Origin of the sequence: Nocardioides palaemonis, assembly GCF_018275325.1 — a bacterium.
GTDB lineage: Bacteria > Actinomycetota > Actinomycetes > Propionibacteriales > Nocardioidaceae > Nocardioides > Nocardioides palaemonis.
Genome location: NZ_JAGVQR010000001.1, coordinates 955,622 through 1,010,604 on the forward strand (window position 1 = coordinate 955,622; position 54,983 = coordinate 1,010,604).

At 69.0% G+C, this 54,983-nt stretch carries 60 protein-coding genes and 2 pseudogenes (2 of these 62 running past the window's edge); 33 read left to right on the forward strand and 29 right to left on the reverse strand.

Annotation, left to right across the window (positions count from 1 at the left end; translation table 11 throughout):
* From KDN32_RS04560 to KDN32_RS04580, 5 genes are all read left to right on the forward strand, one after another.
* A protein-coding gene (locus KDN32_RS04560; RefSeq protein WP_211730902.1) for an ABC transporter ATP-binding protein crosses the window boundary here: on the forward strand, positions 1-464 show its 3' portion. Its footprint begins 340 nt before the window's first position; 464 of the gene's 804 nt are visible here — the last part of the coding sequence; the start codon falls outside the window, past its left edge; it ends in the stop codon at positions 462-464.
* Positions 461-1,297 carry an ABC transporter permease gene (locus KDN32_RS04565; protein WP_211730903.1) on the forward strand — a complete coding sequence of 279 codons (837 nt, stop codon included), beginning with the start codon at positions 461-463 and terminating at the stop codon, positions 1,295-1,297. Before KDN32_RS04560 ends, KDN32_RS04565 begins: the two co-directional genes overlap by 4 nt.
* 85 nt (positions 1,298-1,382) lie before the next feature.
* A complete protein-coding gene (locus KDN32_RS04570) occupies positions 1,383-2,417 on the forward strand; it encodes an ABC transporter substrate-binding protein (protein WP_211730904.1) in 1,035 nt (344 codons plus the stop codon).
* Positions 2,418-2,438: 21 nt separating this feature from the next.
* Positions 2,439-3,242, forward strand: coding sequence for an alpha/beta fold hydrolase (locus KDN32_RS04575; RefSeq protein ID WP_249216353.1), 804 nt, complete (start codon positions 2,439-2,441; stop codon positions 3,240-3,242).
* A 28-nt stretch (positions 3,243-3,270) separates the two neighbouring features.
* Entirely contained in the window at positions 3,271-4,068 is a 798-nt protein-coding gene (locus KDN32_RS04580) for an IclR family transcriptional regulator (RefSeq protein ID WP_211730906.1), read from the forward strand.
* Between the two features lie 429 nt (positions 4,069-4,497).
* Here KDN32_RS04580 and KDN32_RS04585 read toward each other — a convergent pair whose 3' ends face one another.
* Positions 4,498-5,733 (reverse strand): ISL3 family transposase, encoded by a 1,236-nt coding sequence (locus KDN32_RS04585; RefSeq protein ID WP_211730907.1) that lies wholly within the window; start codon positions 5,731-5,733, stop codon positions 4,498-4,500.
* A 599-nt stretch (positions 5,734-6,332) separates the two neighbouring features.
* Between KDN32_RS04585 and KDN32_RS04590 the strand changes: the two genes are divergently transcribed.
* The 4 genes from KDN32_RS04590 (at position 6,333) to KDN32_RS22795 (ending at position 9,913) form a co-directional block, all read left to right on the forward strand.
* On the forward strand, positions 6,333-7,775 hold the full coding sequence (locus KDN32_RS04590; RefSeq protein ID WP_211730908.1) for an endonuclease/exonuclease/phosphatase family protein: 1,443 nt from the start codon (positions 6,333-6,335) through the stop codon (positions 7,773-7,775).
* Positions 7,745-8,194 (forward strand): hypothetical protein, encoded by a 450-nt coding sequence (locus KDN32_RS04595; protein ID WP_211730909.1) that lies wholly within the window; start codon positions 7,745-7,747, stop codon positions 8,192-8,194. The genes KDN32_RS04590 and KDN32_RS04595 overlap by 31 nt, the downstream gene beginning before the upstream one ends.
* Positions 8,195-8,438: 244 nt before the next feature.
* Positions 8,439-9,428, forward strand: coding sequence for an Acg family FMN-binding oxidoreductase (locus tag KDN32_RS04600; protein ID WP_211730910.1), 990 nt, complete (start codon positions 8,439-8,441; stop codon positions 9,426-9,428).
* Positions 9,429-9,568: 140 nt separating this feature from the next.
* Positions 9,569-9,913, forward strand: a complete 345-nt coding sequence (locus tag KDN32_RS22795; RefSeq protein ID WP_211730911.1) for a glyoxalase superfamily protein — start codon at positions 9,569-9,571, stop codon at positions 9,911-9,913.
* Between the two features lie 67 nt (positions 9,914-9,980).
* On the opposite strand, the gene KDN32_RS04610 is transcribed toward KDN32_RS22795, so the two are convergent.
* Both KDN32_RS04610 and KDN32_RS04615 read right to left on the reverse strand, forming a co-directional pair.
* Entirely contained in the window at positions 9,981-10,223 is a 243-nt protein-coding gene (locus KDN32_RS04610; protein ID WP_211730912.1) for a hypothetical protein, read from the reverse strand.
* Positions 10,220-10,453 carry a ribbon-helix-helix protein, CopG family gene (locus tag KDN32_RS04615; protein ID WP_129479334.1) on the reverse strand — a complete coding sequence of 78 codons (234 nt, stop codon included), beginning with the start codon at positions 10,451-10,453 and terminating at the stop codon, positions 10,220-10,222. Before KDN32_RS04615 ends, KDN32_RS04610 begins: the two co-directional genes overlap by 4 nt.
* 163 nt (positions 10,454-10,616) lie before the next feature.
* Between KDN32_RS04615 and KDN32_RS04620 the strand changes: the two are divergent.
* A pseudogene (locus KDN32_RS04620) lies at positions 10,617-11,229 on the forward strand (recombinase family protein).
* A 273-nt stretch (positions 11,230-11,502) separates the two neighbouring features.
* On the opposite strand, the gene KDN32_RS04625 reads toward KDN32_RS04620, so the two are convergent.
* Together KDN32_RS04625 and KDN32_RS04630 are read right to left on the reverse strand one after the other, a co-directional pair.
* Positions 11,503-11,796 (reverse strand): hypothetical protein, encoded by a 294-nt coding sequence (locus KDN32_RS04625; protein ID WP_143554171.1) that lies wholly within the window; start codon positions 11,794-11,796, stop codon positions 11,503-11,505.
* A 44-nt stretch (positions 11,797-11,840) separates the two neighbouring features.
* A protein-coding gene (locus KDN32_RS04630) for an IS3 family transposase (RefSeq protein ID WP_211730913.1) occupies positions 11,841-13,120 on the reverse strand; the annotation gives its coding sequence in 2 pieces (ribosomal slippage) (positions 11,841-12,832 and positions 12,832-13,120; 1,281 coding nt in all).
* Positions 13,121-13,255: 135 nt separating this feature from the next.
* Here KDN32_RS04630 and KDN32_RS04635 point away from each other — a divergent pair.
* From KDN32_RS04635 to KDN32_RS04650, 4 genes are all read left to right on the forward strand, one after another.
* Positions 13,256-14,059, forward strand: a complete 804-nt coding sequence (locus KDN32_RS04635) for a zinc-binding dehydrogenase (RefSeq protein ID WP_211730914.1) — start codon at positions 13,256-13,258, stop codon at positions 14,057-14,059.
* A gap of 1 nt (position 14,060) precedes the next feature.
* Positions 14,061-14,630 carry a type 1 glutamine amidotransferase domain-containing protein gene (locus tag KDN32_RS04640; RefSeq protein ID WP_211730915.1) on the forward strand — a complete coding sequence of 190 codons (570 nt, stop codon included), beginning with the start codon at positions 14,061-14,063 and terminating at the stop codon, positions 14,628-14,630.
* On the forward strand, positions 14,627-14,929 hold the full coding sequence (locus KDN32_RS04645; protein WP_075818624.1) for a putative quinol monooxygenase: 303 nt from the start codon (positions 14,627-14,629) through the stop codon (positions 14,927-14,929). The genes KDN32_RS04640 and KDN32_RS04645 overlap by 4 nt, the downstream gene beginning before the upstream one ends.
* 141 nt (positions 14,930-15,070) lie before the next feature.
* Positions 15,071-16,201, forward strand: coding sequence for an NAD(P)/FAD-dependent oxidoreductase (locus KDN32_RS04650; RefSeq protein ID WP_211730916.1), 1,131 nt, complete (start codon positions 15,071-15,073; stop codon positions 16,199-16,201).
* Positions 16,202-16,575: 374 nt separating this feature from the next.
* Here the strand turns inward: KDN32_RS04650 and KDN32_RS23205 are convergent, their stop codons facing one another.
* The 3 genes from KDN32_RS23205 to KDN32_RS23495 form a co-directional block, all read right to left on the reverse strand.
* Positions 16,576-16,743 carry a helix-turn-helix transcriptional regulator gene (locus tag KDN32_RS23205; RefSeq protein ID WP_211730917.1) on the reverse strand — a complete coding sequence of 56 codons (168 nt, stop codon included), beginning with the start codon at positions 16,741-16,743 and terminating at the stop codon, positions 16,576-16,578.
* 415 nt (positions 16,744-17,158) lie between these two features.
* A complete protein-coding gene (locus KDN32_RS04660; protein WP_211730918.1) occupies positions 17,159-17,401 on the reverse strand; it encodes a hypothetical protein in 243 nt (80 codons plus the stop codon).
* Entirely contained in the window at positions 17,398-17,559 is a 162-nt protein-coding gene (locus KDN32_RS23495) for a ribbon-helix-helix protein, CopG family (protein WP_372446467.1), read from the reverse strand. The genes KDN32_RS04660 and KDN32_RS23495 overlap by 4 nt, the downstream gene beginning before the upstream one ends.
* Positions 17,560-17,724: 165 nt before the next feature.
* On the opposite strand from KDN32_RS23495, the gene KDN32_RS04670 reads away from it, so the two are divergent.
* Positions 17,725-18,651, forward strand: coding sequence for a hypothetical protein (locus KDN32_RS04670; protein ID WP_211730920.1), 927 nt, complete (start codon positions 17,725-17,727; stop codon positions 18,649-18,651).
* A 558-nt stretch (positions 18,652-19,209) separates the two neighbouring features.
* Here KDN32_RS04670 and mobF read toward each other — a convergent pair.
* The gene (gene mobF / locus KDN32_RS04675; protein WP_211730921.1) at positions 19,210-25,152 is read right to left on the reverse strand and encodes a MobF family relaxase; all 5,943 of its coding nucleotides are present in this window, start codon (positions 25,150-25,152) and stop codon (positions 19,210-19,212) included.
* A 300-nt stretch (positions 25,153-25,452) separates the two neighbouring features.
* Here mobF and KDN32_RS04680 point away from each other — a divergent pair, with 300 nt between their 5' ends.
* A complete protein-coding gene (locus tag KDN32_RS04680) occupies positions 25,453-25,845 on the forward strand; it encodes a hypothetical protein (protein ID WP_249216356.1) in 393 nt (130 codons plus the stop codon).
* The gene (locus KDN32_RS04685; protein ID WP_307853711.1) at positions 25,811-26,350 is read left to right on the forward strand and encodes a hypothetical protein; all 540 of its coding nucleotides are present in this window, start codon (positions 25,811-25,813) and stop codon (positions 26,348-26,350) included. The genes KDN32_RS04680 and KDN32_RS04685 overlap by 35 nt, the downstream gene beginning before the upstream one ends.
* A gap of 61 nt (positions 26,351-26,411) precedes the next feature.
* Here KDN32_RS04685 and KDN32_RS04690 read toward each other — a convergent pair whose 3' ends face one another.
* From KDN32_RS04690 to KDN32_RS04720, 7 genes are all read right to left on the reverse strand, one after another.
* Positions 26,412-26,783 carry a hypothetical protein gene (locus tag KDN32_RS04690; protein WP_211730923.1) on the reverse strand — a complete coding sequence of 124 codons (372 nt, stop codon included), beginning with the start codon at positions 26,781-26,783 and terminating at the stop codon, positions 26,412-26,414.
* Complete coding sequence (locus tag KDN32_RS04695; protein ID WP_211730924.1) at positions 26,780-27,031, reverse strand: hypothetical protein; 252 nt, start codon at positions 27,029-27,031, stop codon at positions 26,780-26,782. The genes KDN32_RS04690 and KDN32_RS04695 overlap by 4 nt, the downstream gene beginning before the upstream one ends.
* The gene (locus KDN32_RS04700; RefSeq protein ID WP_211730925.1) at positions 27,028-27,333 is read right to left on the reverse strand and encodes a hypothetical protein; all 306 of its coding nucleotides are present in this window, start codon (positions 27,331-27,333) and stop codon (positions 27,028-27,030) included. The genes KDN32_RS04695 and KDN32_RS04700 overlap by 4 nt, the downstream gene beginning before the upstream one ends.
* Positions 27,333-27,569: a hypothetical protein gene (locus KDN32_RS04705; protein WP_211730926.1), complete on the reverse strand. Its 237-nt coding sequence runs from the start codon at positions 27,567-27,569 to the stop codon at positions 27,333-27,335. The genes KDN32_RS04700 and KDN32_RS04705 overlap by 1 nt, the downstream gene beginning before the upstream one ends.
* Positions 27,566-27,853: a hypothetical protein gene (locus tag KDN32_RS04710; protein ID WP_211730927.1), complete on the reverse strand. Its 288-nt coding sequence runs from the start codon at positions 27,851-27,853 to the stop codon at positions 27,566-27,568. Before KDN32_RS04710 ends, KDN32_RS04705 begins: the two co-directional genes overlap by 4 nt.
* A gap of 76 nt (positions 27,854-27,929) precedes the next feature.
* Entirely contained in the window at positions 27,930-28,934 is a 1,005-nt protein-coding gene (locus tag KDN32_RS04715; protein WP_211730928.1) for a DUF932 domain-containing protein, read from the reverse strand.
* A gap of 117 nt (positions 28,935-29,051) precedes the next feature.
* Entirely contained in the window at positions 29,052-30,638 is a 1,587-nt protein-coding gene (locus KDN32_RS04720) for a ParB/RepB/Spo0J family partition protein (RefSeq protein WP_211730929.1), read from the reverse strand.
* A 311-nt stretch (positions 30,639-30,949) separates the two neighbouring features.
* On the opposite strand from KDN32_RS04720, the gene KDN32_RS04725 reads away from it, so the two are divergent.
* From KDN32_RS04725 to KDN32_RS04755, 8 genes and pseudogenes are all read left to right on the forward strand, one after another.
* Entirely contained in the window at positions 30,950-31,405 is a 456-nt protein-coding gene (locus KDN32_RS04725) for a hypothetical protein (protein ID WP_211730930.1), read from the forward strand.
* Positions 31,406-31,635: 230 nt separating this feature from the next.
* On the forward strand, positions 31,636-32,025 hold the full coding sequence (locus KDN32_RS04730; protein ID WP_211730931.1) for a single-stranded DNA-binding protein: 390 nt from the start codon (positions 31,636-31,638) through the stop codon (positions 32,023-32,025).
* Positions 32,026-32,039: 14 nt separating this feature from the next.
* On the forward strand, positions 32,040-33,068 hold the full coding sequence (locus KDN32_RS04735; protein ID WP_211730932.1) for a DUF4192 domain-containing protein: 1,029 nt from the start codon (positions 32,040-32,042) through the stop codon (positions 33,066-33,068).
* 14 nt (positions 33,069-33,082) lie between these two features.
* Positions 33,083-33,238: a hypothetical protein gene (locus KDN32_RS04740; RefSeq protein WP_211730933.1), complete on the forward strand. Its 156-nt coding sequence runs from the start codon at positions 33,083-33,085 to the stop codon at positions 33,236-33,238.
* Positions 33,235-34,260: a DNA-processing protein DprA gene (gene dprA / locus KDN32_RS04745; RefSeq protein WP_211730934.1), complete on the forward strand. Its 1,026-nt coding sequence runs from the start codon at positions 33,235-33,237 to the stop codon at positions 34,258-34,260. The genes KDN32_RS04740 and dprA overlap by 4 nt, the downstream gene beginning before the upstream one ends.
* Positions 34,261-34,381: 121 nt before the next feature.
* Positions 34,382-34,528, forward strand: coding sequence for a hypothetical protein (locus KDN32_RS04750; protein WP_211730935.1), 147 nt, complete (start codon positions 34,382-34,384; stop codon positions 34,526-34,528).
* Positions 34,529-34,756: 228 nt separating this feature from the next.
* Positions 34,757-34,897: pseudogene (locus KDN32_RS23500) on the forward strand (M28 family peptidase); the annotation flags it as partial.
* A 14-nt stretch (positions 34,898-34,911) separates the two neighbouring features.
* Complete coding sequence (locus KDN32_RS04755) at positions 34,912-35,523, forward strand: M28 family peptidase (protein ID WP_307853717.1); 612 nt, start codon at positions 34,912-34,914, stop codon at positions 35,521-35,523.
* Here the strand turns inward: KDN32_RS04755 and KDN32_RS04760 are convergent.
* The 5 genes from KDN32_RS04760 to KDN32_RS04780 form a co-directional block, all read right to left on the reverse strand.
* Positions 35,520-35,777, reverse strand: a complete 258-nt coding sequence (locus KDN32_RS04760; RefSeq protein WP_211730936.1) for a hypothetical protein — start codon at positions 35,775-35,777, stop codon at positions 35,520-35,522. The two genes, KDN32_RS04755 and KDN32_RS04760, sit on opposite strands and share 4 nt — an antisense overlap.
* A gap of 8 nt (positions 35,778-35,785) precedes the next feature.
* Complete coding sequence (locus tag KDN32_RS04765) at positions 35,786-36,070, reverse strand: hypothetical protein (RefSeq protein WP_211730937.1); 285 nt, start codon at positions 36,068-36,070, stop codon at positions 35,786-35,788.
* Between the two features lie 64 nt (positions 36,071-36,134).
* Positions 36,135-36,551, reverse strand: coding sequence for a hypothetical protein (locus KDN32_RS04770; RefSeq protein WP_211730938.1), 417 nt, complete (start codon positions 36,549-36,551; stop codon positions 36,135-36,137).
* Positions 36,551-37,258 (reverse strand): RES domain-containing protein, encoded by a 708-nt coding sequence (locus tag KDN32_RS04775; RefSeq protein WP_211730939.1) that lies wholly within the window; start codon positions 37,256-37,258, stop codon positions 36,551-36,553. Before KDN32_RS04775 ends, KDN32_RS04770 begins: the two co-directional genes overlap by 1 nt.
* A 7-nt stretch (positions 37,259-37,265) precedes the next feature.
* A complete protein-coding gene (locus tag KDN32_RS04780) occupies positions 37,266-37,667 on the reverse strand; it encodes a hypothetical protein (protein ID WP_006901488.1) in 402 nt (133 codons plus the stop codon).
* Between the two features lie 757 nt (positions 37,668-38,424).
* On the opposite strand from KDN32_RS04780, the gene KDN32_RS04785 reads away from it, so the two are divergent.
* Positions 38,425-38,775, forward strand: a complete 351-nt coding sequence (locus KDN32_RS04785; protein WP_211730940.1) for a hypothetical protein — start codon at positions 38,425-38,427, stop codon at positions 38,773-38,775.
* A 52-nt stretch (positions 38,776-38,827) separates the two neighbouring features.
* Here KDN32_RS04785 and KDN32_RS04790 read toward each other — a convergent pair whose 3' ends face one another.
* Positions 38,828-40,390, reverse strand: coding sequence for a hypothetical protein (locus KDN32_RS04790; RefSeq protein WP_211730941.1), 1,563 nt, complete (start codon positions 40,388-40,390; stop codon positions 38,828-38,830).
* Positions 40,380-40,745: a hypothetical protein gene (locus KDN32_RS04795; RefSeq protein WP_211730942.1), complete on the reverse strand. Its 366-nt coding sequence runs from the start codon at positions 40,743-40,745 to the stop codon at positions 40,380-40,382. The genes KDN32_RS04790 and KDN32_RS04795 overlap by 11 nt, the downstream gene beginning before the upstream one ends.
* 229 nt (positions 40,746-40,974) lie before the next feature.
* On the opposite strand from KDN32_RS04795, the gene KDN32_RS04800 reads away from it, so the two are divergent.
* Positions 40,975-41,829, forward strand: coding sequence for a M48 family metallopeptidase (locus tag KDN32_RS04800; RefSeq protein ID WP_211730943.1), 855 nt, complete (start codon positions 40,975-40,977; stop codon positions 41,827-41,829).
* A 156-nt stretch (positions 41,830-41,985) separates the two neighbouring features.
* On the opposite strand, the gene KDN32_RS04805 is transcribed toward KDN32_RS04800, so the two are convergent.
* A protein-coding gene (locus KDN32_RS04805) for an IS3 family transposase (protein ID WP_211730944.1) occupies positions 41,986-43,265 on the reverse strand; the annotation gives its coding sequence in 2 pieces (ribosomal slippage) (positions 41,986-42,977 and positions 42,977-43,265; 1,281 coding nt in all).
* Between the two features lie 105 nt (positions 43,266-43,370).
* Here KDN32_RS04805 and KDN32_RS04810 point away from each other — a divergent pair.
* Complete coding sequence (locus tag KDN32_RS04810; protein ID WP_211730945.1) at positions 43,371-43,658, forward strand: hypothetical protein; 288 nt, start codon at positions 43,371-43,373, stop codon at positions 43,656-43,658.
* 243 nt (positions 43,659-43,901) lie between these two features.
* Here the strand turns inward: KDN32_RS04810 and KDN32_RS04815 are convergent, their stop codons facing one another.
* Complete coding sequence (locus KDN32_RS04815; RefSeq protein ID WP_211732368.1) at positions 43,902-45,134, reverse strand: IS30 family transposase; 1,233 nt, start codon at positions 45,132-45,134, stop codon at positions 43,902-43,904.
* Between the two features lie 360 nt (positions 45,135-45,494).
* Entirely contained in the window at positions 45,495-45,716 is a 222-nt protein-coding gene (locus tag KDN32_RS04820) for a hypothetical protein (protein WP_211730946.1), read from the reverse strand.
* Positions 45,717-46,035: 319 nt separating this feature from the next.
* On the opposite strand from KDN32_RS04820, the gene KDN32_RS04825 reads away from it, so the two are divergent.
* Positions 46,036-48,891: a DNA methyltransferase gene (locus KDN32_RS04825; RefSeq protein WP_211730947.1), complete on the forward strand. Its 2,856-nt coding sequence runs from the start codon at positions 46,036-46,038 to the stop codon at positions 48,889-48,891.
* Positions 48,892-49,056: 165 nt separating this feature from the next.
* The gene (locus tag KDN32_RS04830) at positions 49,057-50,289 is read left to right on the forward strand and encodes an IS30 family transposase (RefSeq protein ID WP_211732369.1); all 1,233 of its coding nucleotides are present in this window, start codon (positions 49,057-49,059) and stop codon (positions 50,287-50,289) included.
* A gap of 52 nt (positions 50,290-50,341) precedes the next feature.
* Here KDN32_RS04830 and KDN32_RS04835 read toward each other — a convergent pair whose 3' ends face one another.
* From KDN32_RS04835 to KDN32_RS04845, 3 genes are all read right to left on the reverse strand, one after another.
* Complete coding sequence (locus KDN32_RS04835) at positions 50,342-50,605, reverse strand: hypothetical protein (protein WP_211730948.1); 264 nt, start codon at positions 50,603-50,605, stop codon at positions 50,342-50,344.
* Between the two features lie 86 nt (positions 50,606-50,691).
* Positions 50,692-51,312, reverse strand: a complete 621-nt coding sequence (locus tag KDN32_RS04840; RefSeq protein ID WP_211730949.1) for an HNH endonuclease — start codon at positions 51,310-51,312, stop codon at positions 50,692-50,694.
* A gap of 251 nt (positions 51,313-51,563) precedes the next feature.
* A protein-coding gene (locus KDN32_RS04845) for an IS3 family transposase (RefSeq protein WP_211730950.1) occupies positions 51,564-52,741 on the reverse strand; the annotation gives its coding sequence in 2 pieces (ribosomal slippage) (positions 51,564-52,454 and positions 52,457-52,741; 1,176 coding nt in all).
* Position 52,742: 1 nt separating this feature from the next.
* Here KDN32_RS04845 and KDN32_RS04850 point away from each other — a divergent pair.
* The 3 genes from KDN32_RS04850 to KDN32_RS04860 form a co-directional block, all read left to right on the forward strand.
* Positions 52,743-54,101, forward strand: coding sequence for a polymorphic toxin-type HINT domain-containing protein (locus KDN32_RS04850; RefSeq protein WP_307853991.1), 1,359 nt, complete (start codon positions 52,743-52,745; stop codon positions 54,099-54,101).
* Positions 54,098-54,514, forward strand: a complete 417-nt coding sequence (locus KDN32_RS04855) for a hypothetical protein (protein WP_211730952.1) — start codon at positions 54,098-54,100, stop codon at positions 54,512-54,514. The genes KDN32_RS04850 and KDN32_RS04855 overlap by 4 nt, the downstream gene beginning before the upstream one ends.
* A 48-nt stretch (positions 54,515-54,562) precedes the next feature.
* Positions 54,563-54,983 (forward strand): IS3 family transposase gene (locus KDN32_RS04860; RefSeq protein WP_249216358.1). Its coding sequence is split into 2 segments (ribosomal slippage): positions 54,563-54,842 and positions 54,842-54,983, totalling 1,308 coding nucleotides (it continues 886 nt past the right edge of the window); the frame shifts between segments, so codons are not numbered across the junction.

Here is a 54,983-nt window from a genome sequence, read left to right on the forward strand (position 1 = left end):
TCGCCGGTAGGAAGGGTCCCGACGTCACCGCCCGAGTCAGCGAGCTCATCGAACTCGTAGGCCTTTCACACGCGGTCGACAGCAACCCGTGGGAGCTCTCCGGCGGGATGCAGCAGCGGGTCTCCCTGGCCCGGGCACTGTCTCTCGACCCCGGTGTGATGCTCCTGGACGAGCCGTTCTCCGCGCTCGACGAGTTCAAGCGTGAGCACCTCGGCCTGGAGTTCACCCGCATGCACGAGGAGCTGGGGCGCACGACACTCCTGGTGACCCACTCCATCCCGGAGGCCGTCCTGATGGCCGACCGGATCATCTGCCTTGACGCCAACCCCGGCCGCATCGCCGCCGACGTCAAGGTCGACCTGCCGCGCCCGCGGTCCGCGGCCATGATCGGCTCCACCAGATTCCTGGAGATCAGCCTCGAGGTTCGTGAGGCACTCGTCGGAGAGGACGGGACCATCGCATGACCATCACGACCAGAGCCACGCTGCCGGAGGCGCCACCGGCCTCCCCGGATCGACGTGCGAACAAGACCCGCCCCTGGCTCGACACCGCAGCGGCACGCTTCGGCCTGCCCTTCGTCGTGCTCGCTGCCGCGATCCTCGGCTGGGAGGTCTCGGTCCAGACCGGGCTCGTCAACCCGATCACCGTCCCGGCCGCCTCCGACACCTTCGCCGCCCTCATCGAAATCAGCCAGACTCGCTACTTCTGGGAGTCGACCTGGCTCACCTTGCAGGAGACCATCTACGGCTTTCTCATCGGCGGCACCGCCGGCCTGCTGATCGGAGCGCTGACTGGGACGTTCAAGCTCTTCCGCACGGCGTTATGGCCCTTCGTCGTCGCCTTCCAGAACACCCCGCGCGTCGCGCTCGCCCCCGTCTTCCTGACCTGGTTCGGGTTCGGCATGACGTCGAAGGTCGTGATGGCGGCTGTGATCTGCTTCTTCCCGGTTGTGATCAACACCGTGGCGGGCATCGCCTCGGTCGACGACAACGCGCGCACCCTGTTCCGGACCTACGGCGCCACCACCCAGCAGACCTTCTTCCGGCTCACGCTCCCAACCGCAGCCCCGATCACCTTCGCGGGCATCAAGACAGCACTCACGTTGGCTCTCCTCGGCGCGATCGTCGGCGAGTTCGTCGGCGCCTCCGAGGGCCTCGGCGTCCTGGTCAAGGAGTTCAACTTCCAGCTCGACGTCGCGAAGGGATTCGCGGTCGTGGTCTTCCTAGCCATCATCGGCCTCGTCCTCTACGCCCTGATCGAGCTCCTCGAACGCCGCCTCATCACCTGGAAGCACTGACGCGCCTGCGTCAGCCCGCTCTCGGAACCCACCAGGGCCAGGCCGGCCCCTGCCGGCCTGCCCACCACACCAAAGGATGACCCCCATGAAGAACAAGAAGATGAGCCTGGCAGCGGCCACCGTGCTGGCCTTCACGCTGGCCGCCTGCGGTGGCGGAGCCGAGGGTGACGCGAAGTCATCCGGCCAAACCGAGATCCTGCTGCCCTTCCCCGAAGGACTGCCCATGGCCCCCGTGACGGTCGCCAAGGAGCGCGGGATCTTCGCCGAGAACGGCCTCGACGACGTCAAGATCTCGGTCGCCGACGGCTCCGGCTACGTCTCCCAGCAACTCGTGGCCGGCAACGTCAACTTCGCGCTCATCGGCTCCGCTGACATCGCCGTGGCCGCCTCCAAGCGCGACGACGTCCGCGTGCTGTTCTGCCACCAGGCGCACAACGTCTACCGGATCGCCGCGCTGGCCGAGAGCGGTGTCACCGACCTCGAGGGGTTCAGCGGCAAGACGCTCGGGATCACCGAGCCGGGCGGCGGCGAGAACGCGCTGGTCAAGGCCGCGCTCGCCGACGCTGGGCTGACGGAGGACGTCACCACGCTGCCGATCGGTGGCGCCGGGCCGCAGTCGCTCGCCGCGATCAAGGGCGGCAAGGTCGACGGCTACAGCTCCTCCTACCCCGACTTCGTCTCGCTCGGTTCGGAGGGCGTCGAGTTCGTCGACGTGACCCCGGAGAAGTACTCCTCGGTCCCTGGAACCTGTATGGCCACCACGCAGGAGTTCCTCGACACCGACGCCGGTAAGAAGGAGGCCCAGGCGGTCACCCAGAGCTGGATCGACGCCGAGTACTACACACTGGAGAACCAAGACGAGTCCTACGACATCGTCTGCGGCGCCGTCCCATCCGCCTGCGAGAACGAGGACGCCTCGCGCGCCCTGTTCGAAGAGGCGCTCGCCGTGATGGCTCCCGACGAGGGCAACCGCCCCGGTGACACGACTCCCGAGGTCTGGGAGACCGTCGTAGAGATCCTGGCCTCGTCCGACACCGTTCCCGCCGACCTCGACCTGACGGACAACGTCAGCGGCGGCACCGTCGGGGAGATCCGCGACGCTGTCTACGAGAGCCACTGACCCGCGATGACCGTCGGGTCCATGGTTCGCGTCGGCGCCCTCGACACCCACGTGGTGGACGAGGGCGCCGGCGCGCCGGTCCTCCTGCTCCACGGCTCCGGCCCAGGCGTCAGCGCGCTGGCCAACTGGCGCCTGACGTTGCCGGCACTGGTCGCGGCGGGACGTCGTACCATCGCACCCGACCTGATCGGCTTCGGCCAGACGGTGCCACCGACCGACCACCGCTACACGATGGAGAGTTGGGTCGAACACGTCGTCGCTCTCATGGATGTGCTCGACCTCGACACGACCGACCTGGTCGGCAACTCCTTCGGAGGCGCCCTCGCCCTGCGGCTCGCGATCGAGCACCCCGAGCGGGTGCGGCGGCTCGTGCTAATGGGCTCGGTCGGCGTCCCGTTCGAGATCACGCCCGGACTCCAGACGGTGTGGGGCTACCGCGCCAGCGTCGAGGGGATGCGGGAGGTACTCGACACGTTCACCTACGACGGTGCCGGCATCACCGATGACCTCGCGCAACTGCGCTACGAGTCCTCCATCGCCGAGGGCGCGGACCAGCGGTTCGCCGCGATGTTCCCGGCACCGCGCCAGCGCTGGGTCGACGCCATGGCAAGCCACGAGGACGAGGTGCGCGGCATCTCCGCACCGACGCTGCTGGTCCACGGCCGGGACGACCGGGTCATCCCCGTGGCCACCTCCCAGCGGCTGCTCGAGCTGATCCCGCGGGCCGACCTGCACGTCTTCGGTCAGACCGGGCACTGGACCCAGATCGAGCGTACCGACGAGTTCAACACGCTTCTTGTCCGGTTCCTCGATGGTCAGGGCTGACACCGCCGGCACGGGCTAGCCTCGTCAGATGGCAGCGGACCCGGACCACCTGCTCGTCAGGAGCACGCCTCGCCGCGCCGGCCAGGGCCGCGGCGAGGCGCTGCGGTCGGTCAACATCGCCCTCGACGTCCTCGAATGCTTCGCCACCGACAACGAGCTCGGGGTCACCGACATCGCGCGGCGACTCGGGATCGCCAAGTCCACGGCCCACCGCATGCTGTCGGTGCTGGGGAACCGCGGCTACGTCGAGCAGGTGCCTGCTACGGGCCGCTACCGTCTGGGTATCCACGTCTACGAGCTCGGCCAACTCGCCCAGGCACGCAGCAGCCTGCGCCACGTCGCTCTGCCGGTGATGCGCTACCTCGCCGAGACCACCGGGCTGACGGTCAACCTGTCCGTCCCCGACGGACCCGACGTCGTCTTCGTCGAACGCATCGAGAAGCCCGGCCTCGAGGAAGAGCTCGACCGCATCGGCCGTCGCCTCCCCGCCCACGTCACCAGCTCGGGCAAGGTGATCGCGGCCTTCAACCCCGCGGTCGATCGCGCCCGGCGCGAGGCCGGCTTCCCGCCACGCGTCAGCCGAACCGTCCGGTCGGTCGCCCACTGGGAGAGCGAGCTGACGATGGCCCGCCGCCACGGCTTCGCCACCTCGGAGTCGGAGTCCATCAACGACGTCTCCACCGTCGCAGTACCAATCCGCAACGTCGCCGGCCTCGCCGTCGCCGCCATCTCGATGATGGGACCCACCGAACAGATCCGCGCCGACATCCCGCGGCTCGCCCAACTCCTCACCACCGAGAGCCGGCGAATCGGCCGCCAGCTCTGATCTCAGCACCTCGGTCAGGGACAGCTGACCGGCCCTGCCGGGCATCGGGCACGGGCAACGGCGCGCGGGTTGCGCTAGTAGATCGACCGGCCCGAGGGCACGGGCTACTCGTCAGAAGCGCGACACCACCGACCAGTGGCGACTCCTGATTGCGGACACCCCGCGAGTAGGAACGGCTCGAGGAGCTATGCACCGACGTCGACCTGCTACGCAAGACTGTCGCGATCAACCAGAACGAGATCGACCACCTCGCGACCTTTGGCCGCCGACCGAGTAACCCTGGCGCAACCTTTGCGGGCGACGAGGGTCCGTCCCGCAAATCGATCCGCTTGCGGGAACTCCTCCTCTACAACTCGAGCCACCGGCTCCGGAATCTCCTGGATGTTTCGGGGGGACGCTGCCTCACCTGCATAAACGGCCCTTCCCAGTTCAGCATGGTTCGGGTCTGATCGCTGGCCTGCGTCGGTAGGGGCGTGAGCCGTCGGCGGCGAGCAGGATCCGGATGCGGTAGTTGGTGAAGTTGCGGAAGCCGTGGGCAAGTCGGCGGGTCTTCTCGATGACACCGTTGATCGCCTCCGTTCCGCCGTTGCTGACGCCACCGGTGGTGAAGTAGGCGAGGATCTCCTCGCGCCAGCGACGCAGGGTCTTGCCGAGCCGCTTGACCTCGGGGATCGGGCAGGTGTGCAGGGTGTCGAGGACCTTCTCCGCGACCTCTCGACCTCGCTGCGGGGTCTCGGCGTGGTAGATCGAGCGGACCAGCTGGTAGCACCGCCAGGCCACTTCGACCTCGTAGTCGGGGTCGCCGACAGGTAGGTACGTCTCGAGCCGCTGGCGTTGCCGGTCGGTGAGGTGTTCCTCGCCGGTGAGAAGGGTCCGGCGGATCTTGTAGAGCGGGTCGTCCTTGTGACCTCGTCGACGCAGGGTCGCCTGCTGGACCCTGCGTCGGACGTCGTCGAGGGCATTGCCGGCCAGCTTCACGACGTGGAACGCATCGAGGACCGCGACCGCGTCGGGGAGCTCGTCGCGAATCGCGTTGGCGTAGCCACGGAACGGGTCCAGAGCAGCGTGTTCGATGGTGACCTTGACGTCGACTCCCTCCACGCCCTGATCGGTGAGCCAGTCGGCGTAGACCTTCCCGGAGCGGCCCTGGACGGCGTCGAGGAGCCGGGCACGCAGGCAGCCGTCCGGGTCGCGGGTCAGGTCGACCATCACCGTGACCGCCTTGTCGAGGCTCGCGATCTTGGAGGGACGCCAGATGTGCTCGTCCACGCCGATGGTCTTGACGTTCCCCAGTCGGGCCGGGTCAGCGATCCGCTGCGATGCCGCGGTCTTGATCGCCGACCAGCAGGTGTCCCACGCGACCCCGAGATGGCGAGCGATCGCGGACACCGTGGTGTCGTCATGGCGCAACGCATCGACCGCCCAGGCCGTGGCCCTGGTCGTGAGTTTGGCCCGAGCCGGTGCGTAGGGATGATCCTCGGTCCACGTCGAGCGCGGGCACGACGGCTCGGGGCAGCGCCAGATCCGCTTGCGCCACCGCACCCGCACCGGCCGCCCGAAGCACGGCGCGTCATGGAGGACCTGGACGCGACGGCCGTGACCGATCGCGACCACCCCGCAGTCCGGGCATCCGGTCAGGTCGGCGTCGGACTCGACATCGAGCACCAGCGTGCCGTCGACGCGGGCGAGGACGGCGAGGACGGCGAGGACATGGACGCCCTCGACACCGAAGAGTTCATCAGCCCGCGCACACCACCGAGGAGACGGCGAGGGCGCGCAGGCGCACGTAGAGTGCGTCAACGTCAGGGTCTTTCGTTCAGCAGCTTGGTCGCCGCCGATCGTGAAGGCCCTGACGTCTTCTCAGCCCCCCGACACGCCGACCGTTCCCAACACCTCAACCACGCTCATCTGGGAAGGGCCGCATAAACCCAGGGTGGGGCGCCGCGTCCCCCCGCCATTCGACGGTTCAGGGGACGGATGCGGGGACGCTGAGGAGCCACGCTGCGGCTCGTGACCAAAGTCCGCAGCGCCAGGGTGTCCGATTCGCGCGCGCCGCGGTTGCTTATCCGTGGTGTGAGGACGTTGCGACAGCTCTCGACCCGCGCCGCGCGGTACGTACAGACACGGTCATGGCCGGGCGCCAGGTTGGTCTTCGTTCCTCAGGTCGGGGGGCTCGACGGTCTTCATGTAGCGGGTGGCGCCTTCGACGCTGAGTCCGAAGAGGTCGTAGTTCCTAGAGATTGGCTCCCGAGGGGGGCGCAGTCGTGAAGAAGGCCATCCTGCTCAGCCTGCCGCTGGTGCTGATCTGTCCGCTGCTGTTGCTCATGCTCGGCATGGGCAACGCCAACATCGAGGCCGTCCGCGCCGCCTGCGCCCCCACAGTCAACTCGACCATGGGCGGGTCGTTCGGCATCGGCACCCTCAACTGGCGGGGCGCCTCGCACTACAGGACCAACCCGCATCCCAGCGAGCGGCCGTACGCCGAGCGGGTCCCGAACATGGTCACAAAGATCGGCGCCTCAGCTGTATCGATCGTTGGGTTTCAGGAGTTCGAGTCGCCGCAGGCCCAGGCGTTCCTCAATGCCACCGGCGGGGCTTGGGACATCGTTGCCGGCAAACGCCGCGGGAGGCCATCAACGGCTGACGCCATCGCGTATCAGACCGGAGCGTGGACGGTCGATGAGGTTCGCTACGTGTCAATCAGGTACGGCAGTCCGGTCATTCAGGTCCCGTTGGTCCGGTTCACCTCAAGGGGGGACTTGGGGTCCGTCTGGGTGCTGAACACCCACCATCCGGCCGACGCTGTCGGAGGAACCGATGCGATGAGAGACGCCGCCGTTCGAACCGAATCGCAGGCCCTTGCGCAGTTGCACGAGAGCGAGCCAAACACGCCCCTCCTGCTGACCGGCGACATGAACGACAGGGCTCGGTTCAGGCAACTCTTCCTCTCCTTAGCCGGTGGCTGGTCGACCGCGAATCCCAACGACGAGCAGATCGACTGGATCATGGGTAGCCCCGCCGTCGCCTTCTCTGGGACCGTCGTCGACCGGAGCACCAACGACGGAGCGCACAGCTACACCGACCATCCGTTCGTCCACACCACCGCGCAGCTGACCGGTCCCGCGACCAGCGGGACGCAGGACGGCGCTGGTCTAGGTGTGATGCCTGCCGTCGAGGCGTCACCCGGTGGCCCGGTGGCCGGTGAGGTGCTGGTCGCGAACGCGAACATCAAGACCCGCGGCGGCTTCGACCCGGGTGTCCGCGCTCTCGCTGCGCCGTCGCCGGACTTCATCACCCTCAACGAGGTCCGCGACGTGCCGCCGAGCCAGATGCGCTCGGCCGCGCCGGGTTATGACGCCTACCGCGAGGAGGCCGTCGATGACACCCCAGGAGGCCGTGAGCAGTCGATGAACAACGCGATCATGTGGCGCACCGACACCTGGACTCTGCTCGACGGTGGCCGCGTGAAGATCGTTGACGACGACCAGGTCGTCGTTGGGGACGGCGACAGGTTGTGGGATCGGTATGCAGCTTGGGGGTTGTTCCAGCGCACGGATGGAGCCGTGGGCTCGGTGATCGCGGTGCACCACATGACCAACGGCTTGCGGGCGTTGACGACCGCTTGGCGTTGCTACCGTCCCACGGCATGGCTGCTAGACAAGCGACCGTCCTCGACGTGGACCGAATGGTGGAGCTGGCTGAGATGAAGCGTCGCGAGTACGAGCCCCACGCACCGGTGTTCCAGCGTCCAGCGAACGACGCCGCCGAAGTCCATCGAGCCTGGCTCGTACAACTCGTTGAAGACGAGGAGGTCGGAACCTTCGTGCACGAAGCGGAGGATGACTCAGTCGACGGATTCATCATCATTACGCCGGTCCCGGCGCCCCCGGTCTATGACCCCGGGGGCTTGTCCTCGCTCATCGACGACTTCACGGTGAGTTCCCCCGAGCGTTGGAAGACCTCGGGAGCGGCGCTTCTCGACATCGCTACAAACTGGGCACACCAGCGAGGTGCCGTCCAAGTCGTCGTGGTCAGCGGTCCCCACGACCAGCCGAAGAGAGACCTGCTCAAATCGGCCGGGCTCTTCGTTGCGTCCGAGTGGTTCACCGCCCCCTTGACCTCTTGAGGGCAATGGCCCCGACTCGACAGACGGTGACAAAGTCCCGCTGGCCGATCCCTCAGCGAGACGCTCACGAATAGTTGCGATCGTGCGATCGTGCGGCCGAAGCGTGGCTGCTGGTCCTTGATGCTCAACCAGCCTGCCTGGGTCTCGCGGACCTTGCCGAGGTGCACACCGCTCAGGACTTTTGACCCTTTCGCGCCTGGCTGCTGTCCGGCGAGCGTGGATGCAGCCCCTCAAGGAGCACTTCATGCCCACACCTGGCTTTTCGTTGATGGAGATCGTCGAAGGCGCCGCGCGAGCGCCGTCCTCGCACAACACCCAACCGTGGCGGTTCGCGGTAAGACCGGGCGAGATCGACGTGTTTGCCGATCGCGAGCGCCGGCTCCCGGTGAACGATCCGCACGACCGTGAACTAACGATCAGCTGCGGTGCCGCCCTGCTCAACGCACGGGTCGAGACCGCACGCCAAGGACGCGGCGCCCGCTCGCTCCTATTGCCTGAAGCCGCGGACCCGGACTGGCTGGCAACCCTGGCGCTCAGCCCCGACTTAGCAGCCGATGAGGACCTCGCGGCGTTGCGAGAAGCCATCGGCTCCCGACGTACGTGCCGCGGGAGGTTCTCTGGCGGCGAGGTGAGTGCAGACGTGCTTGCGCAGATGCGCGCCGCCATAGCTGCCGAGGGCGCCGTGCTGCACGTCGTCACCGGAGATGCCAAAGACGAGGTTGCCGAGCTGGTCGACGAGGCAGACCGCGCCCAATTCGCTGACGCAGCCTGGCGACACGAGCTCGCCACCTGGATGCGGGGGCCCAGCCACGAGGACGGACTGCCGGTTGCACGCGTGACCGGGCACATCACCCGCTGGGTCGTGCGCAGGTTCGACCTCGGTCCGCGCATCGGAAAGCAGGACGCCAACTTGGTGAGAGCTGCACCGGCCCTGCTGGCGATTGGCACTGTCGAGGACGACGTCGTCAACTGGCTGCGCGCAGGCCAGGCCCTCCAGCGCTCCCTGCTGCTCGCCGCGCATGAGGGCCTGGCGGCAGGATTCATGAACCAGCCGTGCCAGATGCGGGCGGAGTTGCGTGGCGAGCTCGCCGCCGTCTTGGGGACCGACCACACCCCGCAGCTGATCTACCGACTCGGGCACCCAGCCCAGTCTCCGCCACCCAGCCGCCGCCGAGCCACTGCCGACCTCATCGTTCCGTCCCACCGTGATGCAGCTTGGAGGTCGCGGCGTTAAGACGGCCGTCGTGTGACGGTCCGGCTTCGGTCACGCTCCGCAAACCCATCCCTCTGTGCGCGCGTCCCGCGCGACGATCGGACTACGAGCCTCAATATCAGGGGCTGCCCAACGACTCACTTGTACGGGAGACTCCAATCGTGACCGAGTCTCTAGCCCCGATCTTGAGCGTGACCGATGCCAGTGCCGCCGTCGCGTGGTACCAGCAGCTCGGCTTTGTGAAGGAGTGGGAGCATCGATTCGAACCTGGGCTTCCGCTATACGTCGGCATCGCACGAGGTGATCTGAAGATGCATCTCTCGGAGCACGCCGGCGACGCGCACCCGGGCACGCTCGTCTACCTCTACATCGAAGACCTCGATGCTGTAGCCGACGCGCTTGGTGTCACCGAGATCGATGACATGCCCTGGGGTCGTGACTTCGAGGTTGCCGACCCCTACGGCAACCGCCTGAGAGTTGGTACCGCTGGTGCCGCCACTGGCTGATTGGCCCGTGGCCTCGCCTGAACGGGCACCGAAAGGGGATCCCGCACCGGGTCGTGAGCCGCCCAGTTCAGGGGAGGAGATCCCAGTACTGCTTACGGGCCGGCATGGCGTGGATGACCATCTCGTCGCCGCTCTCAAAGATCAGGACGACGGTCTCGAGTAGGCGGGCCTGGGTGTCGAAGCCGAGCCGTAGTTCGCGGTGCGGCCAGTCCTCATCATCAATCGGCTCGAGCCAGAGCGGCCAGTCGGCTGCCTGAACTGCGTCCTCTGGGAGCACCCCGTGTCTGAGCGCGCTGTCGTGGACCTTCACGCCGCAGAGCTGGCCAGCGCCCTGCGGATTGCTTCGGATCTCGAGATGTGCTCTCGCTCGGCGATCGCGTCGACCGCAGCGAGCTCCTCCGCTGTGAGGCGTACTGCAACGACCTGCATCGGCTCGGCACCACGTCCGGGCCGGCCGCGTCCGCGGCGCTTCATCTCCTCGACGTCGTAGCCAGCTTCGGCTTCGTCCGCCCATTGCTGGATCTGCTCTTCGCTGACCATGGCCAAAATCGTATTACGAAAAGCGAGTCGAGGGAAGGAGCGGAGTGACGGTACTTGCGGGCCGGGGAAGAAGGGAAGTCCCTGGGGGTGTCGGGTTCGGCCCGACGCCCGAGCCGACCACATCCCGTGGCGTGGCCGGGCCAACCCCTTTGGGAGGTGCGCCATGAGCGCCCTACTTGTCGGGTACGCCCGATGCTCCACCGATCAACAAGACCTGACCGCGCAACGAGACGGCCTGCTCGGCCTCGGTGTCGAGGCCGAGCGGATCTATGTCGACCATGGCCTGACCGGCACCAACCGCGAACGCCCCGGACTCCGCGAGGCACTGGCCGCCTGCCGCGCGGGAGACACCTTGGTTGTCACCAAGCTCGACCGCCTGGCCCGGTCCCTGCCCGACGCTCGCGCTCGCCGACGAGCTCACCACCCGGCAGATCAGCCTCTCGCTTGGCGGGTCGGTCTACGATCCGACCGACGCAGTCGGGCGGCTGCTGTTCAACGTCCTGGCCATGGTCGCCGAGTTCGAGTCCGACCTGATCCGACTACGCACGGTCGAGGGCATGAAGGTCGCCAAGGCCAAGGGTCGACTCAAGGGCAAGCAACCCAAGCTGAGCCGCAAGCAGGAGGCACACCTTGTGTCGCTGGTGCACAGCGGCGAGTACAGCACCCTGGAGGTAGCCGAACTGTTCGGCGTCGGACGCTCCACCGTCTGCCGCGCCATTGAGCGTCAACGCACCGCTGCGAAGGCAGAACTGGCTGACGCCTCCTCACGACGCTAATTGCCACTCGCCGGCGTCCCGCAACTGACTCCCTCGCGGGACGCCGACGATCCGAACTGGGCGGAGCCGGTCACGCATCACGCCATTTCCGTAAGCGGTTCGCTGATCGGGCGGCGTCCCCGGGGCAGGGGAGTCCGCGCGGGGCCTTCCCGGTTGCGGGCGCCGCTCCCCGGTCTCAATCTTCCCGTGTCCATCACCCACCTACGTGAATCCTCGTTCCCTGAGGTGGGAGAACCAACCTGGCAGCCCTCGTGGTCTGGGAGCCCGGACAGCTCAATCGGATGACGTGAGGCCCCGGATGTTCGCACCGGGCGGTTGCCTTGCAGTCCGCTCACGCAACCACCTAGTGGTGCCAGCAGCCATGCCCCGCGACTTGGGCGTCTGGTGCACGGGGACCACGATCAGCGAAGCCTCACCCTCCAGGGACCACTTGATGGCGTGATAGACCGCTGACAGCGATTCGGTGCTGTCCACGGCGACCAGCCCGGGCGCCACAAGCCGAGCCTCGTGCCACGGCCCCTCCAGGTCAGGCAGGTCCTCCGAGGTCCAAGCGAGATACACAGTCATGCGGCGGAATCTAGGTGAACCGCCCCGGCAAGTCCGGAGACTTTCTAGTTTGAGACTCCAGCTGTTGCTGGGGTCTGGTGGTGAGCGTAGTGAGCCTGCTCGGCCTCGACCGGCGTGAGGTCGTCGCAGTACTCGAACGGTCGACGGTGGTTGAACCAGTCGGCCCATTCGGCGGTGGCGATCTCGAGGTCATCGAGTCCCTTCCACGGCCGTCGCGGTTTGACCAGTTCGGTCTTGTAGAGCCCGATCACGGACTCGGCCAGGGCGTTGTCGTAGGACGAGCCCACTGCCCCGGTCGAGGGCTTGATCCCGGCGGTGTCGAGCCGCTCGGAGTAGGCCACGGACATGTACTGGACTCCGTGGTCGTGGTGCGCGATCAGACCGGTCAGGTCCTTGCCCTCGCGGCTGCGGGTCCAGATCGCCTGCTCGACCGCGTCGACGACGAGCTGGCTGGTCATCGTCGTGGCCACCGACCAGCCCAGGATCCGCCGGGCGTAGGCGTCGATGACGAACGCCGTGTAGCACCAGCCCGACCACGTTGAGACATAGGTGAAGTCGGCAACCCAGAGCCGGTCGGGTGCCAGCGGCGCGAAGTTCCGGTCGACCAGGTCCAGTGGCTTCGCGCCCTTCGGGTCGCTGATCGTGGTCCGCTTGACCTTCCCGCGCACGGCACCGGCCAGGCCGAGGTCGCCCATCAACCGTTCCACGGTGCAGCGCGCGATCGGCAGCTCGTCTTCGGGCCGTTCGCGGTTCAGGGTGAGCCACACCTTCCGTGCGCCGTAGACGCCGTAGTTCGACGCGTGGACCGCGGCGATCCTGGGCTTCAGCTCCTCGTCGCGCTGCTCGCGGACGGTGGGCTTGCGGACACGGTGCTCGTAGTAGGTCGCGGGGGCGATCTTGGCGCCCAGCTGGGTGAGCTGGTCGCAGATCAACTCGACACCCCAGCGCAGACCATCGCCGTCGCGCACACCGACGTGCTCGTCGACGTAGCGCACGATCAGCGCTGTGGCCGGTCGAGTTCGGCCGCGAAGAAAACCGAAGCGGACTTGAGGATGGCGTTGGCTCGCTTGAGCTCGGCATTCTCCCGCTTCAACCGCTTCAGCTCCGCCGATTCCTCTGTCGTCATCCCCGGCCGCCGGCCGGCATCGACCTCAGCCTGGCGGCACCACTTCCGGACGGTCTCTGGCGTTCCGACACCGAGCAGCTCGGCGACCTTGCTCATCGCCGCCCACTCCGACTCGTGGACGGCCCTGATCTCGGCGACCATCCGGACCGCGCGCTCACGCAGCTCGGCCGGGTACCTCGTTGACTTGCTCCCTGACATGACTCCAACCTTCCCAAGGAATGGAGTCTCCGGACTTGCCGGGGCGGTTCAAACTGCGAGCGCGGGCTCACGAACTACTGCCTCACGACGCAACCTGACCCATCGGCCGCCGGTGCGGCCTACGGCTTCGCCGAAATGGGCCCGTACGGCGGCGGGCAGGCAGAACTGCTCCGGGTGCCCTTCGGCGACCACAACGCGCTGCGCCTGGGTGAAGACGCGCAGGACAAGGAGAACGACTACGTCATGCTCTCCGACATCTTCCCCACCGGTTACCACGCCACTGAGATGGCCGGCGTGATCCCGGGCGACAGCGTCGTGATCGCTGGAGCCGGTCCGGTGGGTCTGATGGCTGCGTTGTCCGCGACGATCAAGGGCGCCGCGAAGGTCATGGTGGTCGATCGCCACCCCGACCGGCTCGCGCTGGCCGAGCAGATCGGAGCGATCGCCATCGACGACTCCAAGGTCGACCCCGTGCAGGCTGTGCTGGACGAGACCATGGGGCTCGGAGCCGACCGTGGCTGCGAGTGCGTGGGCTACCAGGCCCACGACCCGCAGGGCAACGAAGACCCGGCTGCCACCTTGAACATGCTCATCAACTCGGTGCGTTTCACCGGCGGGATCGGCACCGTCGGCGTGTTCGTCCCCGAGGACCCGGGGGCCAAGGGCGAATTGGCCAAGCAGGGCAAGGCGGCCATCGACTTCGGCACCCACTGGTTCAAGGGACAGACCATGGGCAACGGTCAGTGCCCGGTCAAGAAGTACAACCGCCGGCTGCGAGACCTCATCGCGGCTGACAAGGCGAAGCCGTCCTGGATCGTCTCCCACGAGATCTCGCTGGACCAGGCCGCCGACGCCTACAGGAACTTCGACTCCAGGTCCGAGGGCTGGACCAAGGTCGTCATCAAGCCCGGCATGTCAAACGGAACGAAGGCAAACTGATATGGCAGCAGATCTTCAGGGCAAGAGGGTCGCGATCCTCGCCGCCGACGGCGTCGAACGCGTTGAGCTCGAGCAACCCCGCGAAGTACTGGACCGCGCGGGCGCTCAGACCGAGGTCCTCTCGATCCACGACGGCGAGATCAAGGCCCGTAAGAACGACCTGGATGAAGCGGGCACGTTCACCGTCGACGGGCTGGTCGCCGACGCCTCGGTGGGTGACTACGACGCCCTGCTGCTTCCCGGCGGCACGGTGAACCCCGACCAGCTCCGGGTCGACGAGGGCGCCGTTTCCTTCGTCCGCGACTTCGTCGAGAGCGGCAAGCCAGTGGCTGCGATCTGTCACGGGCCGTGGACGTTGATCGAGGCCGGCGTGGCCACCGGTCGCACCCTGACGTCCTTCCCGAGCATCCGCACGGATCTGCGCAATGCCGGCGCGAACGTCGTCGACCAGGAGGTCGTGGTCGACACGAATCTCATCACCAGCCGCTCGCCGGAGGACCTGCCGGCGTTCTCCGAGGCGATCGTGTCCCAACTCGCGGGCACCACGACAAAGGAAGAGGAGAAGTCATGAGTGTGACCAAGGGATTGCTGGTCAGGTTTGACGCGTTGCCCGGCAAGGAGGACGACGTGAAGGAGTTCCTTGACAGCGGCCGTGCGCTTGTCGAGGACGAGCAGGCGACCACCGCGTGGTTCGCGATCCGCCTCGGGCCGACCTCGTTCGGGATCTTCGACGTGTTCCCCGATGACGCCGGACGTGACGCCCACCTGTCCGGCCCTGTTGCGGTAGCTCTCGGCGAGCAGACCGGCACGTTGTTCTCCGAACCGACGATCGAGAAGCTCGACGTGTTGGGCTCCAAACTCCCCGCCTGACACCACAGACCGGGAGTACTGGCCCAGACAGGAGGGGTCGCTGCACGCGGTGACTTCGGGCTGACACAGCCCGCTGACGTCGTGGCAGCGGCCCCTTCTCTTGCGGCCTACCGCACATCACCAACAGATCGAGGAACCGCGATGACAGGAACTGACGACGGCGTTGCCACGACGCGTTCACCCGAGGTAGCAGTGATCGGGGGCGGGATCGTCGGTCTGTCGACAGCGTACGCGCTGCGGGAGCAGGGCGTGCCGGTGCGCTTGTACGAGGCCGGTCTGCCCGGAGCGGGTCAGTCCGCAGGCGAGTCGCGGATCTTCCGGCATGCCCACGACGACCCGCGACTCGTCGCTTTCGCGCGCGAAAGCCGCGGCGTATGGGATGAGTGGGCCGAACACTTCGACGTCGAGCTGGTCTCATCAGACGGTGTCGTGGCGATCGGAGACAGCGCCCTGGCGCGGCTGCGGGTGCTCGACCAGGTCGGCGGCGTGAAAGCGTACGAGATCGATGCAGCCGAGCTCGCCCAGCGGATTCCGCTGCTCGCTGGGTACTCGGGGCCAGCGGTGCTCGACGAGTCGGGCGGCGCGATCCGCACCCGCACCGCGATCACGGCACTCGCGGGTGCCCTCGCAGATGCCGTCACCACCGCAGAGGTCATCTCCATCGATCCCCGCGCCGATGGGACGGTCGAGGTGCGCAGCGTCACCGACCGGGCTGTCTACTCCAAAGTGGTCGTGTGCGCCGGCCGCGAAACCGCCCGCCTGGCCCGCAGCGTCGGCCTGTCGCTGCCGGTTCGCCTTGCCGCACACGTCCGGCTGACCTTCGACGTGAAAGCCGCCGCCCCGGCACGAGTCGCGTGCCTACAGGACAGCAGCGGCGTCTTCGGCGAATTCGGCGTGTACGCGACGCCGCTACCGGGCAACAGCAGTTACTCGGTCGGACTCAGCGAGACCGTCGGCGTCCGCGACGACGGAACGTTCATCGACCCGGCGGCGATTCGATCGCTGGACGAACGCGCGCGCGAATACGTGACACGGGCGCTGCCCGGTCTCCACCCAGAGCCGCGCGACTTCCTTCATTGCTGGGTGACCGACCTCCCATGGAGCGAGGACGGCGTGGCCGTGTGGGAGGCAGGCTCTGTCCTGTTCGTGGCCGGTCACAATCTGTTCAAGCAGGCACCTGCGCTGGGTCGCGCTCTCGCCCGAGCCGCGACAGGTGAAGGTCTCGCCGCCGAGCTCGAGCAGGGGGCGCGCCTGGGTGAGCCACAGCAATAGGCTCCCGATCCATTCGACGTAGCATCCACGGGTCCTTCTGTGCGCGGCAGCCGACTGGCAAGGGCAAGCGTAGGTTGAGGTATGGATCAACAAGACCTTCCCTGTTCACCCAGTGCACACCCCGCCCGCTCATCGGCATGAGCGTGCACAAGGGAAGCGGCCGCGGGGAGTGCCGGCGCCTGTACCTCTCGCCGTGCCCGGGATGCGACGAGGGCTCCGGCGACGCCGAAGCCCTCGTACTCGAATCTGTTGAGCTCGAGTTCTACGTGCACAAGTGACTACAGGTCGTAGTGGTGATCGACGCACCCATGCTGAACTGCTCAAACGCGAGTTCGGCTGGCGTTGGGGCGTCCGTGAGGCCGCACGTTCCGAGTTCAGCTCGGGACCAGGGCGGTGACCTTGGCCAGGTCGTCGGCGTGCAGGTCGCGCTCGACCTCGAGGTCGTAGTCGGTCTGGATGTTGATCCAGAAGCGGTCGTCGACGCCGAGGGCCTTGGACAGGCGCAGGGCGGTGTCGGTGGTGATGGCGCGCTTGCCGTGCACGATCTGGCTGATTCGGGTCTGGGGGGAGACCGGTGGCCTGGGCGAGGCGGTACTGGCTGATGCCCAGCCTCGCGAGCCGCGAGGTCCCGGGCCTGTGCACGCATCCCCGATCCTCCTGACAGTGGTCGTCGGGGGACAGGTGTGCAGACAGCGTTCGGCCAACACCAGGGACCGTCGTCCAAGACGCTGATGTCGCTGGACGAGGACGGTGACGAGGAGCCAGGCGCGGCAGACACGCTCCCGGAGCCCGGAGCTGGCTGAAGGTTGCCCAGGCACTCCAACGGCCCCGCTCACGGCCAAACACTCACGCGTTGGGCATCCCGGAAGCCGATCCCGCACCGGGTCGCTCCGCGAGCCCATCCCGCACCGGGTCGCTCCGCGAGCCCATCCCGCACCGGGTCGTGAGCCGCCCAGTTCAGGGGAGGAGATCCCAGTACTGCTTACGGTCCGGCATGGCGTGGATGACCATCTCGTCGCCGCTCTCAAAGATCAGGACGACGGTCTCGAGTAGGCGGGCCTGGGTGTCGAAGCCGAGCCGTAGTTCGCGGTGCGGCCAGTCCTCATCATCAATCGGCTCGAGCCAGAGCGGCCAGTCGGCTGCCTGAACTGCGTCCTCTGGGAGCACCCCGTGTCTGAGCGCGCTGTCGTGGACCTTCACGCCGCAGAGCTGGCCAGCGCCCTGCGGATTGCTTCGGATCTCGAGATGTGCTCTCGCTCGGCGATCGCGTCGACCGCAGCGAGCTCCTCCGCTGTGAGGCGTACTGCAACGACCTGCATCGGCTCGGCACCAGGGGCTGATGCACGAGTAGGTGACATCTGATCTGTGGTGCCGAGGGGTGCCGAGGGGTGTGCACGCGCGTGATCCTGAGAGACCTCACTCGAACCCTCGACCGCGCCGCCCCTGCCGCCCACCGGCAGTCAACACGACTGCGAAGATGCGCTGCACCTGAGTCACAGCCCCGAACACGGACAGGACCGACCATGAGCACCTCCGACGCCTGCAAGAGCGCCCGCCACGACGACGGCCAGTTCGGCACCCAGCCTCGCGCCGAGGTCCCTGACATCGACCTCCCGCTGCAGGCCACAGCGCCCGCACCGACGCCAGCGACGAGCTACCTCCCCGTCGACGCCGGGACGAAGGAACGGCTGTCGAGGACAGCCACCCTCTTCGGTGCACACGCCAAGGACAACTGGGACCGCAAGCGCGACACCGAGGACGCCGGCACCCTCCTACTCGCCATGCCGCACCTGATGACCTCCTACGAGACGGTGCTCGCCACGGCGCTCAGCGAGGGCAAGACCGCCAAGGACGTCGTCGTCCGTCAAGTCCGACAGGTCGTGGACCGTGCCGCCCGCGAGCTCGTCGGCCGGGTCTGGGAGAAGCGCCGCTTCCGCACCAAGGGCGGACCGCTGCTCGCCGGCAAGTACGGGTACGGTGCCGCCTGGTCGCCGGACGCGCTCAACAGGCTCCTCGACGCGGACGGTGCGCGGCGCGATGACAAGCACTGGAGCGGACGCCTCACCCTCGAACACGTCGTCCCCGCCTCCACCATCGCCGTCATCGTCTCCGAGATGGGGAAGAAGGGCGCCTCGGCAGACGATGTCGCCCGGATGCTGCGCGAGAACGTCACACAGGTCGTCGTCGTTATGAACAAGTACAAGACGAGCGGACACCGGGACCAGCCGTCGCCGAGGCTGATGGACGCCGACTCCCGCGACCGGCTCGTGGCCCACTACACCGGCGGGGACCGGGTCACCGACCCCGACGAGATGTTCACGATCCGGTGGTCGCGCTACCTCGACGTCACCAGGCGCGACGGCGACGGCACCCGCACGGTGGACTGGGAGCTCGCCGACCTCCAGACCGTCAACGACGCCATCGTCGAGCGCATGGACGCGCAGAGCTGAGGGCCGGGTCCCGCCTCCACCTAGCCTTAATGGGGGCCAGCAGAGGCGGGAACATCTACTTGATCGGCTGCTTTGCAGCGACGCAGCGGAACGACGAAAAAGGTTGAAATGTTGTCGGAGGCACCCGGAGCGTGGCCGGGCACCCCCGCACACCGGTGGGGCATGAAGCGCCCCCAGGAGTCCTCAACGCGGCCCGCGGCCCTCGGCCTTGGCGATCAACTCGGCGGCGGAGAGGAAGCGGACCAGAACGGCGCCGGCGGGAGCCTCGTGGATGATGTACCTCCGTTCTCGAGGCGATCGAGAACCAGTGGGCTGCGTGCGCTGCCGCGGGCCCGAAGCCGACGAAGTTGGCTACCGGCGCTCTGCCGATCTCGAGCTCCTACCGGCCGTGAGGCCGTCTGGAGCGACCCGGAACCGCAGTCGCAAGCCCAGTCGATCGCCGATCAGCTGCGCTCGGTTGTCGAGCGCGCGTGCGGTCGTTGGGTCCATGGTGACCATGGTCGCTGGCCGGTCCGCTCTGCACCAGCCTCGCGCGTCCGGCCCGGAGCAGGTCGGTGGTCAGCGGCGCGGAGCGCCCGGGCGCGGCGGCCGCGGACGGTTGACGTCCTGCCGGTCTCGGGCCGCACCCTGCGACGTGGTCGACGCCGGGCTGCCGGCGCCGGTGTCGGCGATCGGGAGCTCGAGACGGGACATGACCCGGTAGCGCAGGTCACGGGCGGGGCTGTCGCCCAGCGGCTTCTCGGCGACCAGGCCGCGCGTGGCGGCGCCGACGTCGTGACCCTGCTCGTGGGCCTGCTCCAGCATCGCCGCGGTGGCGGCCCAGTCGCCCTGCTCGAGCAGGCGCGGGTCGAGCTCGCGAGCCAGCGGCGCCCAGCGCTCGGCCGGGGTCTGCTCGGCCGCGGCCGCAAGCCGAGCGCGGACCTCGCTGCTCTTGTGCAGCTCGGTCAGCGCCGCCTTCCGCGGGTCGGCATCCCAGCTCTTGACCGCGTCGCGCAGGTCCTGGCGGGCCTGCATCTGGGAGAGCCGCAGCCGAGCCCGCACCTGGTTCACGCCCGGCTCCCAGGCACGGCTGGGACGCGCCGACAGGATCCTCATGGCCGCCACCCGCGCCTGTTCGGGGGCGAGGTTGTCGAGCCGCTCGGTGAGCAGCTGGTCACCCAGCGACCGGAAGGCCGGCTGACCGCTGGCCACCGCGGCGGTGAGCGCGGCAGGGCCGCGCTGGGCGAGCAGGTCGGCCGGGTCGAGGCCGTCAGGGAACCGGGCGAAACCGGGGTCGAGGCCATGCGGGGTGAGCATCCAGAAGTCCCGCTCGGCCGCGACCTGGCCAGCGAGATCGGCATCGGTGGCCACGATCGGGTCGCGCCCGACCGCAGCCAGCTGGGCGGCCTGCTCGTCGGTCAACGACGTGCCCAGCGGCGCCACGCCGACGTAGAGACCGGCACTGGCGATGGTGACGGCGACGGCGTCCATCGGCCCCTCGACGATCACCGGGACGGCGCCCTCGGCGAGCAGCTCGTCGACGACGCCGAACAGCTGAGCGCCCTTGTGGAACAGCGGGGTGTCGGCGGTGTTGAGGTACTTCGGCCCGTCCTTGTCAGCATCGGTGAGGTCGGGGCGCCGGCGGCCGACGAAGCCCAGCACCTCGCCCTGGTGGATCACAGGGAACATCACCCGGTCGCGGAACCGGTCGATGAGGCGGCCGGTGCTGGCCTCGGTCGCCACCCCGGTGGCCACCATCTCGGTGTCGCTGACACCGCGGCCGCGCAGGTGGTCGACCAGGTTGGTCCACCCCGCCGGCGCCTGCCCGGGCCGGAACCGCTCGTCGCCGGCGAGGTCGACACCGAACCGGCCGGTGAGGTAGTCGCGACCCCACGAGTCGACGAAACGGGTCTCGAAGAACGCCTGTGCCATGTCGTTGATCTCGACCATGCGCTCACGCGAGACGGGGGAGGAGTTCCACTCCTCGGCCCGCTGGTACATCAGCCGGAGGTCGGCGTCGATGGGCTCCAGCCGGGTGCCGCCCAGGTCGCGGAGGTAGGCCGACAGGGTGAGGTCGGGCTCGACGTACTGGTCCTCATCGACCGGATCGCTCGCGTCGACCGGGCCGCCGGCGACGACGTCGACCAGGTGCTCGTCGGCCTCGTCGACCAGGTGCTCGTTGTACGGGCCGGGCTCCTCGGCGAGCGGCCAGTCGGCCCAGTCGTGATCGGTCGCGTGGTCGACGACCGTGGCCGGATCCGGCTCCACTCCCTCCCACAGGTCGGCCGGCGGCTCGTCGAAGGGGACCTCGTGCCCGTGCTCGTCGGGAGCGGTCTCCAGCGCGATCGAGGTCCGCCAGACCAGCGCCTGGCACTCGTCGACGCCGTCCCAGCCGTCGCTCGGCATCGCCCGCCCGGCACCCAGCAGCGCGTCGACCTGCCAGCCGCGCTGAACGCCGTGGTCGACGTTCGAGACGAGCGCGGGCCACCAGGTGCTGGCCTGGATGCTCGCGGCCCGCTCGGGACCGAACAGCTCCACCAGTCGGGGAGTCCACTCGGTGGTGACGCTCTCGCCGTGGGAACCGTCGCCGATCTGAGCGGCAACGGCCGGGGTCAGCTGACGGGCCATGCGCCACCACACGGCCGCCGCGGCGTGCTCATCGGGCAGCGGACCGGCCGGGTGGTCGGGGGCAGTGGCGGTGCGCAGCAGCTCGTGCGCGGTAACGCCGGCGCGAGACATCGCGGCCAGGCGCTCGGCCAGCAGCGGGGTGAACGCGTCGTCTCGGACCTGCGGGGCCAGCGAGTAGAGCAGCTGGCGCCATTCCTTGAGCGCCGGCGTGTGGTCTCCGGTGACGGCACGGTTGAGTCGTCGCTGCCAGGTCGCGGAGGCCTTCTGCAGCTGCGGCGCCCCGGTCGGTCGCCGGTCGTCGACCGGGACCTGCATCGCGGCCCGCCAGACCTCGACGTCGGCCACCGTGGCGGCCTCGGGCCGCAGACCGTTCTGCGCCCACTCCGGCAGCGAGGACTGCTCGGCGGCACGGGTGTGGACCTGCTCGGCGAGCTGGGTGACCAGGTGAGCACGCTGCGTGAGGTAGGCACCCCAGTGCGGGTCCTCGGCCAGGCGGGCCGGGACCGCGGGCATCCAGGGCAGCGGGCCGGCGCCGGCGTTGCGCAGGCCCGAGGCGTCCAGACGCCAGTCCAGGACCGCGGCGCGGTCGTGCGCGCTCTCCAGCTCCCGGTCGCCGGCCGCGGCCCGGAGCGCGTCGACCGGGTTCTCCCCGGCGGCACCGAGCAGCAGCAGGTGGGCGCGCAGGGTCGGCCACGCCGCCTCCTCCGAGAGCCCCGGGACGAGCGTCTCGACCGCGTTGTCCAGGGCGTCGACCACGCTGACCGGGGTGCCGTCGGCGCCGGCGATCGTGTCGTGGCGCAGCAGGTCCTCGGCGGCGACGTAGAGGCTGTCGATGTAGCGCTGCGAGGCCTCGCCGAGCCGAGTGGCCGGGTCGGCCTGCTCGCGGATCAGGCTGGTCGCGGACCGCTGGGCGTCGTCGCGGGCCAGCATCGACTCGACGATGTCGGTCGGCGTGAGCGGCCGCACCAGCGTCGGGTGGATCACCGAGTGCGGGTCGCCGTCCCCGACGACCTCGAGGTAGACGTGGTTCGCGTGCGCGCCGCGAGTCATCATCGTGTAGAGCTGCTGACGCGACTCGCTGCCGGTGGCCAGGCCGTGCATCGTGTCGGCGGTGACGCCCTGAGCGGTGTGAACGGTGCACGCGTAGCCGAGCTCGGTGGACCGTGCGACGTAGTCGGCGGGCAGCCGCACGGTGCGGCCGTGCTGGGTGTGCTGGACGGTCAGGTCGCCACCCTCGTGGATCTCCAGCACGTGCCAGCGGTCGCCGTTCTTCACCCAGTCTGTGGCCGAAGTACGCAGGCGACGGTCGTTCTCGCGGGTGATGATCAGCTCGCCGATCGAGGCCTCGTTCCCGTCGGCGAGCCGGCGGACCGGGCCGCTCGCAGCGACGTCGGCCGGGTCGATTCCCTCGAGCCGGTGGGCGCGTGCCTGCTGGTTCAGCTCGCTGACCAGGTCGCGAGTCGGACCGAGCATGATCGAGTCAAGCCCGGTCGCGCGGTCGGCCTGCCAAGCGGCGAAGACCTCCTCGGTCATCGACGCCAGGTCGCCGACGTGGACCCGGTCGCGGTCGAGGTAGAAGCCGAGAGCCTCGGCCTTGCCCTCACGCAGCGCGAGCGAGGCGGCACCCTCGGCGGGGTCCTTGAACCGGACGAGCTCGGTCAGCTGCAGCGCCCCGTGGGTGGCGCGGATGTCGCGCAGCACGCCGCCGGCGCCGATCGCGGAGAGCTGCTGGTCGTCGCCGATCAGGCGGACGCTGCCGCCACGCTCGAGGATGTAGGAGACCGCCGCGTCCAAGGAGAGGGTGTCGGCCATCCCAGCCTCGTCGATGACCACCAGCGTGGAGGAGTCGATGCCGGCAACCCAGGCCGGCATCGCGGCGCCGGACTCGCGGGCCGCCTGCAGCGAGTGGGTCAGCTTGGCCAGGGTGTCGGTCTGGGTGTCGATCTGCGAGCGCAGGGCATCCGCGGCCGCCGCCGAGGGCGCCAGCCCGATGATCGTGCCGCCGCCGTCAGCCCACGCGCTGGCCAGCGCCCGCATCGCGGTGGTCTTGCCCGATCCGGCGGGCGCGATCGCCAGCTGCAGCCGTGCCCCGGAGGTGGCCATCTCTCGCACCAGCGTGGCCTGACCGGCGTTGAGGGTGATGCCGTTGGCGGTCGACTCGAGCAGCGCCAGGTCGACCGAGTCGGTCGAGACGGCGTACCCGTCGTGGCGGCCGGCGGCCGCGACCAGGCGCTCCTCGGCGCCCAGCACTTTGCCCGAGGTGAACAGCTCGGCGCCGCTCTGGGTGTAGACCGAGGCCCCGTCCGCGCGGCGCAGCTCCGCCGGTTCGCTGATGGTGTCCCAGGGGCGGGCCATGCTCACCGAGCGTCCGTCGAGGACCTCACTGACCAGCAGGTCGACCACCTGGGAGACCTGGTTGGTGGGCACGTTGGCGCCCCTGACCTGCCGCTGTGCCTCGGCGTAGACGTGCCAGAACTGCCAGGTGCTCCGGGCTCCTTCCATCGTCGACACGATCCGGTCGGTGGTCTTGGCGAACCAGGCCGAGTCGGCCAGCGACCGCGCTGCGCCCTTCGGGTTCAGCGCGCCGTGGACCATCTGCTTGACCCGCTGCGGCGTGCCCAGCACCTCGACGGCCTCGCGGTTCCAGGTCTCGCGCTGCTCGGCCAGCGAGCGCGGCTCGTGCTTGGCCTCGCGGGTCTCCAGCGTCGCCTGCTGGGACAGCTGGATGGTCTCCACCGGCGTCGGCGGCCGCCCGTGGGTGGCCTGGAACGCGGCCGCGAGGACCTTGCGGCGGTCCTCCAGGTTGGCACGGCGCTTGGAGAACCGGCGGTTCAGGTCGGGGTCGACGCCGACGATCTCGCGAACCGGCCGCTTGCGGGCGTCCTCGTTCGGGCGCTCCTCGAAACGCACGCCGAGGGCGTCGACCAGGTGCCGCTCGAGCGCGGTGTTGTAGGTCTCCGAGGCCGAGACGACCGCCTTGTGCAGCGGCCGGCCGTCAATGGCCAGCCACTTGCCGTCGAGGGTCTGGACCTTATTCGCCACCGCGACGTGCGTATGCAGGTCAGGGTCGCCGGCGCGGGAGTCGCGGTGGGTGAACGCGGTGGCGACCAGGCCGCGGACGTCGACCTGGCGGACGCCGTTGGTGCCGCGGCGGGTGAACAGCGCCTTGGACTCGATGAAGTCCAGCGCGTCCTTGATCGCCGCCTGGTGAGCCCGCTCGATCACCGCGGCGGTCTTCGGGTCGGCGATCGCCCACAGCACCGAGACGCTCTTGACCGGCGAGAAGGTCAGGTCGTAGCCGGCCACCGCGTTGGTCTTGGGGCGGGAGTGCTTGGCGATCGCGGCGGCAAGCTCGCGGGCGTCGGCGGGCTCGCGGCCGTGCTCGGCACGGAAGAACTCGGTCCCGACCTCGGTGCGAACCTTGGCCCGATCGGCCGCGGGGACCGGCCAGTCACCCGGCAGGCCGGCGGCCTCGTTGAGGGCCGCGATGCGCTTGGCGACCTCGATCCGGAACGGGCTGATGTCGTTCTCGTAGACCTTGTACGGCGTGCCGAGCTGCCGGGCCGTCTTGTAGTCCGCCTCGGTCGGCCGGGCGACGCCGCCACCTTCGATGGGGCGGCCGATGCGCAGGTCCAGATCCTTGGTCCGCTGGGTGGCCAGCGGGTGGTGACCGGAGCCAAACAGGCTCTGCATGTGGTCGGCGGTGACGATGTCGCCAGCGTCGAGGCCCTCCAGGCCCTCCATGCCGGAGCCGACCCACACGCCGGGGGTCTCGCCCTTCTCGGTGTAGTAGCTCGCCAACCCGGTGTGGCCCTTGTCGGTGGCATCCAGAGCTGCGACCTGGCGGGTCAGGTAGTCGTACCCCGACCCCGCCGTCAGCTTGTGGAGGCTCATCGTCACGGTCCCCTACGTGCGCGCGGGCGCGCGGTGCGATCACTTTCGGCCGGATTTCTGATGTGTTCCTTCTATTCGGCAGACCGAGAATGCAAGAGGTGTGTGGCACTTGGTCGGTCGCGGAAATCTGGGGGGACGCTGAGGGGCGTGGGTGACGGCTGGGGCGTCGGGTTCGGATCGGGCTGGCTGGATGGGGCGAGGGGAGCGGGTTTGAAGGTTTCTGGGGTTCGGTGATCGCTCGGGGACGGCGAAATGTCGTAGGTGACTGTCAGAGTCCATGTCGACACGAGTGAGGACCGGATGAGTCAGCAGACGATCAAGCAGCAGGCGCGGCGTACGGCGCGGGAGATGGCCGAGAAGCGGCGGCGCGAGCGCGAGGAGCGGGAGCGCCGGGTGATCGACCTGGCCGAGCGGGTCATGGTCGCAATCGGTGAGCGTGACGCTGCGGTGGCTGAGACCGAGAAGCGCGCGGGTGAGGCGCTGCGGGAGTTGACGGAGCGCGAGGGCCTGTCTCTGAGTGAGGCCGTCGAGTGGTGCGGCGAGACCGTGAGTGTCCGGGAGGCCACGCGGCTGCGGCGGCTGGCCAGTGAGCCCCAGGCCAAGGACGGCGGCGGCGAGCAGGGCGGCGACGGCGCGGCCGCGCTGGCGGCTGCGGGGAGTGGGGGAGCGGGTGCCGGTTCGGCGGCTGGATGACGCCGGCCTCGCGGCGGTCGCGGCAGCGATCGCCGATCCGGCGGTGCTCACGCGGTACCGGGCGAAGGTCGCCACGGTGCCGGGCAGTGAGTGCCTGTGGTGGACCGGCGCGGTGGCCGGTCGGTCCGAGCGGGAGCGCACGGACGGCGGCGGTCATGGCCGGTTCTGGTACGCGCCGGGGCGGGTGATCATCGCGCACCGGTTCGCGTACGCGGTCATGTACGGCGTTGACGCGCTCGCGGAGGCGCGGCTGCTCGGGCATCGCTGTCACAACCCGCTGTGCCAGCGGATCGCACCCGATCACGTCGTGGTGTCGAGCGCGGCGCAGAACCGGCGTGAGTGGTCGGTGCAGCGGCGGCTGCCCTACAGCCCGTTGGCGGACCCGCGCGGGCCGCGTCGGCGGGCGCGGGAACTGCGCGACCTGGCGCGTGAGGACCCGCAGCTCGTAGCCGACGACCTCGCGCGGCTCCAGGAGCTGCTGGGGGAGCAACTGACCCTGTGGTGATCAGCCGGACGCAGAAGGCCGCCCGCACCGTCGATGGTGCGGGCGGCCTTGCGGTTGTTGGTCAGGCTGGCTCGCCGTCGAGGAGTCGGCCGAGCGTCTCCCACAGGTCGAGGTAGCCGTCCGCGTCCTCGGGTGCCTGGTCGCCCCACTTGGCGTGCAGGTCGCGGATGCGGTCGAGTCGGTCGAGGCGGTCGGGCAGCGCGGTGCGGGCAGCGGCTATGAACTCCACGTCGGGCGCGTGCTCGGGAACGTCGCCCCCGCGCGGGTACTTCTTGATCCCGAGCCGCTGCCAGTGAGCACCGGCGTAGGCGACGAGGATGTTGTCCGGGATCAGGGCGTCGGCGGCGGTGGCGCGGATCTTGTCGCCGTGCGGAGTCCACGGGCCTGGGGTGGCGCGGGCCTCAAGGGCGCGGAGCGTGGCGTCGTCGCTCATGCTGGCTGGTCCTCTCGGTCGGTCGCGGCGGCGCGGTCGAGCCTTGTGGACGCGGCCGCGACGACGACGCTGATGCGGGCGGCCAGCGCTCGCAACTCGGCAGGCGTGCCCTGGATCGCCACCACGTCGTCACCGGCGAGGGTCAGGACCGGTTGGCGGTGCTCACCGGCTCCCACCCAGTCCTCGCCGGGAGTGAAGACCTGGAGGCTGGTCTCGCGGGCGGCCAGCCACTCGATGTGCGCGCTCACGGGGTCACCTCGGCGGGTGCGGTGCCGATGAGGCGGCGGAACGCCTGCACGTCGGCCTCGAGGGAGAACAGGCGGCGGCGGTGCTGGTCGTTCTCGGCCGAGACATCGGTCAGGACTTCGGCGAGGCCGTGGAGGAACGCCACGACGGCCTCGGCGGTGACCGTCTCGCCCATCGCGGTCCACGGCTTCGGGACGCGGCTGCTGGCGGCGTACGGCATCTTCATCATGGCGGCGAGGATGCGGCGCTGGTCGCGCTCGCTGATCACGGTGCCGGTCGGGTCCGGCTGGGTCTGCTCGGTCATCATTCCTCCTGTTCGGTGGTGCGGGTGGCGTACTCGGCGTGCAGGGCGTCCAGCGCCGTGGCGACGCTGGACAGGGCCGCGTCCAGGTGGGCGCGGGCGGTCTCGGGGGTCCAGCGGCGCACGTCGCGCAGCCGGTGCTCGATGACGATCAGGTCGCAGGCCGTCTCGCTGAGGGTGTGCCGGTCCTTGGCGGCACGGGCCGCGACGTCGGCGGGGGTGGCGGTCGGCTGGCTCATCGCAGGACGTCCTCGACCGCGCGGCGCTTGGCCTCGTCGAGCGTGGCGGTGCGCATGCCCCAGCGCTGCCCGTAGCCGCCGTCGATGTCGGCGTAGAAGCCCGGGTCGAGGTAGGTCGCGTGGTCGCCCGGGGTGATTCGGATCAGGTACGTCCGCCCGTGTGCGTGGACGCTGGCGGTGTGCGCGGTCCAGCGACCCGGCCAGCGGTCGTCGGCGTCCACGGCGTGCCACTCGACGGGCTTGGCCTGCGCCGTGGTGTCGTCGGTGGTGGTGGTGTCGGTCATGGCTCCTCCTTCGGTTGGGCCGGTGGCGGGCCGGACTCGGGGTCTCAGCCCGCCACCGGAGGAACGGGCGTGACGGTCAGGCCGGGGCGAGCGCGGTCCAGGCGCGGCGCTTGATCCGGTTTGGGTCGTCGCTGGTGAGCACCCGCGCGGCCCGGGCGGTCTGCTCGTCGCCCTTGGTGCGGACCGGGGCGTAGTGGTCGACGTACTCGGCCACGGCCTGGTAGCCGGCCCACGCGGTGTCGCGGATGCCGGCCTGCGTCTCGGCGTCGGCGAAGAGCCAGTGCAGCCGGGAGCGGCGACGGCGCTCGGTCTCGCGGACTCGCTTGGTGGCGTTGGCCTCGGCCTTGCCGAACGTGGCGTCGATCAGGGCGTCGAACGCGGCGTCGGTCATGGTCTGCTGGATCAGCCGCTCGGCCTCGACCTGGAACGCGTCGACGTAGGTGAACGTCAGCCCGAGCGCGTCGCGGGCGGCCTGAACGGCGGCCTTGGCGTTGCGGGTGTGCCGGATCGAGAACGACGACTCGTGGTTGCGCAGGGCCGCGCTCTGGGTGTTCGCGCACACGACGCGGACCGGGGTCACGAGGATGCGGAACGCGCTGGACCCGTCGTGGCTGTTGAGCGCGGCGATGTTCAGGTCGACGCGGTCGGTGCCGCCGACGGTGAGCGAGTCCGGCAGCTGCATCGTGATGAACACCTGCCGACCGCCGCGCAGCGACCCGGCGGTGTCGAAGATCGCGCCGGACTCGTCGGCCAGCAGGTTCAGGAACTCGGCGTGGTCCTCGTTCTGCAGCGGGGTGTAGCCGCCGCCGACGACGCCGAGCGCCTCGGGCTCGCCGGTGAACGGGTTGGTGCGCACCGTGGCGAAGCCGGGGACCTCGATCGCGGTGACGCCGCCCTCGCTGACCTCGGCGGTGGTGAGCGGCAACTTCCGGACGTCCCAGCCGCCCAGGTGGCCGAGCCTCATGGCCTCCTCGGCGGTGAACGCGCGGTCGCGGACGGTGGTGCCCAGGCGGTGCCAGGCGTCCTTGCGGGCGAAGACGGCTGCGGCCTGCGAGCCGTGGGTCTCGATCTCGTGTGACATGTCGGGGTCCTCCCGGTAGCGGATCAAACGAACTGAGTTCATTCTATGGTTTCTATTCCACTGAGGGCGGTTCTCCACAGGACGAACCGCCCTCAGGTGGGGGAGTGGGGAGCCCGGTCAGGCGGCGCTGTCGCTGGCCTCGGTGCCGCTGGCCTCGTCCTCCGGCTCGTCGCCGCCGGTGCTCGTCTGCGGCTCCTCGCCGAGCAGGATCCGCTCGACCGCGCTGGTCTGGTAGCCCCACTCCACGAGCGCGCCGAGCACGCGGGCATCCCACGCGGTCGGGTTGCGCCACGAGTGCTTGCCGGTCGTGGCCTCCCATGCGGCGATGACGGCGGCGAGCGTGGTCATGGTCGCGGCCTTCGGCGTGCTCGCCTTGGTGGCGATCTTGTGGCACTCGTCGTGCCCCGCGCCGTAGTAGCCGGTCGGACGGTCGACGCCCAGCAGCGTGAACAGCATCGGGTGCCGGTGGTCCATGGCCTTGCTCAGCGAGTGGTGTCCGGTGACGACGGCCTCGCAGATCAGGGCCTCGGCACCCTTCGGGGCGGTCTTGCGGGCGACGAACGTGGCCAGCCACTCGCGGCGCACCGTCTCCGCGCTCGCCCAGGCCTTGTTGTTGGCGATCACGCGGCGGCGCTCCTCGCGGCGGGCCTCGGCCTGCTCCTCGCTCTCGCCCTCGTCGCTGCTGTCGGCGCTGGTGCTGCCGGAAACGCCGCGACGGCGCAGACCGGAGGCGGCGAGGTCGGTCACGACCCACACCGGCACGTACTGCTGGTAGGGCTCGGCGGGCTCGTAGTCCTCGTCCTCCGACTCGTCGCCGTCCTCGCTCTCCTCGTCGTACTCGTCCTCGGGGTAGACCCACTCCTTGACGACGTGGACGCGAGCGCCGGGGACGTTGGGCCACTCCTCCTCGGGCAGCGGCTCGCCGTCCTCGGTGACCAGCCGCTCGATGCGCAGCACCTCGTCGGCCTCCTGGACCTCCTCGGCGCTCAGCACCGGCAGGCCCTCGGCGCGCAGCCGCTCGACCTCGGCGGCGTCGGCCTCGCGCTCTGCGGCCTCGTCGCGCAGCCGCTGGGCCTCGTGGGCGAGCGAGCGCCGCCACCGCTTGGCGTTCTCCAGGCGCTCGACGGCCTCGGGGTCGTGCTCGAACTCGGCGAAGATCGCGGCCTCCTCCAAGGTCAGGTCGCCGGAGTCGAGCCGGTTGCGGCTCTGGTCGGCCTTGGTGACCGCCAGGGCGGCGTTCACGGTCGGGCGGTCGATGCTGGTGCGCTTGGCGATCTGCGCGGCGCTCACGCCGAGCAGGGCCAGCTGCTCCACGCCTGCGACGATCTCGGCCTCGCGCATCCCGGCGCGGTGGATGTTCTCGACCATCTGGTCACCGATCCGGTCGGCGTCGGCGGGCTGGGGGACGACGCGGGCCGGGATCAGGCCGGTGGGGGTGCCGACCTCGGCGGCGGTCACGGTGCGGCGCTGGCCGCGCAGCAGGACGTACTGGCCGTCCTCGTTGCGGTAGACCGTGACGGCCTCCAGCACGCCGCGCTCCTTGATCGACTTGCGGAACTCCTTGTGGTCGGCGCGCAGGTCGGTCCGGACGTTGGTGCCGATGATGATGTCGGCGGGGTCGAGGTACAGGAACTCCTCGGCCTGGACGACCTCGGTGGCCGCGTCGGCGGCGGTGTCGGCGGGGGTCTGGATGGTGTCGGTCATGCTGCTGTCCTCCATGAGTAGAATAGAAAGAACTGACAGGACCAAGTCTCCCAACGGGGACCGACGCCTACCGGGCCACAGGGCGCACCTGTGGAAAGGTGGGCACCCGGTGAGGGTGGGGATAATCCCGGCCTCTCCGGGCGCGGACTCCGCTGCGGCGGCGCGGCGCAGCTGCACCTCGTAGCTGGCTGGAACGGAAGGAATCGAGCGAGGGTGGGAACGGCTGCGCAGGGCCCCGACCGGGAATGCAGCGGCGTTGGTGTTAGCCGCTGCAGTGCGGCGCCGGCGGCCGAGGCCAGGGGAGTGATCCGGTGACGAGCCAGACCACGATCCCGGTCGGGATCTACTGGAAGCCCGGCGTGTGGGACCTCGCCCGATCGGCATACATCGCCGACCTGGACACCGACGCCGACTCACCCGGCTCGTTCGTCGGATGGCTCGCCCAGGCGCTCGAGGTGCACGCCAAGCGCTCACCGCAGAAGCGGGCCGAGCTCGCGGCCGCCGGCGAGAACCATCCCGCCCTGGTCAGCGTGACCCGCAAGAGCTTCAACAAGAAGCACGACCTGCCGGCCTCGACCATCGAGGCGGTCGAAGACGCACTCGTGGCCGACCGCCAGGAGCTCGGCCGGATGCTCGCCCGCTCTGCGTTCGCCCAGGAGGCAGTCATCGCCGCGGCCGAGGAGGCCCGCCGGCGGCTGGGCCGAGACCTGCCCCCGCCACCGCAGAAGCTCAGCAACCGCCCGCCGCGGCGCCGCACGGCACGGTAGGCCAGCTGGGCCCGCCGGCACCGTGTTGTGTCGGTGGCTGCGTCTAGCGTCCTTCCCAGCGCCCCGACCCGGTACCCGAGAGCCGGTCGGGGCGCTTCTGTGCGCTGTGGGGATGACCGGCTGCACGCGAGCTCGAGCAACTAGTTCGGCAGATGTGATCGCTGCCGGACCCCGACGGGACCTAGGTGACTGCGGGACTCAACGTCCTCGCCGTCACCTAGGAGGAAGTCATGTCGACCACCGTCACTTTCGCCGGCAACCTGGCCGAGGCGCCAGAGCTGCTCTACACCCGCGAGAACAAGCCGTTCGTCAGCTGCCGTGTCCTGGTCAACCGCCGGACCCAGAACGACCAGGGGGAGTGGGTCAACGACGAGCCCACCGCCCACAACGTCAAGATCTTCGGCTCGGCCGCCACCCACGTGCACGACAGCTGCGGATCCGGCGACCCGATCTTCGTCCACGGCCTCGAGCGCACCGAGGCCTGGGCTGACAAGGAGACCGGCGAGAAGCGCACCAAGGACGTCGTGGTCGTCGACAACCGCTTCGGCGAGGTCGGCCTGTCGCTCAAGTACGTCTCCGCGCGCATCGAGCGCGCCCCCCGCACGGCCCAGGCCAGCTGAGGAGGTTCACTCCAATGGATCTCGTCGTACAGTCCCCGGACGAGCTGCTGGCCGCGGTGCCGCACGTCCTCGGCTTCAAGCCGGAGGAGTCGATCGTGCTCGTGCCCTTCCGGCCCGGGCTGCCCATCACTCGCGTCGACCTGCCGAAGACGGCCGCAGACCGTGAGGAAGTGTGGGACGCCCTCAGCGGCCCGTACGGCCGCCACGCCCGCCCCGGAGCCCGCCTGGCGATCCTCTGCTTCACCGAGGACCGGCGCAGCGCCGAGCTGGCCAGCCAGCATCTGTCCAACCGCCTCGAGACCGTGGGCATCACCACCCACATCCGGCTGTGGGCCGACGGCGAGCGGTGGCGTGAGTTCAACACCGGCCAGACCGGGCTGCAGACCCAGGCGACCGCCGAGCGGATCGCGGCCGCCACCGTCCTGACCGGCGCCGCCCAACCGGCGGCCAGCCGAGCCTCGCTGGCCGCTTCCATGGTCGGTGACCGGGAGCCGATCGCCCAGCTGCTCCCCGCGGCCCGGGCCGCGGCCGCGGACAGCACTCCCGCCCTCGAGCGGGACTGGGCACTGGACCGGCTCGAGCAGTTCCACGCCGACGGCAACCGGCTCTCCGACGTCGACGGCGCACGGATGCTGGTGGCCCTGGAGACGATCAGCACTCGCGACGCGCTCTGGGAGGACATGAGCCGCGAGAACCGCACCTCCCACATGGCCCTGTGGAACGACCTCACCCGCCGCGCTCCTGACGAGGTCCGCGCAGCGCCGGCCTCCATGCTCGGCTTCGCCAGCTGGCTGCACGGTGACGGCGCCAAGGCCTGGTGCGCCCTCGACCAGGTGCCCGCCGACCGGCCCTACTCCATGGCCGCCATCGTCGCCTCGGCGCTGCAGAACGGCATCCACCCCCGCGAGTGGGAGCGGTACCAGACCCAGATGCGTGGCCTCGCCGCCGAGCTGGACGAGTCCTTCGTCCCCAAGCCACCCGGCCAGCAGCGCGACATCCCGGGCGCGCAGCCCATCACCGACCGTCCGGCCCCGGGCCGCTGAGGAGGACCACCGCGATGAACCACGACGACGACACCACGGTGCAGCACAGCACCACCGAGCGTCAGCTGCGGCGCCTGGTCGTACCTGAGCCCGCGGCCTACGCGGCCGACAAGCGCCTCGACGTCATCCACGAACCCGACCTCGACCTGCTGTGGGGAGGCCCGGAATGAGCACCCCGCACGCCGACGACCGGCTGGCCCGCGTCAAGCTGAGCAGCGTCATCGAGCCCGGCGACCTGCGCGTCACCGGCCTGGTCAGCGAGCTCGGTGCCGGCAAGGTCCTCGACTACCTCGAGGCCGCCGGCGAGGTGGAGAACCACTGGGGCTTCACCATCGGCCACGACCTCGCCCACGTCGATCCCGGCAAGGTCCTCGAGCAGGCCGCCGGCCGCGGCATCCGGTTCGTCATCCCCGGCGATACCGAGTGGCCCGACCAGCTCGCGGGCCTGCGCGGCGCCGGCGCACTGCACGACCGCGGCGGCGAACCCGTCGGACTGTGGGTCAGGGGAGCGGCTGACCTCAACCAGCTCGCAGCCAACGCCGTGGCCGTAGTGGGCTCGCGCGCCGCGACGGACTACGGAACGCATCAGGCCACCGAGCTGAGCCGGGACCTCGCGGCCATGGGCCACACCGTCGTCAGCGGACTCGCCTACGGCGTCGACCAGGCCGCCCACCGAGGAGCCCTCCTCGCCGGCGGCCCGACCATCGCCGTGATGCCGTGCGGGGCCGACCGGCCCTACCCTGCCGCGCACGCCCAGCTGCTCGAGGCGATCGCCGATCGCGGCCTCGTCGTCGCCGAAGCGCCACCCGGCACCGCGCCCACCCGCGCCCGGTTCCTCGCGAGGAACCGGATCGTCGCCGGCCTGTCCGAAGGCGCGGTGGTCGTCGAGGGAGCCTTCCGCAGCGGCGCCCTCACCACCGCGCAGTGGACCGACGCCCTGCACCGCCCCGTCATGGGCGTCCCGGGTCCCGTCACCAGTGCCGCCTCCGCCGGCGTGAACCAGCTGATCCGGCTCGGCCAGGCGAGCATGGTCACCAACGTTCAAGAGGTCATCACCGACCTCACCACCCACGCCTACTCGGCGACGGCCGCGGCCGCACAGCTCGACGAGTCCTTCATCCCGGGGCCGGTGCGCTCCGCGCAGAGTCACGTCCCGGGTCCGCCGGCCCCGGCCGCCGCCCCTCGGCGCTGATGGCCCACCGGAGGCCCCTGTGGATAACCGGACTTGAGTCGGTACGCCCACCTACGCTGCTCAGAGTTCCTAGGTCCGCTCGACGACGTCGACCGGGCCGAGCTCGGGAAGGAGGAGACCTATGAGCAACCCGCCGCAGAAGATCCCGCACGAGGATGCGCCGCCCCTTGAGCACCGCGGCCGGGCCGTCCACGTCGACTGGATCTGGGCCCTGAGCGTCGAGCGGGTCCTGGAGGGCCCGCCGGACCTGCTCAGCTGGGCGAACTGACCAGCTGCTCCCGTGACCAGCGAACTACGGCTCCGCCGCGACGTCGACGCGCTCTGCCTGACACCGCGGCACCGCGATGTCCCCGGCAGCCTCGCGGCCGCCCGGGCGCACTGCCGCGCCCAGCTCGAGGAGGCCGGCTGGACCGTCGAGGAGCGGACCTTCCGGCCACGCCCGGCGCTACGGCTCTCGGACGCGGGTCACCCCGTCTCGCCCCTGGCGATGCGCTGGATGTCCGACCTCGAGGGCGTCAACCTGCTCGCGACGCCAGCGGGTCATGCAGGCCACCAGGCCGGCGACATCCTGCTCGTCGCGCACCTGGACACCGTGCGCTGCAGTGCGGGTGCGGACGACAACGCATCCGGGGTCGCCGTGGTCCTCGCGAGGTGGCCCGCCAGCTGCGGTCGCGCGACCACCGCGTGGCGATCGCGATCGTCGACATCGAGGAACTGTGGCACCTGGGCGCCCGTGAGCTCGCCCGCACGCTCCCGCGCCCGGGCCTGGTGGTCTGCCTCGACGCCGTCGGCTTCTTCGACGAACGTCCGCGGACCCAGCGCCTCCCCGCCGGCCTCGGCCTGAGGTTCCCGGCACTGGCCCGCCAGCTGCGCATGAGCAAACGCCGCGGCAACTTCCTGTTGGCCGTCCACCGCGGATCCTCGGCGGCCTTCGTGACCTCCTGGAGGCGCGCGGCCGAGGCAGCCGGCCTGCCGGCCGCCCAGCTGCGCGACCCGCGCTGGAACGGCCGTGGCCCGCGGATCACGCACTGGGTCAACCCACTCCTGATGGTTCTCGACCGGTCCGACCACGAGCCCTTCTGGCGCCGCAGCATCCCCGCCGTCCTGCTCACCGGCACCGCGACTCTCCGCAGCCCGTACTACCACCGCGACTCCGACACCCCAGAAACCCTCGACTACGTCCGGCTCGCCCAGGTCGCCGACTCCCTGGCAGCCACGCTCGCCGGCGAACCGGTCGAGCTCGGCCTGGCTCAGCGGCCCTAGCCGACCTGGCCGGTCCAGTTCGGGTCGACCGGGACCGGGATCAGGTCCTCGACCGGAAGCCAGTCCATCTTCACGACCGGCTTGAGCGCGGCGTCGTCGTGCCAGACCACGAGGGCCTCCCAACGCCGGCCTTCGCGCTTCCAGTCGAGGATGAGACCGCGGGACGGCTTGAGTCGGCCGGTGTTGCGGATCAGTACGAACCGGACGTCGCCGTATGGCCGCCACGCGTCGTTCTTCGGCGGGTTGGCAGACACGTCGGCGCTCACTCGGTAGTGAGGAGCTCGGCCGGGATCCACTCCTCGACGGTCGCCCACCGCCCCGGGCGCAGCTGTGCGACGTACACGACCCTGCCCTCCCACAGGCGGCCAGCTCGGCGCCACTCCAACAGCAGGCCCGGCCGCGGCTGCGAGGCGTCGACGGGAAGGCTCACCCAGCAGTGCCGGCCCGGATGCTCCGGGCCGCTCGTCGAGTGCTCCTGCGGCGCCTGGTCGACGCGGACGCGGTCCTTCAACGGGATGCCTGCCCCGCGCCCGTACCCGCCCGCCATGGCTCCAAGGATAGAACAAGTGTTCGAGCGCTCCCGTGGGGTGAGGCTGCCCTGGGCAGAAGGCCTAGGCGGCGGCGGTCGAAGTCAGCGTGAGAAATGAGACGACGGGATGCTCCGGGTCGTTGTACCAAGTCACCTCGAACCCGCCGGCGTACGCAGCCCAGCAGTCTTCCGCTGTTGGTATCGGGGTTGCTCCCCACATGGCCTGCAACGGCTCGCGCATACCTGGGGCCCGATACGTTGCGGACGCCTCCGAGATCAGTTGGTTGAGCAGTACGCGATGTGCATGTCCAGGCGGCAGTCGGTCGAGGATCGCTGCCTGCCACGCGGCCGCGAAGTCTTCGGTCGCGCGCACCACCGGCTCGCGGTGGCGGGTGACTTCGGCGACGTCGAGAGGAAGCAGCACGTGCAGCCCGGACCTCGCTTGAAGTCGTGCAGCAGCAAGGCGACCTCGTGTCACCCACAGGTCCGGCCGCACCATCAGGCCGCATCCCAGCTGAGGCCGAGGATCCGGAAGGCCTCCTGGAGGTCAGGGTGCTCGGGGGAGAGGGCGTGGTGCTCGATCGAGTCGAGGGTCCGGCTGATCGAGGGATCCTCGGCTCGCTCGAACACCGCCCACAGCGTGAGGTCGTCGCCGTGCCGGGAGGCGAACGTGACGCCGTCGAGCTCGGTGGTCGCATGCAGATAGGTCGCCACCGACTGAGTAAGCGCTCGCGGGCGCCCGTCCTTGAGCGCCGCCGCGTCGAAGTCGTGCAGGTTCAGCAGGTGCGCGAGGGCAACGAACTGCGGCCGCAAGGCCGCAATGGACTCCGCGGCGGTCACCGCGCAGAACCGACCCGACAGCGTCGCGCTCGCTGCCGACCGCGGCTCGAGCCACGAGTAGGAGATCTCGCCCGCCGTCGCGGTCGGATGCATCGCGGCGTCCTCGTCGTCCTCCTCGATGTCGTCGAGCTCGAGCACGAGGGTCGGGTCGGGCCGGAAGCCGGCGAGGACCTCGAGCAGGCAGGCAAGGAGGGTGGATCCGGCGTAGATGGTGCGGAAGTTGCCCTGCCGGTCATCCCAGCGCCCGTGGAACCTGCCATCGGCGCCGGCCCACTCCCATCCCGACCAAGCCCAGGGCTCCGGCTTGAAGCCGACGCGCCAGACCTGCTCGGCCGCGTCGACGACCAGCTGAGGTGCCTCGGTCACCAGCGAGTCACCCGGCCGCAGCGAACGCGCGCGCGGCCGCCAGGACCTCGGGGCCGACCTGCTCCAGGTCACCCTCACGCAGCAGCCGGGCCGGCGCGACGTCGTCGAGGCGCGGGTTCATGCCCTGGAACCACGCCTGGACGACCGCGGCCGAGTCCTTCTCGCGCAGCAGAGCCGCGATCCGGTACGCCATCCGCAGCCGGTTGACCACCTCCGTCGACGGGGTCCGTGCGTCGGCCGAGTCGGCCCACTGGCGCACGGCGCGGGTCTCCTGGACCGAGCCCAAGTAGGCCACGAGCTTGGCTCCGAGCAGGTCGCGCAGCCGCTCGACGAGCTCCGGCGTGGGCAGCCGCACCGACTCCTCGTAGGCGCGAAGGTCGCCGCGGGCGATGGTCGACTGAGTGCTCATACCTGCAGTGTGCCACCGTCTGCAGCGCAATCCAATAGTGAATCGCGGGCGAAATCACAGGCTAAATCACACCGCCGATAACATAGACTATGTCAGTCCGAACTCGGTGGGAATTGGCTTCCGCCAGTCTCCACCAGCGCCGCGTGATCATGCGACGGCGTGCATTCGTGATTTCGGCCAATGAAGCCGGACGTCGTTGGTCGCGGCCCTCTCCCCAACCAGACGCGGTCGTCACGAGCACTGGCGAGCGGCTCGGGATGTAGCGACGAGCAGGTCGTGCGGAGTCTCCGGCCTCTCGCGGCCGCCGGGTCCGTCGAGCCGATGGGCTCGGGATACAGGCGCGTGCGGGGCTTGAGCGGATGTCGGGCGTGCGCGCCTCCGGGCGAAGGTCGGCGATTGGTAGCAAGGTGTCGGCCAGGTGCTGCGCTACTCGACCTGCTGCGACGCCGCAGCGGTCGTGCTTCTGAGGCCTCCGCGGGCCCTCTCGGACGGCAAGGAGTAGTCAGCGCGGCTGATCGTCGAGTTGGAGTCCTTCCGAGGCTGCGTACACCTCCAGTGCACCTAAGCTAAGAGCCTCGGCCGAAACGACTTGGCCGTCGAGGACCTCAACTACGACCAGGCGTTCGCGGCCGCGCGGCGTCGCGTGCCTGAGGGGTGGCGGATCATCGCGCTGCGCGTTGAGCGGAATCATTCGCCACGGGTTGATCGCTGAGGGGCCGCCTGCGCACCTAGGTGACCAAGAAAGCGAGGTGGGAAAATGAGTCCTTCCCCCGCCGAGAACTCGGTTCCCGGAGTCGTAACCTTCACCGCCCGTGGCAACGCCGCCCTCGATCAGCTGGCCGACACACTGGTGGCCGAATGCGACGGCTCCCCCACGGGCATCGCCAACCTCCTCGAACAGGTGCTGGAAGCCGGCATCGAGGACCTGGCGGAATCCCTCAGCCAGAAGGCCCAGCCGGCGCCGCCCGCGAGCTTCGACGTCGACGAGCTCGGGCCGCCGGTCGAGAGCCCCGACGACGCTGCGCGTCGCCGCCTCTTGACACGGTCGCCGTTCGCCGGCGGCAAAACCGCCGCTCGGCATGGGCCGCTGAGGGGGCGAAAGCTATAGGCCGCAAAAGACCGCCAAACCTGCGGCAATGGATTGTCGAGGTAGGGCCCGATCAGCGTGCGCGCCGCCGCGACGGAGCGCTGCTCGTCGCGGGCCCGGGGTCCTTCGCGTGGGACCGAGCCTGAACGATCGCCTTCCCTTTCGCCGGCCATCCTGCGGATCCGGATACTGCCTCGCCACCGACGGCCCCTCCCCCGGGCGAGTGGATCGTTGCGATGGCGGATGCCGTGCTGGAGGCCTCGGTCGTGGCGTCGCCCGCGGAGCGCAGCGCCTCGGTAACGGGTGGGGGCAGCGGGACGAGGCGTTTCGCGAGAATGTGGGCTGGGGGGACCCAGACGACGTCACCCATGGCCGGTGTGGTGACCAGCCCGGCCTCGACGTCGTTGTGCGCTCGGCGCGAGAGGGCGCGGGCGGGACCGACAAGGTTGGGGACGTCTGCCTTCTCGACGACGACGTGCGCGATCTCGGAGCCAGCCTCGATCGCGCGTAGCGTGGCCATGGTGGCCTGGGGAAGTCCTGGCCGGGTTGCGATCACCTGCGGTGACGCCAGGGTGGTGGTGGCGTGGGTAATTTGTCGGTACGCGGCGCGAACCTCCGCCGCCGCGCGGGCCAGTGGGTCCTCGAGGCGGGCGCCGGGGGGAGCGAGGTCGCCCCAGCGGCTGGCCAAGTTGTTCCAGGAACGGCCCGCCTCGGCGATCGCGGGGACCAGACGGTCTGACGGCTCAAGGATGCCGGCGGTCGCGGCAGCCTCGACGAGCACCATGCTGGCGCCGGCGATGAGTCCTTGGGTGCGGGTGATGAGCACGATGTTGGACGGTTCGAGATCGCGGGCCAGCGCTCGATGCGACTGGATGTCCCAGCTGGCCAGGGCCTGCGCAAGGCGGACTGGGGCGTCGACCGGCCTCATCGCCTCGCCGGCGAGGGCTTGGGCGAACCCGTCGGTCAGGTAGCTGCGTGCGGTGTTCTCGCACGCAGACATCCGATCGACCCAGACCCCGGCGGGTGCGATCGCGTAGGGGGAGTGGTGCTGGGCCAGTTGGACCCGGCGGCCCGAGTCGCGGGCGTCGGTGACGCGGTCGCGTCCGTTGTCGTGCAGGGCGACGTTGACGGCGTGGGCGGTCAGGTAGAGACCGTGCATGATCCTGGTCCGGGCTGCCTCGAGGTCGCGGTGGGCCTCGGTCTGCTCGTGGGGGACCTCGGCGCCGTAGCGGCGCACGAGAGCCGCGGCGCTGAGCAGGGTCTGGGTCATCTGGTCGATGCGGGGGTTGGTCGGTCCCTGGCCTGGCCAGGCCCTTCGGCCGGTCAAGCTGGACTGAATGGTCGACGCTTGCGCCGACAGGCTGGTGATGGGCCGATCGCGATCGTCGACGCCAGGCCGGCGACTCGGTAGCGAGGCCCAGAGGTTCTCCGCGGCCGCGACCATCGTCGGCCAGCTCCGTAGGAGCGGGCCGGCGTCGTCGCCGTCGACGTCCATGAGCAGCTGACGGGCCTGGTAGTCGACGTCGAAGAGCATCTCGCCGACGCTGCGTACGTCGCGCGTGGTCGCCGGGATGTGGTTGATGTCGAAGAGCTCCTCTTCGATGTCGGCGTATGCCGGACGCGGGTCAGTAGCCAAGGTCGCGGGCTTCCCGGATGAGATCGCACAGGTCGACGACCAGCTGCGAGCCGTGGACCAGGTCCGGCTGGTGCAGCGGTAGCGGGCGGGTCAGCTCCTCGGCCTGGGTGAGCAACTGCAGGGGCGTTCGGTCCTCGAGGTCGGGGAGTGGGTCGACGTCGGGTAGCTCGTAGTCGTCGGGCAGCAGGGCGCTGGCCTGGGAGTGGGCGAGGTAGACACCCAGCCCGAGGTCGTGGAGCGGGGAGTCGGGGGCGGCCTCGTCGGCGTCGCTCCACACCTGGGCAGCGGTCTGGTGCAGCAGCTGGGCGATCGAGCCGAGGCGGTCACAGGTGGCGTCGGCGTTGAGGGTGTCCACGGGGTGTTCCTTTTAGTCGGGGTCGCTCTGGCCCATGAACCCACGTCCCGGCCGCGGCCTGCTGCGCCGAGCGGCGGGCTGTGGATAACTCGGGGTGCTGTGGGCACCTGGGCACAAACTGGTCTTGTTCGCCTATGTCGTTCGGTGGTTGTCGGACGATCACCGCGAGCACAGTCAAGAGAACCGCACTAGTGCTGGAAGATGGAGGAGGGGCGAGATGAGGTTCCCAATGACCGTGCTGAGAGCCGTGACGTTGGCGCCGGCACTGCTGGTGAGCTTCGTCCTCACCGTGGTGGTGTGCGCCCTGCTCCCGCCGGCGCTGGGACTGGTGGCGTTCATGGCTGCGGGCGGCGTGCTGGTGGCGCTGGCGCTGGGACAGCTGAAGGAGCCTGCGGTCGCGGCGTTGACCCGGTCGCGGCCGGCGACGGAGGCCGAGTTCCGCGTAATGGCGCCGGTGCTGGCCGAGCTTGGCGGCCGCGGCGTCGACGTCGGCGCGCTGCTCGTGGGCCGGATCCAGCGGCCGAGCACCCCAGTGGCGGTGGCGATCGGCCGGCGCACCGTGGTGGTCAGCCCTGGGCTGGTCGAGGCGACGTACCGCGGCGGTGTGACGCGCGCGGAGGTGGCCGCCGTGCTGGCGCATGCGGTCGGCCGGCGCCAGGCGATCCGGCCGCGGCTGGAGCTAGCCGTGCTCGCGGCGACGACGCCGTGGCGGCTGATGGTGGCGACGTTCCGCGGCGTCGGCCGTGCCTTCGCCTGGCTTCCGTTCATGCGGCTTGCCTGGACGCTGCGCTGCGTCGTGGGGGTGATTTGCGTGGTGCAGTCGGTCGCTGAGGACCGGGCCTGGGCCGGTCTCCTCGGGGGCGCGGTGATCGCGCTTACCTACCTGGTGCCGGCGGCCGCCCGGCGGATCGAGCTTCACACGGAAGCCGAGGCCGACCAGTTCGTGCTCTCGATCGACCTCGGCCCCGTGCTGGCGGGTCTGCTACGGCGCTACAGACACCCCATGACGATCGAGCGAATGCAGCGCTTGCAGACGGTCGCCGAGCAGCCCCAACGGCCGCAACTGCACCTCGTGCACGGCTGAGGCTGTTCTCGGGCGACCTCGACAGGGGCGCTTCGAGCGGGGGAGTGCACCCTCCCGATGTTGGCGTCTGGGGTGAGTTGGTCGACGGTCGCACCCAAGGTGACCTATCCCTATCCGGCATCAGACCTGAACCGCCCCGGCAAGTCCGGAGACTTTCTAGTTTGAGACTCCAGCTGTTGCTGGGGTCTGGTGGTGAGCGTAGTGAGCCTGCTCGGCCTCGACCGGCGTGAGGTCGTCGCAGTACTCGAACGGTCGACGGTGGTTGAACCAGTCGGCCCATTCGGCGGTGGCGATCTCGAGGTCATCGAGTCCCTTCCACGGCCGTCGCGGTTTGACCAGTTCGGTCTTGTAGAGCCCGATCACGGACTCGGCCAGGGCGTTGTCGTAGGACGAGCCCACTGCCCCGGTCGAGGGCTTGATCCCGGCGGTGTCGAGCCGCTCGGAGTAGGCCACGGACATGTACTGGACTCCGTGGTCGTGGTGCGCGATCAGACCGGTCAGGTCCTTGCCCTCGCGGCTGCGGGTCCAGATCGCCTGCTCGACCGCGTCGACGACGAGCTGGCTGGTCATCGTCGTGGCCACCGACCAGCCCAGGATCCGCCGGGCGTAGGCGTCGATGACGAACGCCGTGTAGCACCAGCCCGACCACGTTGAGACATAGGTGAAGTCGGCAACCCAGAGCCGGTCGGGTGCCAGCGGCGCGAAGTTCCGGTCGACCAGGTCCAGTGGCTTCGCGCCCTTCGGGTCGCTGATCGTGGTCCGCTTGACCTTCCCGCGCACGGCACCGGCCAGGCCGAGGTCGCCCATCAACCGTTCCACGGTGCAGCGCGCGATCGGCAGCTCGTCTTCGGGCCGTTCGCGGTTCAGGGTGAGCCACACCTTCCGTGCGCCGTAGACGCCGTAGTTCGACGCGTGGACCGCGGCGATCCTGGGCTTCAGCTCCTCGTCGCGCTGCTCGCGGACGGTGGGCTTGCGGACACGGTGCTCGTAGTAGGTCGCGGGGGCGATCTTGGCGCCCAGCTGGGTGAGCTGGTCGCAGATCGACTCGACACCCCAGCGCAGACCATCGCCGTCGCGCACACCGACGTGCTCGTCGACGTAGCGCACGATCAGCGCTGTGGCCGGTCGAGTTCGGCCGCGAAGAAAACCGAAGCGGACTTGAGGATGGCGTTGGCTCGCTTGAGCTCGGCATTCTCCCGCTTCAACCGCTTCAGCTCCGCCGATTCCTCTGTCGTCATCCCCGGCCGCCGGCCGGCATCGACCTCAGCCTGGCGGCACCACTTCCGGACGGTCTCTGGCGTTCCGACACCGAGCAGCTCGGCGACCTTGCTCATCGCCGCCCACTCCGACTCGTGGACGGCCCTGATCTCGGCGACCATCCGGACCGCGCGCTCACGCAGCTCGGCCGGGTACCTCGTTGACTTGCTCCCTGACATGACTCCAACCTTCCCAAGGAATGGAGTCTCCGGACTTGCCGGGGCGGTTCAACCCGAGGTCCATATCCACAAGTGTTCTTGGTGTAGTTGCGCGGGTCGAGGGCCATGATCGACGGTGGACCTGTGCGCCGCATCCTTGAGCAGTTCCCGCCCGAGCGTCGTCCTCCCGTCGTGCTCCATCTCCCGCTGGAGTTCGCCAAGCGTGGCTTCTACCACGGTGACCTTGTGGCGACGGCGATTGATCGGGACAGGATCGTCTATCAGGTCAGCTACGAGTTCGACGGGGTTGAGTGCGACGGGTGGTTTCCCGCCGACTGGGTTTGGCGGCCAGGAACCAACGATGACATGCGGATGGCTCCGGTGGCCCCGGTAGGGCGCGCCGAGGACACGTAAGGAGCTCAGGCGCGGCGTCGCTCCTCAGCCACGCGAGACCGCACTCTCCCTTCGAGATGATCGAGCCGGAACCAGCGACGGTTGTCGTTGGTAGTGCACGGGACCAGGCCAGCGCTGACCCGGTTGCTGAGCGTGTTCGCTCCGATGCCCAGTACAACCGCTGCCGGCCTGATCAGAAGCCACTCGTGCTCGTGGTCAGGTGGCGTGGGTTCCCAGGGCGAGGTCCACCGGTGTAAGCAACGGTCATGCTGCTGCCGGGTTGGTCAGCAGCGCAGCCAGCCGGTCGGCTGGGGTCTGCAGGTCAAGGGTAGGGCGGGGCCTGCGGTTGAGGCTGTCGGCGATCCGGCGGAGGTCGTCGGCGGTGTGGCTGCTGAGGTCGCTGCCCTTCTCGAACCAGTGCCGCAGCAGCCGGTTGGTGTTCTCGTTGGTGCCGCGCTGCCACGGCGAGCGGGGGTCGCAGAAGTAGAGCGTGGTGTTGAGCTCGAGCTGGATCCGTTCCCACTCGGCGAGCTCGGTGCCGCGGTCCCAGGTGATCGAGCGGCGCAGGTGTTCGGGCAGTTGGCTCATCTCGCGGATCATCGCCTCGGCGACGCTGGCGGCGTCGTGACGTCCGGGTAGGTGCAGCAGGATCGTGAACCGGGTCGATCGCTCCACCAGTGTCCCGATCGCGGACTTGCTGGCCGGTCCGACGATCAGGTCGCCCTCCCAGTGACCGGGCACCGCCCGGTCGGCGGCTTCGGCGGGGCGGTCGCTGATCTTGAACGCCTCGACGTACGGCGACGTGGCCCGCGTGGTGTGCCCGCGGGGCTTGCGCTGCTGGCGTTTCAGGCTCAGCTGGCGGTACAGGTCCTTGCGCAGCTCGCCACGGCCCTGCACGTACAGCGTCTGGTAGATCGTCTCGTGGCCCACCCGCCTCATGCTCTCGTGCGGATGGTCGCGGCGCAGCACCTGCCCGATCAGCCTGGGCGACCAGCCCTGATCCATCTGGTCCTCGATCCACCGGCACAGCCCCGGGTTGCGGGCGAGCTTGCGCCGCTTGGGGCGCCGGCGGCGCTCGTGCGCCGCGCGGTGCGCGACCGGCCCCCAGTACGAGCCGTCCGGTCCACGGTTGCGGTTGACCTCCCGCCAGATGACCGACTTGTCCCGCCCGATCAGATCGCCGACCTGCTGGTAGGTGCAGCCGCACCGCAACGCGACCGCGATCGCCGACCTGTCCTCACTGGTCAACGCCCGCCGCTGCCGCGGCCGTCCGTCGCGACGTGGCTCGTCCGGCACCCTCGCCGGCGCACTTCCGGGCAGGCCGCCATCGCGGCCGAGCTGGATCACAGGGCTCATGAGCCCCGATCGTCGCCACCAGCCCGACCCGGCCTTGACCGACACGCCTGAGCCCGTCGCCGCACGCTGCAGCGACAGCCCCGAGCACACCAGACCGAAGAACTCCTCCTGCTCCTCATACGAGATCGCCCTCTTCGCCATCCACAACACCACCTGACACTCGGCGTTGCTACGACCGCTGGACTCCGCCCCAGGGTCCGCGGCTACGCCGACGCTCGAGCTCCTCCACAGTGTCGCGACGGGCCGCAGCGAGCTCGAGTACCTGCTGACGTGACCAGGCTGGACGACGGCCACCCGGTCGAGGGGTCAGGTCTCCCCGTCTTCGCATCTTGGGGATCGACGACGACTGGACGCCCAGGATCTCTGCTGCCTCACGGCTGGTGATCCACTCGGACACGCCTGACATGCGGGCACGCTATCGAAATCCCGACCGTCGAACTTGCCACGCAGCTCGACAGAATTGGTGCTGGTCGCGGCAGATCCGGGCGAGCGTAGCCGCCCTCACGCGGCAGCGCCGTACGCCGTTATGCGCCGCGACCGCTCTCCGAAGCCTCGTCGGCCTTCCGCGCCTTTCTTCTTCTGAGCGCGATAGACCGAAACGACCGAGACCACAGTGAGGACGCCGAAGAACACGATGGTGCTGGGCCAGCTTCGGTCCTGAGCGCGGAAGTAGACCATCGCGATGAACGCACCGCCAAAGATGACCGCGACGTAGAGATACACCACCTTCATCCATGCGCCATCTTCGCAAAGAGCCGACCGCGCATCGGCGGATCCGCGAGCTCCTCGCGGCATGTGCGGATGTGCTGCGCGTCGCTCGGGCGTTGCATCAGTTGGTTCACGTCGCATACGCCGGCTCCGGCGGGGGCGACGTTCTAAGGGCATGAGGTTTGAGCGCGAAGCTGCACAGTCCCTGTGTTGGATGTCAGGGCATTTGAGGGTCTCGCGGCCTTGGTACTGAGGTCCCTTAAGACTCGCGTAGTCCCACTAGTTGCCAGAACTCCCAAGACACCTGACCAATCATCTGGTTGCCTTGGGTCTCGTGGAACCGGAGGAGTTGCGCCCGAACCTGTCTGCCTTCGTCGCATGGCGACAGCAACATCTCCGCGGTGACGAGAAAGGCGAGGCACAGACCTTCCTCGACCGCCTCTTCAAAGCGTTCGGACACGACGGCGCCATCGAAGCGGGCGCGGTGTACGAGGACCGCGTCAAGCGCACCATCGACTACCTCGGTGTCGGCTATGCGGACCTGATGTGGAAACCCCGCGTCCTCGTCGAGATGAAGAAGGCCGGTGCGGACCTCAGCCGCCATTTCCGGCAGGCCTTTGAGTACTGGCAGATGGCCGTGCCAGATCGGCCGCGCTACGTCGTGCTGTGCAACTTCGACGAGTTTTGGGTCTACGACTTCGACCAACAGCTCGACGCCCCCATGGACATCGTGAAAATCGGGGACCTCCCGCAGAGATACGAGGCCCTCGCGTTTCTGCTGCCCGACAACCCGCCGCCGATCTTTGAGAACGACCTGGTCGAGGTCACCCGCGAGGCGGCAGCCAACGTCTCCGGCGTGTTCCGCTCCATGGTCCAGCGCGGCATCGACCGCCGACAGGCCCAAGCGTTCGTCCTGCAATGCGTCGTCGCCATGTTCTCCGAGGACATCGGCCTCCTGCCGTCGCACTTCTTCACCCGCACCGTGACCGCCGACGCCAAGAACGGCCGCGAGGCTTACGACCTGCTCGGCTCCCTCTTCCGGGAGATGAACGCCAACGGCCGGACGGACGGTGGCCGGTTCGAGGGCACCCCGTACTTCAACGGTGGGCTGTTCTCGACCATCCAGCCCATCGAGATGATCGACGAAGAGCTGCAGGCCATGCGGGAGGCGTGCAAGACCGACTGGTCCGCGGTCCGGCCGGAGATCTTCGGAACGCTCTTCGAGACCTCGATGGACAAGGACGAGCGCCACGCCTACGGCGCCCACTTCACCAGCCAAGCCGACATCATGAAGGTCATCAGCCCCTGCATCGTCCGGCCCTGGATGCATCGCATCGACGCTGCCAAAAAGATCAACGACCTCGAACTGATCCTGCTCGACCTGGCCAACTACCGAGTCCTTGACCCGGCCTGCGGCTCCGGCAACTTCCTGTACGTCGCCTACCGCGAGATGCGCCGACTCGAGGCGGAGGTGAAGCGCCGCATCGAGGAACGCCGTAAGGGTGGCCTCGCGGACCAAGGCGCGTTGTCCTACGTCACCACCGACCACTTCCTCGGTCTGGACAACAACCCGTACGCCGTCGAGGTCGCCAAGGTGACACTGATGATGGCGAAGAAGCTCGCCGCAGACGAACTTGACGGCGGCCAAGAAGACGTACTCCCGCTGGACAACCTCGACGACACCATCCGCTACGGCGACGCGCTCCTCAACCCCTGGCCGAAAGCCGACGTAATCGTCGGCAATCCGCCCTACCTCGGCCGCCGCAAGATGGCCGATGAACTCGGCGATGGCTACGTCGCGACCCTCAACCGACGTTATCCGAGCCCCGGTGTCTCTGACTTCGTGACCTACTGGTTCCCGCTCGCACATGACGCACTCTCTGAGGGCGGACGCGCTGGCTTCGTAGCGACCCAGGCCATCCGCGACGGCGACTCCCGCCGGAAGTCACTGGAGTACCTGGACGACCACGACGGAGTCATCTTCGACGCCGTCTCTGCTCAGTCCTGGTCCGGCGATGCAGCCGTCACAGTGTCTATCGTCAACTGGATCAAGGGTTCAGCGCACGCACCGGCCGAACGCGTGCTCTGGCTGGACGAGGGTGAGCTCCGTCTGCCCGTGGATCGCATCCCGACGACGCTGCGTCCAGTCACCGATGTGACCAAGGCTCGGGCGCTGCCCACCAACAAGAAACCCAAGGTTTGCTTCCAGGGCCAGACCACGGGCCATGTCACGGGTTTTCGCCTGTCGTTCGACGACGCTCGCGAGCTCGTCAAGGCCGACCCCGGCTCTGCACCGTACGTGCACGCCTTTATCGGCGGTGAGCTTCTCCTCCGGCAGCCCGTTCTGGGCGCCCGCGTCATCGACCTGCCGCACACCGATGCGGTAAAGGTCAACCGCGAGGCGCCGGGAGCCGTCGCCCGCCTCCGCTCAACGGTTCTGCCCGATAGGCAGGCGAAGGCCGAGGCGAAGGGCGCGGCAGCATCGGAGATCCTCAAACGTGACCCCTCGGCGAAGGTCAACTCGCACCACGAGCGGTTCCTCGACGGCTGGTGGCGTCACGCCTACCGGCGCGAGGACATGCTCACCGCGTTCAGCGGGCTCAAGCTCGGCCGCTACATCGGAGTCTCCCGCGTCGCCTCGGAACGGCGTCTCTCGGTCTACGCGTTCATCGACACTTCGGTCCTTCCGGATGACTCCATGAGCGTGCTTGCGCTCGACGACGACTACTCATTCGGCATCGTCGCCTCCGAGCTTCACCGGCTCTGGCTCCTGGAGCGCTGCTCCAAGCTCGAGACGCGGCTCCGATACACCTCGACGACCGTCTGGGACACCTTCCCTTGGCCCCTGAACCCGTCGGTGGAGGCGGTTCGCAAGGTCGCTGCTGCTTCCAAGGTGATCCTCGATCTGCGGAGCTCCTATCTAGAGGTAGGGATCACCCTCGGAGCGATGTACGACGCCCTCCGCGATGAAGGAAGGTCGCCATTACGCGACGCCCACGCTGACCTCGACGCTGCAGTGATCGCGGCGTATGGGTTCAACCGCGACGACGACCTCCTCGCGCAAATCCTCGCGCTGAATCTCGCAGCAGCGGACGACCCAGCTGTTGCCCAGCGACCCGGGGGAGAGCACCTCGGTTCCTTCGCTTACACCACTGACTACCGCATTACCGCACCTGCCCTTGGCGGATGATGTTGAGACCCCTGGCGTCGTCGCGGCTGGGGGTCGCTGGAGCCACGCTCGCCTAAGCGGCAGGCGCTGTGTGTCGCAATGCAGTGATAGAGCGCTATGCAGGAGTGCCGTTCCCCGGCGGAGTCCAGCGGTCGTAGCAACGCCGAGTGTCAGGTGGTGTTGTGGATGGCGAAGAGGGCGATCTCGTATGAGGAGCAGGAGGAGTTCTTCGGTCTGGTGTGCTCGGGGCTGTCGCTGCAGCGTGCGGCGACGGGCTCAGGCGTGTCGGTCAAGGCCGGGTCGGGCTGGTGGCGACGATCGGGGCTCATGAGCCCTGTGATCCAGCTCGGCCGCGATGGCGGCCTGCCCGGAAGTGCGCCGGCGAGGGTGCCGGACGAGCCACGTCGCGACGGACGGCCGCGGCAGCGGCGGGCGTTGACCAGTGAGGACAGGTCGGCGATCGCGGTCGCGTTGCGGTGCGGCTGCACCTACCAGCAGGTCGGCGATCTGATCGGGCGGGACAAGTCGGTCATCTGGCGGGAGGTCAACCGCAACCGTGGACCGGACGGCTCGTACTGGGGGCCGGTCGCGCACCGCGCGGCGCACGAGCGCCGCCGGCGCCCCAAGCGGCGCAAGCTCGCCCGCAACCCGGGGCTGTGCCGGTGGATCGAGGACCAGATGGATCAGGGCTGGTCGCCCAGGCTGATCGGGCAGGTGCTGCGCCGCGACCATCCGCACGAGAGCATGAGGCGGGTGGGCCACGAGACGATCTACCAGACGCTGTACGTGCAGGGCCGTGGCGAGCTGCGCAAGGACCTGTACCGCCAGCTGAGCCTGAAACGCCAGCAGCGCAAGCCCCGCGGGCACACCACGCGGGCCACGTCGCCGTACGTCGAGGCGTTCAAGATCAGCGACCGCCCCGCCGAAGCCGCCGACCGGGCGGTGCCCGGTCACTGGGAGGGCGACCTGATCGTCGGACCGGCCAGCAAGTCCGCGATCGGGACACTGGTGGAGCGATCGACCCGGTTCACGATCCTGCTGCACCTACCCGGACGTCACGACGCCGCCAGCGTCGCCGAGGCGATGATCCGCGAGATGAGCCAACTGCCCGAACACCTGCGCCGCTCGATCACCTGGGACCGCGGCACCGAGCTCGCCGAGTGGGAACGGATCCAGCTCGAGCTCAACACCACGCTCTACTTCTGCGACCCCCGCTCGCCGTGGCAGCGCGGCACCAACGAGAACACCAACCGGCTGCTGCGGCACTGGTTCGAGAAGGGCAGCGACCTCAGGAGCCACACCGCCGACGACCTCCGCCGGATCGCCGACAGCCTCAACCGCAGGCCCCGCCCTACCCTTGACCTGCAGACCCCAGCCGACCGGCTGGCTGCGCTGCTGACCAACCCGGCAGCAGCATGACCGTTGCTTACACCGGTGGACCTCGCCCCCGCATTCGCCGTGAGGCGCTGGGTCAGACCCCGTTGTCAGCACAATCCTTGCATTGCCGTCGACGTCCCACGGTGGCCTCGTCAATCACCTTGACGCTCGCGGGGTCCTCGTCCCAGCGCACCGCGACTGTGGTGCACAGAATGTCGGTGTGGAACACGGTGCCCGACACGAACGCATACACCTGGTCTCGACCGAGGAGGGGCTTGCCGTCGACGTCGCGTCCAGCGGGCTCGACCTCGAGCAACGGTCCAAGCGCAGCGATCGCGTTGCGCTCCGCCGGCGGCATCCGTAGTCGCTTTGATCGCCCAGAAGTGGTTTTACCGGTGGTCCGGCGTCGAGGCTTCCGGGCCTTGCGCGGGGCTCGTTCGTTGCTCACAGGACGGTGCTCGTAAGGCCGGGCAGGTTGCAGTGCACGCAGAAGGCGTCCTTGTTGAGCAGGACCATCGGTTCGCGCATGTGCCACCGATCGACTTCTTGTTCTTCGCTGCGCATGCGCCAGTACGCTTTCTCGACCCGGCATTGAGGCTCGCCGCCTGCTCCACGCCGGCCCTTGTGTTTGGGGCAGATCACGAGTCCTGACGTGTAGTACTCCCAGAGCGGGCCGTCCTGGGAGTAGCACCGGTGACACCACCAAGTGACCACTCTCTGCGGGCCGGCGTGGTCGATGAAGTTGCTGCGGTCCTCGTTGTGTGGCGCGCATAGCAGGCGCAGGTTGTCGCTGGTGTCACGACCGCCGGCGGACCACGGTGTCACATGGTCGAGGTGCACGTCCTCCTCGCTGTGGTGGTCGCGGTTCGGGCACATCGCGCAGCGTCCGTGATCGCGGTACCAGATCGCCAGACGTACATGCCGCGGGATTGGGTTTCGCTCACCGGTCCGCACAACTGGATGTCGCTGATCGGTGCGGGTGAAGCCGTCGGCAAGGATCTCGCCCAGGGACACAAAGCCATCGATGTGCTGCATGGGCGGCTGCTTGCTCGTGAGAGTGTCCACAGTTGCACGGTAGAGGCGGTCACCGACAACGGCTCCTAGCCCGGCGCGCGTCACAGAGCTGACGGAAACGGTGGCGTCTAGTCCTTCAGCCGAGAAGATCAAGGTGGTCCCGGTCGTGCACAGCAATGCCGGGACCCTGCAGCGGGATGCGATGTAGGTCCTGGCCAGGGTCGCTTTAGGCAGAGTCCCTCGACTCCCAATGACCGCGATTACCACCCTGGGTCTGCTGCACGAACGGGTGACAGTCGGGGTTAGGCCGCCCGGGTGGCGGTTGTCGTCATGATCAACTCGTATTCGACCGGGGTCAATCGGCCGAGAGCGGCCTGTCGACGTCGGCGGTGGTAGGTCCGTTCGATCCAGGTGACGATCGCGATTCGTAGCTCCTCGCGGGTGTTCCAGGTTCGGCGGTTGAGAACGTTCTTCTGCAGCAGGCTGAAGAAGGACTCCATGGCGGCGTTGTCGCCGGCCGCGCCGACGCGTCCCATAGAGCCGACGATCTGGTGGCGGTTGAGCTGGTGGACGAGTTTTCTGGACCTGAACTGGGACCCGCGGTCGGTATGCAGCACGCAGCCGGCCAGGACGGCACCTTCTGCCCGGCGGCGGGCGACGGCGTTGTCGAGCGCGGCGACCGCGATCCGGGACTTCATCCGTGAGTCGATGGAGTAGCCGACGATCCGGTTGGAGTAGACGTCCTTGACCGCACAGAGGTAGAGCTTGCCTTCCCGGGTCCAGTGCTCGGTGATGTCGGCCAGCCAGAGCTCATTCGGCGCGTCGGCGGTGAAGTCCCGCATCACCAGGTCGTCATGGACCGGCGGACCTGGCTTCTTGCCGTTGCGGCCGCGTTTCTTCCCGAACGCCGACCACCAGCCCAGTTGCGAGCAGATCTTCCAGGCGGTCCGCTCGGCCATTGGCTGGCCGGCGTCGCGGGCTTCATCGAGGAGGAACCGGTAGCCGAACTCCGGGTCGTCGCGGTGGGCATCGAACAGAGCATTCGCGCGGTAGGCGGCCGTGAGCTCGGCATCGGTCACCGGCTGAGCAAGCCATCGATAGTAGGGCTGGCGAGCGATCCTCAGCACCCGGCACGTCACCGCGACGGGAATCCCGTCGGCGGCCAGCTCGCGGACGAGCGGGTACATCATTTTCCCGGCAGGTGCGCCTGCGACAGGTAGGCCGCAGCCCGCCGCAGTACCTCGTTCTCCTGTTCGAGCAGCTTGATCCGCTTGTTGGCCTCGCGCAGCGCGTCGGACTCGTTGGCGGCCTGGCCAGCTGCTGGCGACGAGGTCGACTTCCGGTCATCGATCGTGAGCCATCGCTTCAAGCACGACGCCGAGATTCCGAAGTCCTTCGCGACCTGGGCCATCGAGGCATCGGAGTCGTGGTAGACCCGGATCACGTCCTCGCGGAACTCCTTGGGGAACGGCTTGGGCACGGTGCACATCCTTCCAGCGCCGACACACATCGACGCAGATCAGATGTCACCTATTCGTGCAGCAGACCCCTTCTACCACCTCGACCGGATGGGTTCGGTCCGCGCCGTCACCAATTCGACAGCAGCATCGCAGTGGACCAGCGAGTGGGAGCCCTACGGACTGCCACGCACCAGCACGAAGGTCGACCCCAACGCCGCTGTCAATCCGATCGGCTGGACCGGGCAGTACGCCGACCCCACCGGCTCGGTCCACCTTCGCGCCCGGCAGTACGACCCTGCGTTGGGTCGGTTCACCGCGCCCGACCAGGCCGCCGCCATGCCGTACTCGGCCACCGGCACCTACGCCGCCGGCAATCCGCTCGCGTTCGCCGACCCCACCGGCCTGTGGCCCAGCCCCGGCGACGTCTGGAACGTGGTCACCACGGGCGCCGCAGTCGTCGCACCGATCGCCGGCATGGCCGCGCCCTTCAGCGGACCACTGGCCCCCATCGTGGGCGGCGTCGCCATCGCCGCCGGCGCCATCACCGCCATCGACTCCGCTTACAACGCCTACCAGGTCTGCGGCGGCAACGAGAAGGGCTCCTGCGCCGGCGAGATCGCACTCGGCGCCGTTGGAATGGCGACTGGTGGTCTGGGGAGGACAGCCATCCGGAGCAGCCTTGCTGCCCGCACCGCCGCGAGGTCATGCTCCTTCACCGGAGCGACTGTCGTGCTGATGGCAGACGGCACGAAGAAGCCGATTGAGGACATCAAGGTCGGTGACCGCGTAATCGCGACCGACCCCGAGACCGGCGAGCAGTCCGCGAAGGCGGTGACCCACACCTGGGTTCACGACGACATGGTCATGGACCTCGTCGTCGATGGCGAGGTCATCACGACCACCGAGGACCATCCGTTCTGGTCAGTCACCGACCAGCGCTTCGAGCGGGCCGACGAGCTCGCGGCCGATGAGCAGGTTCTTGGGGCCGACGGCCGCGTGCTTCCTGTGTCCGGCCTCGAACTGGAGACATCCCGAGAGGGGCTGGCCTACAACCTCAGCATCGAGGGCATCCACACCTATCACGTCGGCGACGCCGAGATCCTTGTGCACAACACGTGCTCCATCCACGGGAACTCGTTGAACAGCCCCAAACCCACCACGCTGTACCGTTTGGACGATGCCAACGGCAACCTCCTCAAGTGGGGTGTCACCAGCCGACCCAATGCCCGCCGCCGTTACACTGAGACGTTCCTTCGCGACAAGCAGTTCACGCCGATAACAGTCGGTCCGCGAAGCCAGATGATCCGGATCGAACGCTGGATGGTCGAGCATCACCGGGGCCCGCTCAACCGGGAGTCATGGGCAGGAGGTAGTTGGTGATCGCGCACGAAGAAGATGTCACGGCGCTTTCTATTGGGGCGGTCTACGGGGGCACCAGTGTAGTCGACGACGCCTGGAAGCCGGCCGTGCAGCGGGTCATGAACGCGGTGATGGTCCGACGAGAAGGCGTTCGAAGCCCGCTGTCGCTCAATGTCGTCTTCCATGTTGAGGGCGAACTACTACCGCCGATTGATTTCGAAGGTGTCCGAACAGGCAGGCTGAGCCGTAAGCGGATGGAGTTGATGGTTCAAGCCGCAGTTCCGTCGGAACCAGTTGAGGACCGTCTTGCCGCGCTTCTCAGCCTGCTCCAGAGCGCTGCTCTGGAGGCTGAAGATCTCGCGAGGCGACGAAAGATTGCCGACGACCTGCATGAGATCCGTGCCATTGTCGATGCCGTCGTGCAGGACCTGTGAATCGCCCTGGGTCTGGTGGAGGCTCTCAACCGATGGAGGATGAGAGTCATGGCGGCACCCAGGAAGTACCCCGACGAGCTGCGTGAGCGGGCCACTCGGATGGCGGTTGAGCTCCGGCAGAATCCGGCGACGAAGAACGGCGCGATCCAGCGAGTGGCCGAGCAGCTCGGCATGCATCCCGAGACCCTGCGCAACTGGGTTCGTCAGGCTGAGATCGACGGCGGTGTCCGGCCGGGTACCACGACGGCGGAGGCTGAGCGGATCGCGAAGCTCGAGCAGGAGGTCCGCGAGCTGCGGCGGGCCAACCACATCTTGAAGACCTCGGCGGCTTTCTTCGCGGCGGAGCTCGACCGCCCCACCAGCAGGTAGTGGCCTACATCGACGCCCACCGCGGTGACGTGGTGGATGGTCGTGAGGTCGGGGTCGAGCCGATCTGCGCGGTGCTGAAGAGCGCCGGCGTGCAGATCGC

Excerpts from the sequence above, each read along its gene's own strand:
- KDN32_RS04565 (WP_211730903.1), top strand. The coding sequence starts at position 461 with ATGACCATCACGACCAGAGCCACGCTGCCGGAGGCGCCACCGGCCTCC.
- KDN32_RS04570 (WP_211730904.1), top strand. The coding sequence starts at position 1,383 with ATGAAGAACAAGAAGATGAGCCTGGCAGCGGCCACCGTGCTGGCCTTC.
- KDN32_RS04575 (WP_249216353.1), top strand. The coding sequence starts at position 2,439 with ATGGTTCGCGTCGGCGCCCTCGACACCCACGTGGTGGACGAGGGCGCC.
- KDN32_RS04580 (WP_211730906.1), top strand. The coding sequence starts at position 3,271 with ATGGCAGCGGACCCGGACCACCTGCTCGTCAGGAGCACGCCTCGCCGC.
- KDN32_RS04600 (WP_211730910.1), top strand. The coding sequence starts at position 8,439 with ATGCCCACACCTGGCTTTTCGTTGATGGAGATCGTCGAAGGCGCCGCG.
- KDN32_RS04615 (WP_129479334.1), bottom strand. The coding sequence starts at position 10,453 with ATGGTCAGCGAAGAGCAGATCCAGCAATGGGCGGACGAAGCCGAAGCT.
- KDN32_RS04625 (WP_143554171.1), bottom strand. The coding sequence starts at position 11,796 with ATGACTGTGTATCTCGCTTGGACCTCGGAGGACCTGCCTGACCTGGAG.
- KDN32_RS04635 (WP_211730914.1), top strand. The coding sequence starts at position 13,256 with ATGGGCCCGTACGGCGGCGGGCAGGCAGAACTGCTCCGGGTGCCCTTC.
- KDN32_RS04640 (WP_211730915.1), top strand. The coding sequence starts at position 14,061 with ATGGCAGCAGATCTTCAGGGCAAGAGGGTCGCGATCCTCGCCGCCGAC.
- KDN32_RS04645 (WP_075818624.1), top strand. The coding sequence starts at position 14,627 with ATGAGTGTGACCAAGGGATTGCTGGTCAGGTTTGACGCGTTGCCCGGC.
- KDN32_RS04650 (WP_211730916.1), top strand. The coding sequence starts at position 15,071 with ATGACAGGAACTGACGACGGCGTTGCCACGACGCGTTCACCCGAGGTA.
- KDN32_RS23495 (WP_372446467.1), bottom strand. The coding sequence starts at position 17,559 with ATGTCACCTACTCGTGCATCAGCCCCTGGTGCCGAGCCGATGCAGGTC.
- KDN32_RS04670 (WP_211730920.1), top strand. The coding sequence starts at position 17,725 with ATGAGCACCTCCGACGCCTGCAAGAGCGCCCGCCACGACGACGGCCAG.
- mobF (WP_211730921.1), bottom strand. The coding sequence starts at position 25,152 with ATGAGCCTCCACAAGCTGACGGCGGGGTCGGGGTACGACTACCTGACC.
- KDN32_RS04680 (WP_249216356.1), top strand. The coding sequence starts at position 25,453 with ATGAGTCAGCAGACGATCAAGCAGCAGGCGCGGCGTACGGCGCGGGAG.
- KDN32_RS04690 (WP_211730923.1), bottom strand. The coding sequence starts at position 26,783 with ATGAGCGACGACGCCACGCTCCGCGCCCTTGAGGCCCGCGCCACCCCA.
- KDN32_RS04700 (WP_211730925.1), bottom strand. The coding sequence starts at position 27,333 with ATGACCGAGCAGACCCAGCCGGACCCGACCGGCACCGTGATCAGCGAG.
- KDN32_RS04705 (WP_211730926.1), bottom strand. The coding sequence starts at position 27,569 with ATGAGCCAGCCGACCGCCACCCCCGCCGACGTCGCGGCCCGTGCCGCC.
- KDN32_RS04710 (WP_211730927.1), bottom strand. The coding sequence starts at position 27,853 with ATGACCGACACCACCACCACCGACGACACCACGGCGCAGGCCAAGCCC.
- KDN32_RS04715 (WP_211730928.1), bottom strand. The coding sequence starts at position 28,934 with ATGTCACACGAGATCGAGACCCACGGCTCGCAGGCCGCAGCCGTCTTC.
- KDN32_RS04720 (WP_211730929.1), bottom strand. The coding sequence starts at position 30,638 with ATGACCGACACCATCCAGACCCCCGCCGACACCGCCGCCGACGCGGCC.
- KDN32_RS04730 (WP_211730931.1), top strand. The coding sequence starts at position 31,636 with ATGTCGACCACCGTCACTTTCGCCGGCAACCTGGCCGAGGCGCCAGAG.
- KDN32_RS04735 (WP_211730932.1), top strand. The coding sequence starts at position 32,040 with ATGGATCTCGTCGTACAGTCCCCGGACGAGCTGCTGGCCGCGGTGCCG.
- KDN32_RS04740 (WP_211730933.1), top strand. The coding sequence starts at position 33,083 with ATGAACCACGACGACGACACCACGGTGCAGCACAGCACCACCGAGCGT.
- dprA (WP_211730934.1), top strand. The coding sequence starts at position 33,235 with ATGAGCACCCCGCACGCCGACGACCGGCTGGCCCGCGTCAAGCTGAGC.
- KDN32_RS04750 (WP_211730935.1), top strand. The coding sequence starts at position 34,382 with ATGAGCAACCCGCCGCAGAAGATCCCGCACGAGGATGCGCCGCCCCTT.
- KDN32_RS04765 (WP_211730937.1), bottom strand. The coding sequence starts at position 36,070 with ATGGCGGGCGGGTACGGGCGCGGGGCAGGCATCCCGTTGAAGGACCGC.
- KDN32_RS04770 (WP_211730938.1), bottom strand. The coding sequence starts at position 36,551 with ATGGTGCGGCCGGACCTGTGGGTGACACGAGGTCGCCTTGCTGCTGCA.
- KDN32_RS04780 (WP_006901488.1), bottom strand. The coding sequence starts at position 37,667 with ATGAGCACTCAGTCGACCATCGCCCGCGGCGACCTTCGCGCCTACGAG.
- KDN32_RS04785 (WP_211730940.1), top strand. The coding sequence starts at position 38,425 with ATGAGTCCTTCCCCCGCCGAGAACTCGGTTCCCGGAGTCGTAACCTTC.
- KDN32_RS04800 (WP_211730943.1), top strand. The coding sequence starts at position 40,975 with ATGACCGTGCTGAGAGCCGTGACGTTGGCGCCGGCACTGCTGGTGAGC.
- KDN32_RS04810 (WP_211730945.1), top strand. The coding sequence starts at position 43,371 with ATGATCGACGGTGGACCTGTGCGCCGCATCCTTGAGCAGTTCCCGCCC.
- KDN32_RS04815 (WP_211732368.1), bottom strand. The coding sequence starts at position 45,134 with ATGGCGAAGAGGGCGATCTCGTATGAGGAGCAGGAGGAGTTCTTCGGT.
- KDN32_RS04830 (WP_211732369.1), top strand. The coding sequence starts at position 49,057 with ATGGCGAAGAGGGCGATCTCGTATGAGGAGCAGGAGGAGTTCTTCGGT.
- KDN32_RS04835 (WP_211730948.1), bottom strand. The coding sequence starts at position 50,605 with ATGCCGCCGGCGGAGCGCAACGCGATCGCTGCGCTTGGACCGTTGCTC.